The 54,244-nt window shown below is 68.0% G+C and carries 60 protein-coding genes (1 of these 60 cut by a window edge); 30 read left to right on the plus strand and 30 right to left on the minus strand.

From position 1 onward, the window contains the following. The first annotated feature begins 88 nt into the window (after positions 1-88). Entirely contained in the window at positions 89-952 is an 864-nt protein-coding gene (locus EVS83_RS02315; RefSeq protein ID WP_133499193.1) for a formate/nitrite transporter family protein, read from the plus strand. 50 nt (positions 953-1,002) lie between these two features. On the opposite strand, the gene EVS83_RS02320 is transcribed toward EVS83_RS02315, so the two are convergent. From EVS83_RS02320 to EVS83_RS02330, 3 genes are read right to left on the minus strand one after another with little or no spacing between them, the layout of a single operon-like run. After that, the gene (locus tag EVS83_RS02320) at positions 1,003-1,434 is read right to left on the minus strand and encodes a VOC family protein (protein WP_133499195.1); all 432 of its coding nucleotides are present in this window, start codon (positions 1,432-1,434) and stop codon (positions 1,003-1,005) included. Then, the gene (locus EVS83_RS02325) at positions 1,431-1,838 is read right to left on the minus strand and encodes a hypothetical protein (RefSeq protein ID WP_133499197.1); all 408 of its coding nucleotides are present in this window, start codon (positions 1,836-1,838) and stop codon (positions 1,431-1,433) included. Before EVS83_RS02325 ends, EVS83_RS02320 begins: the two co-directional genes overlap by 4 nt. Before the next feature lie 51 nt (positions 1,839-1,889). Further along, positions 1,890-2,819 carry a sensor domain-containing diguanylate cyclase gene (locus EVS83_RS02330; RefSeq protein WP_246022745.1) on the minus strand — a complete coding sequence of 310 codons (930 nt, stop codon included), beginning with the start codon at positions 2,817-2,819 and terminating at the stop codon, positions 1,890-1,892. Between the two features lie 153 nt (positions 2,820-2,972). Between EVS83_RS02330 and EVS83_RS02335 the strand changes: the two genes are divergently transcribed. Then, positions 2,973-4,232, plus strand: a complete 1,260-nt coding sequence (locus EVS83_RS02335; RefSeq protein WP_133499201.1) for a L,D-transpeptidase family protein — start codon at positions 2,973-2,975, stop codon at positions 4,230-4,232. A 33-nt stretch (positions 4,233-4,265) separates the two neighbouring features. Here EVS83_RS02335 and EVS83_RS02340 read toward each other — a convergent pair whose 3' ends face one another. From EVS83_RS02340 to EVS83_RS02355, 4 genes are read right to left on the minus strand one after another with little or no spacing between them, the layout of a single operon-like run. Next, positions 4,266-4,565, minus strand: coding sequence for a hypothetical protein (locus tag EVS83_RS02340; RefSeq protein ID WP_133499203.1), 300 nt, complete (start codon positions 4,563-4,565; stop codon positions 4,266-4,268). Beyond that, on the minus strand, positions 4,562-4,942 hold the full coding sequence (locus EVS83_RS02345) for a hypothetical protein (RefSeq protein ID WP_133499205.1): 381 nt from the start codon (positions 4,940-4,942) through the stop codon (positions 4,562-4,564). Before EVS83_RS02345 ends, EVS83_RS02340 begins: the two co-directional genes overlap by 4 nt. After that, the gene (locus EVS83_RS02350; RefSeq protein ID WP_133499207.1) at positions 4,939-6,174 is read right to left on the minus strand and encodes an NRAMP family divalent metal transporter; all 1,236 of its coding nucleotides are present in this window, start codon (positions 6,172-6,174) and stop codon (positions 4,939-4,941) included. Before EVS83_RS02350 ends, EVS83_RS02345 begins: the two co-directional genes overlap by 4 nt. Before the next feature lie 3 nt (positions 6,175-6,177). Continuing rightward, positions 6,178-6,627: a hypothetical protein gene (locus EVS83_RS02355; protein ID WP_133499209.1), complete on the minus strand. Its 450-nt coding sequence runs from the start codon at positions 6,625-6,627 to the stop codon at positions 6,178-6,180. Positions 6,628-6,740: 113 nt separating this feature from the next. On the opposite strand from EVS83_RS02355, the gene EVS83_RS02360 reads away from it, so the two are divergent. Next, positions 6,741-7,637, plus strand: coding sequence for a 5'-nucleotidase, lipoprotein e(P4) family (locus EVS83_RS02360; protein WP_133499211.1), 897 nt, complete (start codon positions 6,741-6,743; stop codon positions 7,635-7,637). Between the two features lie 77 nt (positions 7,638-7,714). Here the strand turns inward: EVS83_RS02360 and EVS83_RS02365 are convergent, their stop codons facing one another. Further along, positions 7,715-7,990, minus strand: a complete 276-nt coding sequence (locus tag EVS83_RS02365) for a KGG domain-containing protein (RefSeq protein WP_133499213.1) — start codon at positions 7,988-7,990, stop codon at positions 7,715-7,717. Between the two features lie 238 nt (positions 7,991-8,228). Between EVS83_RS02365 and EVS83_RS02370 the strand changes: the two genes are divergently transcribed. The 3 genes from EVS83_RS02370 to EVS83_RS02380 all read left to right on the plus strand — a co-directional run bounded on the left by EVS83_RS02370 (position 8,229) and on the right by EVS83_RS02380 (position 11,677). Beyond that, positions 8,229-8,825 carry a YdeI/OmpD-associated family protein gene (locus EVS83_RS02370; protein WP_133499215.1) on the plus strand — a complete coding sequence of 199 codons (597 nt, stop codon included), beginning with the start codon at positions 8,229-8,231 and terminating at the stop codon, positions 8,823-8,825. Between the two features lie 205 nt (positions 8,826-9,030). Next, a complete protein-coding gene (locus tag EVS83_RS02375; protein ID WP_133499217.1) occupies positions 9,031-10,641 on the plus strand; it encodes a diguanylate cyclase domain-containing protein in 1,611 nt (536 codons plus the stop codon). Between the two features lie 55 nt (positions 10,642-10,696). Then, positions 10,697-11,677: an NAD(P)H-quinone oxidoreductase gene (locus tag EVS83_RS02380; protein WP_208108668.1), complete on the plus strand. Its 981-nt coding sequence runs from the start codon at positions 10,697-10,699 to the stop codon at positions 11,675-11,677. 2 nt (positions 11,678-11,679) lie between these two features. On the opposite strand, the gene EVS83_RS02385 is transcribed toward EVS83_RS02380, so the two are convergent. The 3 genes from EVS83_RS02385 to EVS83_RS02395 all read right to left on the minus strand — a co-directional run bounded on the left by EVS83_RS02385 (position 11,680) and on the right by EVS83_RS02395 (position 14,154). Next, positions 11,680-12,477 carry an MOSC domain-containing protein gene (locus EVS83_RS02385; protein WP_133499219.1) on the minus strand — a complete coding sequence of 266 codons (798 nt, stop codon included), beginning with the start codon at positions 12,475-12,477 and terminating at the stop codon, positions 11,680-11,682. Positions 12,478-12,515: 38 nt separating this feature from the next. Beyond that, complete coding sequence (locus tag EVS83_RS02390) at positions 12,516-13,775, minus strand: PilT/PilU family type 4a pilus ATPase (protein ID WP_133499221.1); 1,260 nt, start codon at positions 13,773-13,775, stop codon at positions 12,516-12,518. 112 nt (positions 13,776-13,887) lie between these two features. Next, positions 13,888-14,154: a DUF3297 family protein gene (locus EVS83_RS02395; RefSeq protein WP_133499223.1), complete on the minus strand. Its 267-nt coding sequence runs from the start codon at positions 14,152-14,154 to the stop codon at positions 13,888-13,890. 94 nt (positions 14,155-14,248) lie between these two features. On the opposite strand from EVS83_RS02395, the gene EVS83_RS02400 reads away from it, so the two are divergent. Together EVS83_RS02400 and EVS83_RS02405 are read left to right on the plus strand one after the other, a co-directional pair. Continuing rightward, positions 14,249-14,680 (plus strand): hypothetical protein, encoded by a 432-nt coding sequence (locus EVS83_RS02400; RefSeq protein WP_133499225.1) that lies wholly within the window; start codon positions 14,249-14,251, stop codon positions 14,678-14,680. A gap of 190 nt (positions 14,681-14,870) precedes the next feature. Beyond that, entirely contained in the window at positions 14,871-15,077 is a 207-nt protein-coding gene (locus tag EVS83_RS02405; RefSeq protein ID WP_027083876.1) for a cold-shock protein, read from the plus strand. A 75-nt stretch (positions 15,078-15,152) separates the two neighbouring features. On the opposite strand, the gene EVS83_RS02410 is transcribed toward EVS83_RS02405, so the two are convergent. From EVS83_RS02410 to EVS83_RS02425, 4 genes are all read right to left on the minus strand, one after another. Further along, the gene (locus EVS83_RS02410; protein WP_133499227.1) at positions 15,153-16,205 is read right to left on the minus strand and encodes a sensor domain-containing diguanylate cyclase; all 1,053 of its coding nucleotides are present in this window, start codon (positions 16,203-16,205) and stop codon (positions 15,153-15,155) included. Positions 16,206-16,311: 106 nt separating this feature from the next. Then, on the minus strand, positions 16,312-18,045 hold the full coding sequence (locus EVS83_RS02415) for a sensor domain-containing protein (protein WP_166636766.1): 1,734 nt from the start codon (positions 18,043-18,045) through the stop codon (positions 16,312-16,314). Positions 18,046-18,236: 191 nt separating this feature from the next. Further along, complete coding sequence (locus tag EVS83_RS02420) at positions 18,237-18,848, minus strand: PAS domain-containing protein (protein WP_133499231.1); 612 nt, start codon at positions 18,846-18,848, stop codon at positions 18,237-18,239. Positions 18,849-18,920: 72 nt separating this feature from the next. Then, positions 18,921-19,397 carry a DUF3247 family protein gene (locus EVS83_RS02425; RefSeq protein ID WP_133499233.1) on the minus strand — a complete coding sequence of 159 codons (477 nt, stop codon included), beginning with the start codon at positions 19,395-19,397 and terminating at the stop codon, positions 18,921-18,923. 1 nt (position 19,398) lies between these two features. Between EVS83_RS02425 and EVS83_RS02430 the strand changes: the two genes are divergently transcribed. Continuing rightward, the gene (locus EVS83_RS02430; protein WP_133499483.1) at positions 19,399-20,073 is read left to right on the plus strand and encodes a M23 family metallopeptidase; all 675 of its coding nucleotides are present in this window, start codon (positions 19,399-19,401) and stop codon (positions 20,071-20,073) included. Between the two features lie 4 nt (positions 20,074-20,077). Here the strand turns inward: EVS83_RS02430 and EVS83_RS02435 are convergent, their stop codons facing one another. Beyond that, a complete protein-coding gene (locus EVS83_RS02435) occupies positions 20,078-20,338 on the minus strand; it encodes a hypothetical protein (protein ID WP_133499485.1) in 261 nt (86 codons plus the stop codon). A gap of 130 nt (positions 20,339-20,468) precedes the next feature. On the opposite strand from EVS83_RS02435, the gene EVS83_RS02440 reads away from it, so the two are divergent. Both EVS83_RS02440 and EVS83_RS02445 read left to right on the plus strand, forming a co-directional pair. After that, positions 20,469-21,494, plus strand: coding sequence for a class I SAM-dependent methyltransferase (locus EVS83_RS02440; RefSeq protein WP_246022746.1), 1,026 nt, complete (start codon positions 20,469-20,471; stop codon positions 21,492-21,494). Then, a complete protein-coding gene (locus tag EVS83_RS02445) occupies positions 21,491-22,189 on the plus strand; it encodes a pseudouridine synthase (protein ID WP_133499237.1) in 699 nt (232 codons plus the stop codon). Before EVS83_RS02440 ends, EVS83_RS02445 begins: the two co-directional genes overlap by 4 nt. A 12-nt stretch (positions 22,190-22,201) precedes the next feature. Here the strand turns inward: EVS83_RS02445 and EVS83_RS02450 are convergent, their stop codons facing one another. The 4 genes from EVS83_RS02450 to EVS83_RS02465 all read right to left on the minus strand — a co-directional run bounded on the left by EVS83_RS02450 (position 22,202) and on the right by EVS83_RS02465 (position 23,962). Further along, a complete protein-coding gene (locus EVS83_RS02450) occupies positions 22,202-22,426 on the minus strand; it encodes a helix-turn-helix transcriptional regulator (RefSeq protein ID WP_133499239.1) in 225 nt (74 codons plus the stop codon). A 1-nt stretch (position 22,427) separates the two neighbouring features. Next, positions 22,428-22,856 (minus strand): hypothetical protein, encoded by a 429-nt coding sequence (locus tag EVS83_RS02455; RefSeq protein WP_133499241.1) that lies wholly within the window; start codon positions 22,854-22,856, stop codon positions 22,428-22,430. 80 nt (positions 22,857-22,936) lie between these two features. Continuing rightward, the gene (locus EVS83_RS02460) at positions 22,937-23,479 is read right to left on the minus strand and encodes a DUF1415 domain-containing protein (protein ID WP_133499243.1); all 543 of its coding nucleotides are present in this window, start codon (positions 23,477-23,479) and stop codon (positions 22,937-22,939) included. Continuing rightward, complete coding sequence (locus EVS83_RS02465) at positions 23,480-23,962, minus strand: YajQ family cyclic di-GMP-binding protein (RefSeq protein WP_133499245.1); 483 nt, start codon at positions 23,960-23,962, stop codon at positions 23,480-23,482. A 105-nt stretch (positions 23,963-24,067) separates the two neighbouring features. On the opposite strand from EVS83_RS02465, the gene EVS83_RS02470 reads away from it, so the two are divergent. After that, complete coding sequence (locus EVS83_RS02470; protein WP_133499247.1) at positions 24,068-24,598, plus strand: CcdC protein domain-containing protein; 531 nt, start codon at positions 24,068-24,070, stop codon at positions 24,596-24,598. A gap of 61 nt (positions 24,599-24,659) precedes the next feature. Here the strand turns inward: EVS83_RS02470 and EVS83_RS02475 are convergent, their stop codons facing one another. Then, the gene (locus EVS83_RS02475; protein WP_133499249.1) at positions 24,660-25,757 is read right to left on the minus strand and encodes a hypothetical protein; all 1,098 of its coding nucleotides are present in this window, start codon (positions 25,755-25,757) and stop codon (positions 24,660-24,662) included. A gap of 489 nt (positions 25,758-26,246) precedes the next feature. Here EVS83_RS02475 and EVS83_RS02480 point away from each other — a divergent pair, with 489 nt between their 5' ends. Further along, the gene (locus EVS83_RS02480) at positions 26,247-27,131 is read left to right on the plus strand and encodes a DMT family transporter (RefSeq protein WP_246022747.1); all 885 of its coding nucleotides are present in this window, start codon (positions 26,247-26,249) and stop codon (positions 27,129-27,131) included. Between the two features lie 74 nt (positions 27,132-27,205). After that, positions 27,206-28,039 carry a hypothetical protein gene (locus EVS83_RS02485; protein WP_133499251.1) on the plus strand — a complete coding sequence of 278 codons (834 nt, stop codon included), beginning with the start codon at positions 27,206-27,208 and terminating at the stop codon, positions 28,037-28,039. Here the strand turns inward: EVS83_RS02485 and EVS83_RS02490 are convergent. From EVS83_RS02490 to EVS83_RS02500, 3 genes are all read right to left on the minus strand, one after another. Beyond that, positions 28,026-28,871, minus strand: a complete 846-nt coding sequence (locus tag EVS83_RS02490; RefSeq protein ID WP_133499253.1) for a DNA-formamidopyrimidine glycosylase family protein — start codon at positions 28,869-28,871, stop codon at positions 28,026-28,028. The two genes, EVS83_RS02485 and EVS83_RS02490, sit on opposite strands and share 14 nt — an antisense overlap. Positions 28,872-28,874: 3 nt before the next feature. Further along, positions 28,875-29,078: a hypothetical protein gene (locus tag EVS83_RS02495; RefSeq protein WP_133499255.1), complete on the minus strand. Its 204-nt coding sequence runs from the start codon at positions 29,076-29,078 to the stop codon at positions 28,875-28,877. Positions 29,079-29,198: 120 nt separating this feature from the next. Then, the gene (locus tag EVS83_RS02500; RefSeq protein ID WP_133499257.1) at positions 29,199-29,834 is read right to left on the minus strand and encodes an OmpW/AlkL family protein; all 636 of its coding nucleotides are present in this window, start codon (positions 29,832-29,834) and stop codon (positions 29,199-29,201) included. 69 nt (positions 29,835-29,903) lie between these two features. Between EVS83_RS02500 and EVS83_RS02505 the strand changes: the two genes are divergently transcribed. From EVS83_RS02505 to EVS83_RS02560, 12 genes are all read left to right on the plus strand, one after another. After that, complete coding sequence (locus EVS83_RS02505; protein WP_425456054.1) at positions 29,904-31,514, plus strand: dihydrolipoyllysine-residue acetyltransferase; 1,611 nt, start codon at positions 29,904-29,906, stop codon at positions 31,512-31,514. A 2-nt stretch (positions 31,515-31,516) separates the two neighbouring features. Next, a complete protein-coding gene (locus tag EVS83_RS02510) occupies positions 31,517-32,644 on the plus strand; it encodes a mechanosensitive ion channel family protein (RefSeq protein ID WP_133499261.1) in 1,128 nt (375 codons plus the stop codon). Beyond that, positions 32,644-34,458 (plus strand): dihydrolipoyl dehydrogenase, encoded by a 1,815-nt coding sequence (gene lpdA, locus EVS83_RS02515; protein WP_133499263.1) that lies wholly within the window; start codon positions 32,644-32,646, stop codon positions 34,456-34,458. Before EVS83_RS02510 ends, lpdA begins: the two co-directional genes overlap by 1 nt. Before the next feature lie 316 nt (positions 34,459-34,774). Further along, on the plus strand, positions 34,775-35,239 hold the full coding sequence (locus EVS83_RS02520; RefSeq protein WP_166636767.1) for a hypothetical protein: 465 nt from the start codon (positions 34,775-34,777) through the stop codon (positions 35,237-35,239). A gap of 10 nt (positions 35,240-35,249) precedes the next feature. Continuing rightward, on the plus strand, positions 35,250-36,083 hold the full coding sequence (gene atpB, locus EVS83_RS02525) for a F0F1 ATP synthase subunit A (protein WP_133499267.1): 834 nt from the start codon (positions 35,250-35,252) through the stop codon (positions 36,081-36,083). A 79-nt stretch (positions 36,084-36,162) separates the two neighbouring features. Continuing rightward, the gene (gene atpE, locus EVS83_RS02530; protein ID WP_133499270.1) at positions 36,163-36,444 is read left to right on the plus strand and encodes a F0F1 ATP synthase subunit C; all 282 of its coding nucleotides are present in this window, start codon (positions 36,163-36,165) and stop codon (positions 36,442-36,444) included. Positions 36,445-36,530: 86 nt separating this feature from the next. After that, on the plus strand, positions 36,531-37,001 hold the full coding sequence (locus EVS83_RS02535; protein WP_133499272.1) for a F0F1 ATP synthase subunit B: 471 nt from the start codon (positions 36,531-36,533) through the stop codon (positions 36,999-37,001). 13 nt (positions 37,002-37,014) lie between these two features. Beyond that, the gene (locus EVS83_RS02540) at positions 37,015-37,542 is read left to right on the plus strand and encodes a F0F1 ATP synthase subunit delta (RefSeq protein WP_133499274.1); all 528 of its coding nucleotides are present in this window, start codon (positions 37,015-37,017) and stop codon (positions 37,540-37,542) included. Between the two features lie 52 nt (positions 37,543-37,594). Then, positions 37,595-39,142 carry a F0F1 ATP synthase subunit alpha gene (gene atpA, locus EVS83_RS02545; protein WP_133499276.1) on the plus strand — a complete coding sequence of 516 codons (1,548 nt, stop codon included), beginning with the start codon at positions 37,595-37,597 and terminating at the stop codon, positions 39,140-39,142. A 68-nt stretch (positions 39,143-39,210) separates the two neighbouring features. Next, positions 39,211-40,074: a F0F1 ATP synthase subunit gamma gene (gene atpG / locus EVS83_RS02550; RefSeq protein WP_133499278.1), complete on the plus strand. Its 864-nt coding sequence runs from the start codon at positions 39,211-39,213 to the stop codon at positions 40,072-40,074. Between the two features lie 61 nt (positions 40,075-40,135). Then, positions 40,136-41,560, plus strand: a complete 1,425-nt coding sequence (gene atpD, locus EVS83_RS02555) for a F0F1 ATP synthase subunit beta (protein ID WP_133499280.1) — start codon at positions 40,136-40,138, stop codon at positions 41,558-41,560. Between the two features lie 66 nt (positions 41,561-41,626). Further along, entirely contained in the window at positions 41,627-42,052 is a 426-nt protein-coding gene (locus EVS83_RS02560; RefSeq protein ID WP_133499282.1) for a F0F1 ATP synthase subunit epsilon, read from the plus strand. A gap of 113 nt (positions 42,053-42,165) precedes the next feature. On the opposite strand, the gene EVS83_RS02565 is transcribed toward EVS83_RS02560, so the two are convergent. Together EVS83_RS02565 and EVS83_RS02570 are read right to left on the minus strand one after the other, a co-directional pair. After that, positions 42,166-42,669: an O-acetyl-ADP-ribose deacetylase gene (locus tag EVS83_RS02565; protein ID WP_133499284.1), complete on the minus strand. Its 504-nt coding sequence runs from the start codon at positions 42,667-42,669 to the stop codon at positions 42,166-42,168. 5 nt (positions 42,670-42,674) lie between these two features. Then, a complete protein-coding gene (locus EVS83_RS02570; protein WP_133499286.1) occupies positions 42,675-43,088 on the minus strand; it encodes a VOC family protein in 414 nt (137 codons plus the stop codon). A gap of 258 nt (positions 43,089-43,346) precedes the next feature. Between EVS83_RS02570 and imuA the strand changes: the two genes are divergently transcribed. Genes imuA through EVS83_RS02585 form a run of 3 tightly spaced genes read left to right on the plus strand, consistent with a single transcriptional unit; the run spans position 43,347 to position 48,548 of the window. Next, a complete protein-coding gene (gene imuA, locus EVS83_RS02575; protein WP_133499288.1) occupies positions 43,347-43,970 on the plus strand; it encodes a translesion DNA synthesis-associated protein ImuA in 624 nt (207 codons plus the stop codon). A 7-nt stretch (positions 43,971-43,977) separates the two neighbouring features. Next, on the plus strand, positions 43,978-45,396 hold the full coding sequence (locus EVS83_RS02580; RefSeq protein ID WP_133499290.1) for a Y-family DNA polymerase: 1,419 nt from the start codon (positions 43,978-43,980) through the stop codon (positions 45,394-45,396). Next, the gene (locus tag EVS83_RS02585) at positions 45,396-48,548 is read left to right on the plus strand and encodes an error-prone DNA polymerase (protein WP_133499292.1); all 3,153 of its coding nucleotides are present in this window, start codon (positions 45,396-45,398) and stop codon (positions 48,546-48,548) included. Before EVS83_RS02580 ends, EVS83_RS02585 begins: the two co-directional genes overlap by 1 nt. Positions 48,549-48,551: 3 nt before the next feature. Here EVS83_RS02585 and EVS83_RS02590 read toward each other — a convergent pair whose 3' ends face one another. Together EVS83_RS02590 and EVS83_RS02595 are read right to left on the minus strand one after the other, a co-directional pair. After that, complete coding sequence (locus EVS83_RS02590) at positions 48,552-48,998, minus strand: PAS domain-containing protein (protein ID WP_166636769.1); 447 nt, start codon at positions 48,996-48,998, stop codon at positions 48,552-48,554. Between the two features lie 51 nt (positions 48,999-49,049). Continuing rightward, the gene (locus EVS83_RS02595) at positions 49,050-50,045 is read right to left on the minus strand and encodes an aldo/keto reductase (protein ID WP_133499294.1); all 996 of its coding nucleotides are present in this window, start codon (positions 50,043-50,045) and stop codon (positions 49,050-49,052) included. A 122-nt stretch (positions 50,046-50,167) separates the two neighbouring features. On the opposite strand from EVS83_RS02595, the gene EVS83_RS02600 reads away from it, so the two are divergent. Then, entirely contained in the window at positions 50,168-51,994 is a 1,827-nt protein-coding gene (locus EVS83_RS02600) for an FUSC family protein (RefSeq protein ID WP_133499296.1), read from the plus strand. Positions 51,995-52,001: 7 nt separating this feature from the next. Here the strand turns inward: EVS83_RS02600 and EVS83_RS02605 are convergent, their stop codons facing one another. Both EVS83_RS02605 and glmS read right to left on the minus strand, forming a co-directional pair. Further along, positions 52,002-52,772, minus strand: a complete 771-nt coding sequence (locus tag EVS83_RS02605; protein WP_166636770.1) for a MerR family transcriptional regulator — start codon at positions 52,770-52,772, stop codon at positions 52,002-52,004. A gap of 69 nt (positions 52,773-52,841) precedes the next feature. Continuing rightward, positions 52,842-54,244, minus strand: partial view of a glutamine--fructose-6-phosphate transaminase (isomerizing) gene (gene glmS / locus EVS83_RS02610; RefSeq protein ID WP_133499301.1) — the 3' portion only. The gene runs 430 nt beyond the window's last position; 1,403 of the gene's 1,833 nt are visible here — the last part of the coding sequence; the start codon falls outside the window, past its right edge; it ends in the stop codon at positions 52,842-52,844.

Here is a 54,244-nt window from a genome sequence, read left to right on the forward strand (position 1 = left end):
GGACGACCTCAGCGTAACCCGTCGCGTGCGAACGGCGTCTGCAGGCGCTCTCGCCCGGGATTCACATCGCGTTCGTAGCCTGCGCCGCATGCAGAGCGACGAATCGAAGCAGGGGGCGGCCGACGCCGAACATGGCGAACCCGCGTCGCAGCTGACCGAGCAGGAAGCGCGCGACGTCGAGGAAAAGCAGTCGCCCACCGCGCACGTGCTGCACGAAACCATTCGCCGCGAGGGCGACCGCGAGCTGGAACGCAGCGCGTCGGCGTTGCTGTGGTCGGCGATCGCGGCCGGGCTGTCGATGGGCTTTTCGCTGCTGACACCTGCGCTCATGCACGCGCGAATCGGCGACACACCGGTGACGCCGCTTCTCGTCGCGTTCGGCTATTCGATCGGCTTCATGCTGGTCATCCTCGGCAAGCAGCAGCTGTTCACCGAGAACACGCTGACGCCGGTGCTCGTGGTGATGACCAAGCCGACGCTCGCGAACGTCGGCCGGCTGCTGCGGCTGTGGGGTCTGGTGTTCGCCGGCAACATGGTCGGCGTCGCGATATTCGCGTTCGCACTCGCACGCCTCGACATCACCGACGCGGAAACACAGACGGCGATGGTGCGCATGGGCGCGAAGCTGATGGGGCTGTCGACCGGCCAGATGTTCGTGCGCGGCATCTTTGCGGGCTGGCTGATCGCGATCCTCGTGTGGCTGCTGCCGGCGGCCGAGCACTCGAAGGTCGTGCTGATCGCGCTGGTGACGGGGCTGATCAGCTTCGCCGAGATGACGCACATCATCGCGGGCTCCGCGGAGACGCTCTACCTCGTGTTCGCGCACATCACGCCACTGGGCGATGTCGTCGTGCGCTTCATGCTGCCGACGCTCGCGGGCAATGTCGTCGGCGGCAGCCTGATCTTCGCGCTGATCAGCCACGCGCAGGTGCGGAGCGATTCGCGGGAATAGGGCGCGATCGTCCGGTCGACGGATTGTCCGTGCCGGCGCCGGCGCAAACGTCAGATCGCGAACAGCTGCCCGTCGATATCCGCGAACGCCTTGAACTCGACGGCATTCCCAGACGGATCGAGGAAGAACATCGTCGCCTGTTCGCCCGGTTGGCCGACGAAGCGGATGTGCGGCTCGATGACGAAGTCGATGCGCGCCGCGCGCAGGCGATCGGCCAGCGCCTGCCAGTCGTCCATCTCCAGCACGACGCCGAAATGCGGCACCGGCACGTCGTGGCCGTCGACCGCGTTATCGCCGGCGATGCGGGGCGCCATGCCGTCGACCTGATGGCAGACCAGCTGGTGGCCGTAGAGGTCGAAGTCGACCCAGCGCTCGGCGCTACGGCCTTCGCCGCAGCCGAGCACGCCCCCGTAGAACGCGCGCGCGGCGGTGACGTCGTGCACGGGAATCGCGAGATGGAACGGCGTCAGGCGACGGCTCACATCACCACCGACAGGTTGAAGCGCGCGCCATCGACGGCGCGCGGGCGCAGGAAATCCAGCACGCCCTGAAGCTCCTCGCGCACCGCGACACGCGCCTTCGCGTCGAGCGACGCATCGACATCGAGAGCGGCGTCGAGGCCTTCGAACAGAAGCAGCGCGCGATCGGCATCGCACCACACGCCGGATTCGAGCATCGCCGCGTTCGGATCGTCGTCCGGCAGCTCGAGTTCGCCGAAGTTGAAGCGCAGGTCGGTGGTGTCGATCATCGCGTCGAGCCGCGGCAGGCCGAGGCGATGCGCGAGCGCGTCCAGTGCATGGCGATGGCGGTAGAGCGCGAGGCGGTCCGACCCTTCGCAATCGAGTGCGGCGCCGCGTGCGACGTGCGCCCAGAACACCATGGCCATGGACGGTCCTCCCTGTTCGGCCGCCGATCCTGCCACGGCCCGGGGCGGCCGTCAGGCCGGCGGTCGGGAACGCACCGTGTCCTTCGCCGAGGTCAGCACGGCGTCGGCGCGGAGATAGACGGCTTCCGGCGATTCGTCGGCCGACGTTGCCCGGGCGAAGCCCAGCAGCACGCGCGTGCCGAGCTCGCGCTCGATCGCATCGAAGCGCCCGCGCAGGGCGGTGAGGGCCGCTTCCGGCGAGTCGCCGTGCAGCAGTGCGACGAACTCGCCGCTGCCGGTCACGCGGTCGATGCTGTCGCCCGGTGCGAGCACCGAATGCAGCACGCGGTCGGCCTCCTGCAACGTGCGTTCGATCGTGCGTGCGCCCTGCAGCTCGGCGACGTTCGCGAAGTCCTGGATCTGGAAGATCGCGATCGCGTAGGGGCGCAGCGCGGAGTCCGAGGCACCGGCGACTGCCGTGACGCGCGCCGCCGGCTCCAGCCGCACCGCGCGCTCGAGCTGGCGTTCGCGGCGCGTGGCTTCCATCAGGTTCATGGTCAGGCGCGCGAGCGATTCCAGTGCCGCGCGCTGCGTGTCGTCGAGCGTGCGCGGCCGGTCGTCGATCACGCAGACGGTGCCGATCGCCGCGCCGCCGGGCGTCACCAGCGGCATGCCGGCATAGAAGCGCATGTTGGGCTCGCCGGTGACCAGCGGGTTGTCGACGAAGCGTTCGTCATTCAGCGCATCGGGTACTTCCATCAGGCGGTCGGGCTGGCGGATCGCGTGGTCGCAGAACGCGACTTCGCGCGGCGTCTCCGGCACCTGGAGACCGGTACGCGCCTTGAACCACTGGCGGTCGCGGTCGATCAGGGAGATCAGCGCGATCGGCGCGTCGCAGAGCATCGACGCGAGGCGCGCGATGTCGTCGTAGGCGGCTTCGGGAAGGCTGTCGACGACGCGGTAGACGTCGAGTTCGCGCTGGCGTTGGACTTCGTTCGGCATGGGCAGGGGCATCAATCGATGGCGCGTACGGTACGACGGAATCGCGAACCGGTCTTCTCAACAATGAACGAACGAGCAAACGGGCCGTTCGGATTCACGCGTCGCCGACCGGCCGCACGAAGGATGGAAACGTCCCCACCGACGTGTCCCGCCATGCGCCCCAAGCACGCCCTGCTGCCGATCGCTTCCGCCCTGTCCCTCGCCCTGGCCGCATGCACGGTCTCGCCGACGCCGTCCGATGACGCAAAGCCGGCCGCGGCGCCCGCCACCGCGACAACGACGCCCGCGCCGGGTGCCGTCCCGGGCACCGCGCAGCCGCCGGGCATGCAGGACGGCCAGCCGGGCGCGCCGAACGCGACGATGCCGGTCGCGCCGGGCACGGGCACCGCCGCGACGCCCGCGACGCCGCCGCCGGTGGTCGCCGCCGAGGCCGACGCCAAGCTCGCGAAGGACGATCCGCTGCGCGCGCAGGTGCTGCTCGATCGCGCGTTCTTCGCGCCCGGCGAGATCGACGGCGCGAAGGGCAGCAACATGCAGCGCGCGGTCAAGGCGTTCCAGACCGCGCACGACATCAAGGCCAGCGGCACGCTCGACACGGCGACGTGGGACCTGCTCAACCAGGACACCGCGCCGATCCTCATCAACTACACGCTGACCGCCGACGACCTCGCCGGCCCCTTCGCGAAGACGCCGAAGGAGCCGATGGAGATGGCGAAGCTCGACGCGCTGCCGTACGAGACCGCGCTCGAGAAGATCGCCGAGAAGTTCCACATGGCGCCGGCGCTGCTGAAGAAGCTCAATCCGAACGTCGATTTCGCCGCGCTCGATGCCGCCAACTCGTCGACGACCTCGGGCAAGACCGACACGAAGACGGACGCCTCGAAGTCGGCGTCGACCGATTCGTCGAAGTCGACATCGACCACCGCGTCGACCAAGACCGCGCCCGCCGCCGGCACCACGATCACCGTGCTCAACGTTGCGCCGGGTGAGCAGTTCCCCGCGCCGGCGAAGCTCGTGGTCGACAAGTCGGACTCCGCGCTGCTCATCGTCGATGCGAGCGACAAGACGCTGGCGTCGTTCCCCGTCACCACCGGCAGCAAGCAGTTCCCGCTGCCGATCGGCGACTGGAAGGTGACGGCGGTGCAGCAGAACCCGGTCTGGCATTACGACCCCAAGCTCATTGCCGGCAGCAAGAAGACCGACAAGGAAGCCGACGTGAAGCCGGGCCCGAACAATCCGGTGGGCATCGTCTGGATCGGCCTGACCAAGGAGCACTACGGCATCCACGGCACGCCGCATCCGGATCGCATCGGCAAGAGCGAATCGAACGGCTGCATCCGCATGACGAACTGGGACGTGCAGGCGCTGTCCAAGGTCGTCAAGGAAGGCATGCAGGTGACGATGCGCGAGTGACGCATCGCGCGGCCCGCTCTCGCGGCGGGCCGCTCAGATCCGCTTGTAGTCGTCTTTCGTACCGCGCACGACGAGCCCGCGTTCGTCGTGCGCGATCACCGCATCCCACGGCACGACGAGCGCATCGGGTTCCTGCCAGCCGAGCCGCTCGAACAGGCCGAGCCGCCCACACAGCAGCACGTCGACGCCGCGGTCCTCCCACGTCGGTTCCGTTTCCGCGGCGCCGTTGCTGCGGATCTCGAACACGTGCCCGAGCCGGCTGCCGTCTTCCGCACGCACGCGCACGCGCTCGAGGTGCGTGAGACGGTTCAGCGCGAGGCGTTGCGTCGTCATGCACCACCCCGTTCGCTGCCGGGAATCTTGCCGAGTTTGAGGCCGAGCTTGCGGTCGACGGTCGCGAGTCCGTACTGCGCGCGACGGCACTTCAGGCGAATGTGTTCGCCCACGCTCGATACTTCCGACCACGGCACCCGCACGCAGCGCGTCCCGACGATGTGCGGCAGCCAGCGCGCGAACATCGCCGGCAACCGCGGCATGAATGCGCCCGGCCCGATCAATAACGCGGTGATGCGCAGCGGTTCGCCGACGCCGCCTTCGATCTCGATGTCGTCCACCGAACCGCACATCCAGTCGTCGGCGTCGATCACCGCGTGGTCGAGCACCTGGCGGAACACGTCGATGTACGGCTCGCGCTCGAGTCCGTGCTTCATGCCTGGCCTCCATGCGTCATGACCAGGAGCGGGATGGCGGCGACGGCCGCGACACACACGATCACGAAGAACGCCCAGCCCAGCGTGTTGGACAGCCAGCCGTTGCGGTAGACGCCCATCGTGTCGGGATCGCGCGAGATCGCCATCATCGGGAAATAGGTGAGCGGCAGGATCACCACCGAGAAGACGATCGAATACTCGACCACCTGGATCGGATCGACGCCGGTCAGCACGATCGCCGTCGCGGCGACGAACACCACCAGCCACGCGAGCGCGAACCGCGGTGCGCCGCGTGCGGTGCGGTACTTGCCCCAGGTCCAGCCGAAGAACTGCGCGATGTTGTAGGCCGACGACATCGCCGTCTCGATGCCCGCGCCGGCAAACGCGAAGAACATGCCGCCGACCGCCAGCCACAACCCGGCGCGACCGAGCACGCTCGCCGCACCGAACGCCGCGGTGCCGGGCAACGACGGGTCGATGTGCGCATCGCCGAAATACATCTTGCCCATGATCAGCAGCGACGCCGACAGCAGCGAGCCGAGCGCGAAGCCCACGATCACGATGAAGCGGTTGAGCCGGATGTAGCGCGGCGTCCAGTGATCCTCAACCACGCCCGACGCATAGAAGTACGTCTCGTACGGCAGCATCACCGAACTGAAGAGCGATACGGCGTAGTAGGCGTAGAGCAGTTTGCGATCGGGCGGCAGTGACGGGATGTTCGGCACCAGCCCCTGCGCGACCTGCGACCAGTCCGGATGCAGCTTCCACGCGGCGACGAGGAACACGGTCATCATCAGGCCGAACAGGCCGAACACGCGTTCGATGGTTTCGAACTTCAGGAACCACACGACGAGCACGAGGAACGCGAACGCGAGCAGCAGCAACGGCCGGTACGGCCAACCTGAGAGCAGGTTCCACACCAGCGCGATCGCGCCGATCTCCGCGGCGGTGGTGAGCAGGCAGACCAGCGTCGCCGACACCAGCGTGAGCAGGCCGAGGCGGATGCCCGCGCGTTCGCGGATCACGTTGAACACGCCTTGCCCGCGCACCGCGGCGATGCGCCCCGCGATCTCGCCGTAGACCATGATGCCGACGGTGCCGAGCGCGACGATCCACAGCAGCGAATAGCTGAACTTGCTGCCGGCGTTGAGCATGAAGGTGAGTTCGCCGATCTCGACGAAGCCGCCCATCGCGGTCAGCACGCCGAGGAAGAGCTCGAGGAACATCGCCATCGTTCAGTCGCCCGGCTTGATGCGATGGTCGAGCGCATCGAGCGACGCGGCGAGCGCGGCGAAGTTCGACGGCGTGGACGACGCCGGATCGCGCACCAGCCGATCCAGCCGCGCCTGCAGCGACTCGGCCAGCGACAGCGCCTCGCGCCGCATCGGCTCGCGGCTGGCGACGGCGGGCTTCGCGGCGAGCTTGTCGTGCGTCCGCTCGACCGCATGGCCGAGCTGCTGCGCGTGGTGGCGCACGAATGCAGGGGCGAGATGGTCGTCCGTGGCCTGCTCGAGCAGCAGCTGCGCTTCCGCCGCGTTCGAATGCAGTTCGCCGACCGGGATCGACAGCGTGTCGGCGTCGAACGGTCGGTGCAGGCGCACGACCAGCACCGCGACGATCGCCGCGACGCTGCCAATCAGCGCGATGGCCTGCGCCCACGCGAGGCGACGGGACGTGTTGTGCACCGGCGGGTCCTCCTGCGCGCCGACGGTAGGCAAGCGGCAGTGAAGGCAGCGGTAGGGCACGGCGCCACGGCCGGTCGCCGCTAGACTGTCGGCCCGCGTTTCCGGTCGACCCCATGCGCCTTTCGCTTGCCCCGCTGTGCCTCGCCCTCGTCCTCGCCGGCTGCCAACGCGAGGCCGTCCGCGCCGATGCGCCCACGGCCGATACACCGGTCGCGGCGCCTGCGCCTGCCGCCACCGTCCCCGCCGACGACAACCTCAACGCCGTGCTGTGGATGCAGACGGCCGTGGAGTACCGCGCCAATTCGCTGCAGACCTACCGCGCCGCGATCGCGCAGCTCGACCGCGCGCTCAAGGACAAGAGCTGGGACGCGCTGGATCCCGTCGAGCGCGGCAATCCCGCGCGCGGCCTGCCGCCGGCGGTGATCTTCGACGTCGACGAGACGGTGCTCGACAACTCGCCGTACCAGGCGCGCCTCGTGCAGTCGGGTGGCGAATACAACGAAGCGCTGTGGGCGGCGTGGGTGAACGAGCGCAAGGCGACGGCGATCCCGGGCGTGCTCGAGTTCGCGAAGGCCGCGCAGGCGCGCGGCGTCGAGTTGTTCTTCATCTCCAACCGTGCGGTCGACCTCAAGCCCGCGACGATCGACAACCTGCGCAGCGTTGGCCTGAACGTGAAGGACGATGCGTTCCTCGGCCTCGGCACCGTCGTGCCCGAGTGCGAACAGGACGGCAGCGACAAGAACTGCCGTCGCCAGCTCATCGGCCGCAAGTACCGCGTGCTGATGCAGTTCGGCGACCAGCTCGGCGATTTCGTGCAGGTCGCACCGAACACGCCCGGCAACCGCGACGCGATCTACGACGCGCACCGCGACTGGTTCGGCCAGCGCTGGTGGGTGCTGTCGAATCCGAGCTACGGTTCTTGGGAGCCGGCGCTGTTCGACAACAACTACCGGGCGCCGCGCGACGCACGTCGTGCCGCCAAGCGCGAGGCGCTGCGCGTCGCGCACTGACCGACGCGACTGTCGCGCAACGAAAAGACAGCGCAGGTGCGAGCCTGCGCTGTCTTCGTTTGGACCGGCGTTATCGCTTAGCGGCTGCCGCCGCGACCGCCCTGGTTCCCGCCCTGATTGCCGCCGCCGTGGCTGGCTTCGCCGCCCTTGCGGCCCGCCTCGCGCGCTTCCTGCGACGTGAATTCATGCGCATTGCCGCTGCGATGCGCGGCCTTGCCGCCTTCCGACGCGATCTCGCGCTGCTGCTCGCGATCCATCGATGCGAAGCCACGACCGCTACCCTGGTTGTTGTTACCACCCTGGTTGCCGCCGCGGTTGCCACCCTGATTGTTGTCGCCCTGGTTGTTCGCCATCGTTCGACTCCTCTCCACACGTAGTGATAGGTGATGCATTGCGGGCGTTTCGATGCCCGCGTGCAGTGTTGGCGTCGCGACGTAAGTTCCACGGCATCCGCATGTCGACGACGGTTAACGCCGTTCACGACTGCGAGCTGTTACGCGCGCACGTGTCGCAGCGCGCGATGCAATCGGCCTGGATGAATGCGACGATGCGTTCGCCCGCTCCAGCGACGAGCGCGACGAGATCGCAACGATGACGACCACGGATCCGCGCGTAGACGCGTATATCGCGAACGCCGCGGCGTTCGCGCGGCCACTTCTCGAACGCCTGCGTCGCGACGTGCACGCCGCCTGCGCGGATCTCGATGAATCGATCCGCTGGGGCCGACCCGTGTTCATGCATCGCGGTCGACTCATCGCCGGTATGGCCGCGTTCAAACAACACGCGAGCTTCGGCTACTGGCGCGCGAGCGAAGTCACCGGCGACGCGCGCAACGACGGCATGGGCCAGTTCGGTCGCCTGAAGACACTCGACGACCTGCCGTCGCCGGCCGACATCGCGGAACAGGTACGACGCGCCGTCGAGCTGGTCGATACCGATGCGCCGCGGCCCGCCAAACCGCGTACCGCGCGGCCGCCGCTGGAGATGCCGGATGTGATGCGCATCGCACTCGACGCGCATCCCGCCGCCAAGGCCACCTTCGAGGCATTCCCGCCGAGCCAGCGGCGCGACTACGTGGAGTGGATCGTCGAGGCCAAGCGCGACGACACCCGAGAGCGTCGGCTCGCACAGGCGCTGGAATGGCTGGCCGAGGGCAAGCCGCGCAACTGGAAGCACATGGGCCGCTGAAGGCGGCCGCAGGCCGGCCGTTAAGGAACAGGGCGACCCAGCGGTCGTCGCACGGGTCGTCGGGCCCGTGGTCGTTTTTGCGGGGCCTGCCGATGCGTGAGCACACGACGTCGGCCGCGGTGGCATCGCCGGCCGGCGCTCCAGCGGAGTCCACCACGCGCGCGTGCGCGTGGGTGTCCGCGCGTGCGCATTCGCGGGGGTGCGGATGAGTCGCGCATCGCTGCGCCGCCAGCTCGCGGCCGGCGTGATGCTCGTGCAGGCGGTGCTGATGACCGCATTCGTCGCGCATGCGGTGTGGCGTCAGCAGTCGTCGCTGCGCGAGGCGGAGGCCCGCCACGTCCATCAGCTCACGACCCGCGCGGCGACACGCATCGCACCCGCGCTCGAGCGTGGAGACCACGCTGCCGTCGACGCCGCGGCACGCGACCTCGTCGACGATGCTGGCCTTGCCGCGCTCGACGTCGTCGATCGCAGCGGACGCGTGGTCTGGCATCGCGGCAAGCTGCGCACGACGACCGCGGTGCCGCTGCGTATCGACGCGCACGACGCCGGCGTCCTGCGCGTCGCTGCGGATCCCGTCCCAATCGACCAGGCGCTACGCGAAACCGTGCGCGACGGCCTGCTGTTCGCGCTCGCCGGCGTCGCGCTCGGCGCGTTGCTGGCGATCGGTCTCGCGCACATGGTGACGCGGCGCCTGTACCGCCTGCTCGACGTCGCCGACGCCGTGCGCGAAGGCCGCCACGACATGCGCGCACCGCCCAGCCGCGTGCACGAGGTCGGCCGTCTCGTCGATTCATTCAACGCGATGCTCGACGCGCTCGCCGAACGCAAGCAGGCGCTCGCGCGCATCAACGAGGAACTCGAAGCGCGCGTCGAGGAACGCACCGCGGAACTCGCGGAGAGCGCGGCGAACCATCGCGCCATCCTCGAGCAGGCGAACGACGCCTTCATCATGCTCGACGAGGACGGTCGCGTCGTCGAATGGAACCGCGCGGCGCGCACGATCTTCGGCTGGTCGCGCAGCCAGGCGTACGGGCGCCTGTTTTCCGAACTGCTGATGCCCGACGACCAGCGCGACGCGTTCGACGCCGACCTGCGCGGCTTCCTCGCGACCGGCGAAACGCAATGGATCGGCCGGCGCGTCGAGATGCAGGCGCGCACACGCGATGGCCGCGAGATTCCGGCGGAAGTGTCGATGCGTTCGCGCTGGCGCGGCGACCGTCGCTATTTCGACGCGTTCCTGCGCGACATCACCGAGCGCAAGCAGCTCGAGATTTCGCTCGCGATGCAGGCGCTGCACGATTCGCTCACCGGCCTGCCGAACCGTCGCCTGCTGCTGGAATCCCTGCCGCGCGCGATGCAGCGCGCCGACCGCAACGGCACCGCGCTCGGCGTGTACTTCATCGACCTCGACGGCTTCAAGCAGGTCAACGACACCTACGGCCACGACGCCGGCGACGACCTGCTGCGCGAGTTCGCCTGCCGCATCCGCGATTCGGTGCGCGCGGTCGACATGGTCGCGCGCCTCGCGGGCGACGAGTTCGTGGTCGTCGCCGAAGCGTTCGCGGAACCGATGCCGAACGCGGCGGTGGTCGCCGGCAAGCTGCTGCACGTCGCCAACACGCCGTACCTCGTCGGCGATGCGCCGCGTCGCATGTCGTCGAGCGTGGGCGTTGCGATCTACCTGCCACGCAGCGGCATCGATGCGTCGGCGCTGCTCGCGCGTGCGGACCAGGCGATGTACGCGTCCAAGCGCAGCGGCAAGGGACGCGCGACCGTGTGGGAATCCGGGCTCGCACCCGTCGCCGCGCACTGACGCCGAGACGCCCGCGACTGCGCTACGGTGCCGCGTCCCCGAACGCGAGCCGCGCATGAGCCTGCCCGCCACCATGACCGCCATCGCCGTGCGCGACGGCGCCGGCCCCGCCGACGCGCTGCACGCGGTGATCGCCGACCGCCCCGAACCCGGCCCGGGCCAACTGCTCGTGCGCGTGCGCGCTGCGGGCGTGAACCGGCCCGACATCCTGCAACGCGAAGGCCGCTACCCGCCGCCGTCTGGTGCGCCGTCGACGCTCGGCCTGGAAATCGCCGGCGAAGTGGTGCGCGGTGCAGGTCGATGGAAGGAAGGCGATCGCGTCTGCGCGCTGCTCGGCGGTGGCGGATACGCCGAATACGCGGTGGTCGACGCACGCCATGCGCTGCCGATCCCGGGCGACCTCGATTTCGTGCACGCCGCCGCCATTCCGGAAACCGCATTCACCGTCTACGCCAACGTGTTCGAACACGGCGCATTGAAGCCGGCTGAGACGCTGCTGGTGCACGGCGCGACGTCGGGCATCGGCGTGATGGCGATCCGCATGGCGAAGGCCGCGGGTGCGCGCGTGATCGCCACCGCGCGCGGCGCGGACAAGGCCGCCGCGGCGCGCGAAGTGGGTGCGGACGTCGCGGTCGACACCACGAACGAGGATTTCGGTGCGATCGCGAAGGCGCACGGCGGCATCGATGTCGCGCTCGACATGGTCGGCGCGCCGTATTTCGCGAAGACGCTGGACGCGCTGAATACCGGCGGCCGGATCGTCTACATCGCCTCGCAGGGCGGCGACATGCTCGAGGTGCCGGTCTGGGCGCTGATGCGCAAGCGCGCAGTGCTCACCGGTTCGACGCTGCGGCCGCGCGACGCCGACGAGAAGGCACGCCTGGCCGGCGAAGTCGAACGCGTGGTCTGGCCGTGGATCGAATCAGGCCGCGTGCGCGTCGTCGTCGATCGCACCTTTCCGCTCGCCGAAGCGGCACAGGCGCATGCGTGGCTGGAGTCGGGCCGGCATACCGGCAAGATCGTGCTGGTGACGTAGCTTCAGTCGAGCACGACCACCGCGTCGCCGCGCGCGATGCGGCCCGCGCGGCGTGGAATGAGGTTCATGCCGAACGTCACGCCCTTCGGCGTGCGCCGATACGTCAACAGTGTGCGCAGCGGTTCGCCGGCGGGATCGCGCGTCATCGTCGCCGGATCGATCGTGGTGAACACGCAGCGCGTGCAGGCTTTCACCGCATCGAATTCGACGTCGCCGACGCGCACGCGCCGCCAGCCGTCTTCTGCGTTCGGTGCCGTGCCCGCGACGACGATGTTCGGCCGGAACCGCGCCATTGGCACGGGCGACGCGAGCCGCGAATTGAGCTCGTCCAGCGCCGACTGCGTGATGACGAGCAGCGGGTAGCCGTCGGCGAAACTCACTTCGTCGTCCGGTTGCCCGTATGTCGTGTCGACGGGTCGATGCACCGTGGCGTCCATGTGCACGAGGCGCGCGGTCAGGCCGAGGTACTGCGTCAGCCATGTCGCGGCGGCATCGCCGGCGTCGATGGCGAGTACGGTGTCGTCCCAGATGACGACCTCGCGGCGTGGGGCACTGCTGGCCGGTGCGTCGACGTGCAATCCCGGCATCCCGTTCGCACTCAGCGCGATGCCGTGTCCGTTGGGCAGGGCGCGAATGCCGACCAGATGCGGATGCTGGCGCGCCGTGAGGAACCGTCCGTTCGCATCGACCGCCATCCAGCGTCGATCCCCGATCGGGCCGCGTGACGTGACGTCGAGCGTTTCGGCATCGAGCGGTGCGCACGACTTCAGCGGATACAGGTGCAGCGAGGCGACATGCATCGGGCGGCTCCGGTCGGGCCGCCATTATCACCGCGCGATCAGGCCGGGCGCGCCTGCTTCTCGCGCTGCAGGCGTTCGAGTTCGAGCTGCTCGCGCTTTTCCTGCTGTTTGCGAAGCTCTTCGCGACGGATCGCTTCGGCCTCGTCCGCGCTCGGCGCCGCATGCAGGGACAGCGACAACGCGGCGGCGTTCGCCGGTTCGCCACGACGGCTCTTGAGCTTGATGTTCAAGCGCAGTTCGTTGGCCGAGTCGGCATTGCGGATCGCTTCGTCGTAGCTGATCACGCCGTCGTTGTAGAGCTCGAACAGCGCCCAGTCGAACGTGCGCATGCCCAGCTCGCGGGACTTGTTCATGATGCCCTTGAGCTCGTTGAACTCGCCCTTGAAGATCTTCTCGGCGATGGTCGGCGTGTTGATCAGGATCTCGATCGCCGCCGCGCGACCCTTGCCGTCCTCCGTGCGCACCAGACGCTGCGACACGATGGCGCGCAGGTTGGCCGAAAGATCCATCAGCAGCTGCGTGCGGCGTTCTTCCGGGAAGAAGTTGATGATGCGCTCCATCGTCTGCGACGCGCTGTTGGCGTGCAGGGTGGAGAGGCAGAGATGACCCGTCTCGGCGAACGCGATCGCGTGCTCCATCGTCTCGGCATCGCGGATCTCGCCGATCAGGATCACGTCCGGTGCCTGGCGCAGCGTGTTCTTCAGCGCGTGGTGCCAGGAATGCGTATCGACGCCGACCTCGCGATGCGTCACCAGCGACTTCTGCGAGCTGTGCGCGTACTCGACCGGATCCTCGACCGTGATGATGTGGCCGGCGGTGGTGCGGTTGCGGTGGTCGAGCATCGCCGCGAGCGACGTCGACTTGCCCGAACCGGTGCCGCCGACGAGCAGGATCAGGCCGCGCTTGGCGAGCACGAGCTCCTTGAGCACGTCGGGCAGGCGCAGCTTCTCGAAGTTCGGGATTTCCGCGGCGATCGTGCGCAGCACCATGCCGACGTGGCCCTGCTGCACGAACACGTTGACGCGGAAGCGCGACACGCCGGGCACGGCGATCGCGAAGTTGCATTCGAATTCGGTCGCGAACTCCGCGCGCTGCTTGTCGTTCATCAGCGCGTTCGCGAGCTTCGCGGTGACGGCGCCGGTGAGCTTCTGTGGGCTCAGCGGCGTCATCTGGCCGTGCGCCTTCATGCTCGGCGGGAAATCGTGCGCGATGAACAGGTCCGAGCCGCCGGCGTTCGCCATGGCGGCCAGGAGCTTGTGCATGTAATCGCGGGCCTGGTCGTCGGTGAGCTGGGTCATGCGCGGCGATCGGGGGAGACCACCGCGATAACGGCCGCGTCCGCGATCGATGAACGCCCTGAACCGTGCGCGCCGTGGCGATCCGGAGATCGCGACGGCGGTGATGCGTGCGTCAGCCGGCGTCGGATTCGGCGGCGGCGTCCGGCAGCAACAGGAACGGTTCGACGGTGCCGCGCAGCTTGAGCGTCATCGGCTGGCCCCGGCGGTCCTTGGCGCGACCTGCGGCGACGCGGATCCAGCCCTCGCTGACGCAGTACTCCTCGACGTCCATGCGCTCACGGCCATTGAAGCGGATGCCGATTCCGCGCTCGAGCAGGGCGGCGTCGTGGAAGGGGCTGCGCGGATCGGTCGCGAGTCGGTCGGGAAGCGTGTCGGTCATGGTCGTCGGGGCGGCGGAGCGGGGCGGCATTATCGCAGCCGACCGTGACCTCCCGCCCGTGTGCGACGCCGGTCACGGCCGCTAGCCTTCGCGCATGACCGACCGTCCGCCGTACACCCTGCGCGTCGAGCCGCGCGACCGCTATCTCTATGTTCATGTCGACGGGCCGGAGGACACGCTCGAGGTTTCGGTCGCCTACTGGACCGAAATCGAGGCCGAGTGCCGCGCCCGTGGCGTCCGCCGGCTGCTGGTGGTCGAAGCGCTGCAGGGCAACGCGGTGCCGGCGGAGATGGCGCAGGTCGTCGACGCCCTGATCGCCATGGGTTTCAGGGACATGCGCGTGGCTTACGTGGACGCCACCGAGGACGCGGGCCTGCTGGTCGCGGCCGAGAGCCGGGCCATGAATGCGGGTCTGGTCGGCCGGGTCTTCCGGTCCGAAGCCGAGGCGGAGCGTTGGCTGCTTGCCGACCCCGAGCTGGTCGAACCGTCGGGTCCGCCCGCCGCGGCGCGCCTGCCGGTCACCTGAAGAAGCGACAGACGGACATTGCAATTCCCCGGGACAGGCTCTACGGTAGCCCCGCTGCTCCAGGGGTCACCGTGACCTGTGACCCGATGCTGTTGATCGATGATCCGCTCCATCGTTGCTAGATCACTCCTTGTGAACAGCGCTACCGCCGCTCCGTGCGGCACTCACTAATTGTTCTAAGGAGTTACACATGTCCCGTGAAGTCGGCACTGTGAAGTGGTTCAACGACGCCAAGGGCTTCGGTTTCATCAGCCGCGAGAATGGCGAAGACGTCTTCGTGCATTTCCGCGCGATCCAGACCCAGGGCTTCAAGTCGCTGAAGGAAGGCCAGAAGGTTTCCTTCACCGTGACGCAGGGCCAGAAGGGCCTGCAGGCCGAGGCTGTCCAGCCGGAGTAATCCGCGGACCCTAGGTCTCACGATTGGAAAAGCCCGGCTTCGGCCGGGCTTTTCTTTTGCGCGGCGCTTCGGGCTTCAGCGCACTTCGACGCGCGCACCACCCGCGCCACGTGCCTGCGCCAACGCATGCTCGGCGCACTCGAGCGCATCCGCAGCGCGTTCTCCAGCCTCGACCGTCGCGAGCCCGATGCTCAGCGTCACCGGCACGCCGGAGGCCGGATTGCCGGCGAGATCCGACAACCGCACGCACTGCGCGATCGCCTGCGACAACGGCAGCGGCATCAACAAGGCGAACCCGTCGCCAACGCGCGCGACGCGCCCTTCGGTGACGTCGCCGGCCAGAAGCAGTGCCGCGAGTTCGCGCAGGACGCGATCGGTTTCAGCCTGGCCGTGGATGTCCTTGAACGTATCGAGTTCGTCGATCTCGATGCGCGCGACCTGCACTTCGCCGTCGCCCGTACGCGCGACGATCTCGGCGTCCAGCGCCTCAGCGAACGCGGCAGGGCCCGGCAGGCGAGTGAGCGGGTCGACGATGCCGGTGGGCGCGGCCTGCGGCGCGTGCGTCTGCAGCAGCGCTTCGTGGCGAACGAGCTGCGACGCGAACCATTCGCGCTCGCGCAGGTGCAGCTTGAGCAGCCGGCTCGCGCGGCGCAGCTCGATCATGCGGGCGACCTGGCGGGCGAGCGCCTGCAGCACTTCGACCTGTTGCTGCGTCAGCGTGCGCGGTTCGCGGTCGAGCACGCAGACCGTGCCGACGGGCATGCCGGAGGCTTCGATCGGCGCACCCGCGTAGAAGCGGTAACCGTTTTCGGTCACCAGCGGGTTGTCGGAAAAGCGCGGATCGGCCGCAGCGTCCTCGACCAGGAGCGGGTCGTCGGGATCGAGGATGGCGTGCGCGCAAAAGGAGATTTCGCGCGGCGTCTCCGTGTCGTCGATGCCGACGCGCGCCTTGAACCACTGGCGATCGGCGTCGACCAGCGAGATCGTCGCCGTGGGCGCGCGGCACACCGTGGCGGCGATGCGCACGATGTCGTCGTAGTCGTCTTCCGGCGGCGTGTCGAGGATGCCGAGCGCTTCGAGCAGCGCCTGGCGGGACATTTCGTTGGCGGGGAGGGCTGCGGCGGGCATGGCGCGCTCAGGTGCGGACGTGGCGCCAGCTTAGCGATACGTCCGTCACACCGCAGCCGGGGGAATCCCCTCAAATCGCGTGCAAAACGGTGATGCAGTTCGCGTTTCAGTGCGCCGCGTCGTCCGCCTGCACCGCATTGCCACCGGCGTGCTTGGCGGCGTACATGCGGCGGTCGGCATGGGCGATGAGGTCATCCGCCGCGACCGTGCCATCGGGCTGGATAACGACGCCGACGCTCGCGGACACCGTCACCTGCGCGCTGCCGATGTCGATGGGCGCGGCGAGTGCATCGCGCACCTTTTCGGCGACGCGGCGCGCATGCGTTTCGGCGTCGCGCACGTTCTCCAGCACGATGACGAATTCGTCGCCGCCGAGGCGCGCCACGATGTCGGTCTTGCGCACCGCACCGACCAGCCGGCGCGCGCATTCGCGCAGCAGTTCGTCGCCGGCGTCATGACCGAGCGTGTCGTTGACGTGCTTGAAGCGGTCGAGATCCACGAACATCACCACGGTCGCGCCGTCGTGGCGCGTGCTGCGGTCGATCGAGCGCGGCAGGCGTTCCATCAGCCCGCGTCGATTCGGCAGGCCCGTCAATGCATCCTGTCGCGCCTGGCCTTCGAGCACCGCCATCAGCCGTTCGAGTTCGAGCGTGCGCTCGGCGACCTTGGCCTCGAGTTCCTCGTGCGCGCGCTGCAGCGCTTCGACCGCCGCTTCGCGCTCGGTGACGTCCTGCACCAGCGAGAAGATCGAACTGACGCGACCGTTCGCATCGAACAGCGCCGAGTCGAACCATTCGCAGGTCCGCACGCGGCCGTCGCGCGCGATCATGCGCACCGTGTGGACATGGCGCGAGAGTTCGCGCGACGCGAGCCGCGCCATCGCTTCATCGACGCGTGCGACGTCGTCCGGATGCAGCATCGGCAGCGTGGAGGGCGCGTGGCCGACGATCTCGTCCTCGTGCCAGCCGAACATCTCGCGCGCGCGGTGCGACCACTGCGCGACGTTCAACTGGCGATCCCATTCGATCGTGGCGAGCGGCGAGTTGTCCGCATGCAGCTGCAGGCGGGCCAGCGCACGATCGAGTTCGTGCGTGCGCTGCGCGATGCGCTTTTCGAGTTCATCGCGATGGCGCAGCAGCGAATCGCGGGCGCGCACCTGGTCGGTGACGTCGCGAGCCGAGCAGTACAGGCGCGTCGCGTCGAACTCGCGGATGTTCCATTCGATCCAGCGATAGCCGCCGTAGCGCGAACGCAGGCGGCCACGGAAGCTCGCGTCGGCGGTGCCGGAGCGCACGTCGGCGAGCTGCGTGAGCACGCGGTCGCGATCGTCGTCGTGCACGAACTCGGTGACGCGATGGCCCTCGACGTCGCGCGCCGGCCAACCGAGCGTCGTCTCCCACGCCGGGTTCACTTCGAGCAGGCGGTCGCGCGCGTCGATGAAGGCGAGCAGGTCGGGCGTCAGCGCGAAGAACGCGTCGCGCTCGGCTTTCGCGTGCGCTTCGGTGGAGCGATCGTCGACGTGGACGACGAAGCCCGCGTCACGCCCTTCGGCGTCGATGGCGCGGACGAGATCGAAGACGAGGCGGCGCGTCGGATGCTCGGGCTGCAGGCGCAGCGTGGTGCGGCGTCCGGCGAGCAGGTCGTCCAGCGCGCCGGCCTGCGTGCTTCCGGCGAGGCTGCGCAGCGACGGCAGGGCGTCGCCGCCGAGCATGGCGTGCAGCGCGGCGTTCGCATGGAGCCAGCGCCCATCGCCATCGATGGCGCCCACGCCGAACGGTGCGTCGGCGAAGGTCGCTTCGAAGGCGGCATCGAGGGGGCGGTCGAGCAGTGCGCTATTCATCAGGACGATTGCTGCGCGGCAACACGCGGAAGCGTCGCACACGCGCATGAGTCGCACGCGGCCGGGCCGCGAAGCGCGCGAAAAGCGCCTCGATGTCGTTCGACGTGCATGGTCAGCCGGCGTGATTCCCGGGCACGTTCGCCCGGCCGGCGCTCAGGGTGGAGCGCCCGGCGTCCAAGATCAAGCATGGGTCAGTCCGCGTCGACCTCGAGGTTGAGCACGCGGTCGACCAGGCGGGTGATGTGGCGAAGCTGGTCGTCGATCGCCGGGGCGTCCGGTTCGCGGTCCTGGCGACGCAGCGGTGTGAGGCTGGCGCGGATCTCGCAGGCCAGCGCCACCAGTTGCTCGCCCTGTGCGCGCACGCGATCGCGCTCGGCCTGCGCGGCGCGATGCTGTTCGGTGATGTCGACCATCAGGTCGAGTCCGCCGACGACATCGCCGTTCGCGTCGAGCAACGGGCTCGCATAGCAGAGCGCGTGCCGACGGCTGCCATCGGGACGTTCGAACTGCACGCGGCGTCCGTGATGCGGCACGCCGTCGCTTACGGCGCGCGCGAGTGGTGAGGCGTTGTGCGGGATCGGTCGGCCGTCTTCGTCGAACATCTGCATGGCGCCGCTCCAGCGCGGGCCGCAGCCGTCGTCGTCAGGTTGGCAGCCCCACAGCGCCACCGCCTTGGCCGTGCAATGCGTGATGCGGCCGCGCGCGTCGCAGACGCATGCGCCAGCGGGCAGCAGGTCGAGCATCGGCTGCAGGTGCACGAGTGCACTCTGGGCCGCGCCGGATCCGCCCGCCTGCATCAACATCCCACGCCCTCCACGCCACAAGGGGCGCGAGGATTTGCGCGTTTCCGTGAAGCAGGCGTCAACGTTCCCTGTTCATTGCGTTGCTGACTGGGGACCGTTCGTCGTCGCGTTTCCGAGCGTGCGAACGGCCGCTTCGGCACGGGCGATATGGCGGATCGACACGATCTGGTCGAGGAACAGATCGACCCAGCGCGCATCTTCAGGATGCTCGAGCGCGGACTGTTCGAGGCGCACCGTACCGTTGGTGCCTTCGACGCCGTCGGGGTCGAAGAACTGCATGGTCATCGGTCGCGCGGCGACGATGCCGGTGAACACGCGGCCGTCGGGGAGGGTGAGCTGGACATGCTCGTCGTTCGGCAACTCGAAGATCATGGCCTGCATGCGATCGATGTCGGCCTGGGCGGTGTAGACGCGGGGGGCGATGCGCATGTCGCGGTCTCCTGGTTGCCGCCATGCTCGTGGGCGGCGCGCCAAACCCCGGTGAACGAAGCGGCTTTCACACGGACGAGAACGGCCGCTGCGCAGCATCAGCGGCAGGAGGCCCTCCATGCTGCGTTACCTGCTCGTGTTCGTGATCGGCGCGCTGCTCGGCGCGAATGTCGCGTGGTACTACGCGCGCTCGGCGTCGGCGCCGTGCGTGACGACGCCCGCGACCCCGGCATCGGCACCCGCCGTGACGGGTGCAACGCCCGCTTCGGCGCCATCCGCGACATCGCCTGCAGCCCCGACGTCACCGAGCGCTCCGACCTCGATACCGCCCACGCCGACGGCGCCGACGACTCCGCCGGTCGTCACCGGCAGCGGCCTGATCAGTCCCGTCGCGGGCATCCCGCCATCGCAGCTGGTCGACACCTATACGCAGAGCCGCAGCGCCGGCCGCCTGCACGAAGCCATCGACATCATGGCGCCGGCCGGCACGCCGGTGCTCGCCGCGATCGACGGGCCCGTCGCCAAGCTGTTCACCAGCAAGCTCGGCGGACTCACGATCTACCAGTTCGATCCGGACGGACGTCGCGTCTATTACTACGCGCACCTGCAGGGCTACGCGCCCGGCCTCGCGGAAGGCCAGGCGGTGAAGCAGGGGCAGGTGATCGGCTACGTGGGCAGCACGGGCGATGCGAGTCCCGAGGCGCCGCACCTCCACTTCTCCGTGGGCGATCTCGGCCCGGAGAAGCAGTGGTGGAAGTCGACGCCGATGAATCCGTATCCGCTGCTGGCGCGCTGATGCGTCAGTGCACGGTCTGCGCCTTGGCCGCGAAGCGCCGCGCGTAGTCGCGTTCACCGGCCACGCGCTCGACGAAGCCGTCGTCGACATCCGGCGCGCCGTACACGGCATAGACGACGCGATCGCCATCGGCCTTGCCCACCTGGCGCAGGCTGTATCGCGATGCGCCGCCGCCCGTGTTCTCCGGGTAATGCTTCGGGGGTTGCGGACCGTCCAGGTCCATTTCGCTGTTGTCGACTACGCCCCCGACGAAGAGTGCACGGATCATGTCGCCTCCGGATGGATGGGATACGACCAGACTGGTCCGGCGACCGTTCGCCCGGGATGAAGCGGGCGTTGTGGCCGCGACAATCCGGGCAGGCACTAGACTGTCGCGCCGCCTGAACGCCTCGACCGTGCACGCCGATCCGGCCCTCGACGCCCTGTTCCTGCCGTTCGACGACGGCCTCCTGCCTCCGCCGCAAGGCGCAGCCTTTCTCGGTGCACGACCGGGGCCTGCGCTGCAGCGCTGGGCCGGCGCGGGCATGACCTGCGAGCAGGACTACCGACCGCCGGCCGCCGCGCTGGAACGCGCCGGCTTCGATGTCGTCGCGGACGAACTCACGCCGCCCGCCACGTTCGCCACTGTTCTCGTGCTGCCGCCGCGCCAGCGCGAGCAGGCCCGCGCGATGCTGGCGCGTGCGGTGCGCCTGGCCGGGCCGAACGGCCGCGTCGTCGCCTGCGCCGCCAACAACGCCGGCGCGCGCTCGATGCAGGACGACCTCGCCGCGCTCGCCGGCGACGTCGGCGTGCTCAGCAAGCACAAGTGCCGCGTCGTCTGGACGCAGCCCGGCAACGTCGACGAGGCACGCGTCGACGAATGGCTGTCGCTCGATGCACCGCGCGCGATTCTCGATGGCGACGTCGTCAGCCGTCCCGGCCTGTTCGCATGGGACCGCGTCGACATCGCGTCCGCGCTGCTCGCTTCGCACCTGCCGCGCGATCTCGCCGGTCGTGCAGCGGATCTCGGCGCGGGCTGGGGTTATCTCGCGATCGAACTGCTGAGGCGCAACCCCGGTATCACCGCACTGGACGCCTTCGAGGCACAGCATCGCGCGCTGCCGCTGCTGTCGCGCAATCTCGAACGCTTCGCGCCGCGTGTCGCGATCACGACGCAGTGGGCCGACGTGACCGCCGGCATCGACGGGCGCTACGACGTCATCGTCAGCAATCCGCCGTTCCATGCCGACGACCGCGTCGATCGACCCGACCTCGGCCGACGCTTCATCGAAGTCGCCGCCGCCGCAATGAACCCGGGCGGGCGCTTCTTCATGGTCGCGAACCGTCACTTGCCGTACGAAACCACGTTGGCCGCCGCCTTCCGCGACGTCCGCGTGCTCGCCGACGCGAAGGGCTTCAAGGCCTTCGAGGCGCGTCGATGAAGCTGCTTCGCGTCATCGCCAATCTGGGCTACGGCTCGCGCAAGCACGTGCAGCAGATGTTTCGCGAGGGCCGCCTCACCGACGCGACGGGCGACGTGCTCTATGCCGACGACGTGCGCGATCCGCGTGATGTGCGCCTCGACGGCGAACCGCTGGATCCGCCGCAAGGCCTGATCCTCATGCTCAACAAGCCGGTGGGCTACACGTGCTCGACGAAGGACGCCGGCCGCCTCGTCTACGACCTACTGCCCTCACGCTTCCGCGCGCGCGATCCGGTGTTGTCGACCGTCGGCCGTCTCGATCGCGACACCAGCGGCCTGCTGCTGATGACGGATGACGGCACACTGCTGCACCGGATCATCTCGCCTAAGCACCACGTGCCGAAGGTGTACGAAGCGACGCTTGCGCGTGACCTGCGCGGCGACGAAGCGGCGATCTTCGCGAGCGGCACGCTGATGCTCGAGAACGAGACCACGCCCTTGGCGCCGGCTACGCTCGACGTCGTCGATCCGCGGCACGCGCGGCTCACGATCACCGAAGGCCGCTACCACCAGGTGCGGCGCATGTTCGCGGCGGTCGGCAACCACGTCGAGGCGCTGCATCGCAGTCGCGTCGGCGGGCTGGATCTCGACGCGCTGCCGTCCGGCGAATGGCGTGCGCTCGACGAAGGCGACGTCGCGCGGATCTTCGATTAGACGCAACTCGCGTCAGCGCGCGCGGCCCTGCAGCTGGAAGACGTCCTCAACGCCCGTTTCCAGCGACTCCGCGATCAGGAACGCGACTTCCAGCGACGGCGAATACTTCTCGCCTTCGATCGCGATGATGGTCTGACGCGTCACGCCGGCGGCGTCGGCGAGATCCTGCTGCGTGAGCCCGGCGTCCTGGCGCAGCTCACGCAGGCGGTTGGTGAGACGGCGGGTCGCCTTGCCCACGTCACGCGCCCCGGCGGTACAGCGCGATGCGCGCCGCGGCGTCGCAGATGTTCGACAGCACGAGCGAGCCGAACAATACGTGCACGAACGCGAAGTTGCCGGGCACGATCAAGGCGACGACCAGCGACGTGAACGCGCCGAACGCCAACAGGTACGAGGCGATGCGGTTCGCACGCAGGTCGATGCGGTCGTCGCGCTCGTCGTGCTGAATGCCGTGCGCGAGTTCGCGGCGGCTGGCGATCGCCAGAACGATGTGGCCGACGACCTGCAGCACGATCAACGAGACCACCGCGCCGGCGAACAACGTCATGTCGGCGGGGCCCACGTTCGTGCCGTGGCCCGGCAGCACGTGCGCGAAATACCCGCCGTACACCACGACGAGCGCGATCAGTACGAGCCACTGGCTCTTTTCCTGGAACGAAACCGGCATGACGGCCTGCCTCCCGATGTATGAAAAACCTTACATCGAAGGCTGCGCCCACCGACGAGACATGTCAAGAAAAATTTACATTACGACTCGAGAAGCCGACGAAAGGCGGCCACCCCGAGACGCCGCATCGTCGCGATGTTGCGCTCGACGATGACGTCCGGATCCGGATAGGCCGCGACCGCGCGATCGATGCTCGCCTCGCGCAGGAGGTGCAGCGTGGGGTAGGGCGCGCGGTTGGTGCAGTTCGACGGATCGTCCGCGGGTTCGCCTGCGAACACATAGTCCGGATGGAAGCTGGCGACCTGGATCTCGCCTTCGAGACCGAGCGTGCGCACGGTCGTGTCGGCGACGTCGAGGAAATCGTTGTAGGCGAGGAAGTCCTGCAGCACGTGCGGATGCACGATCAGCGTGGTGTCGACTTCATCCGGCGAGGTCGCCTGCAGGTGCAGCAGCTCGCGTTCGAGATCCGCATGCAGCGCGTCGGTGTCGTGCGCGTTGCTGAGGACGAACCGGACCTGGCGCTTGACGTGCACCGCCTTCGCGAACGGGCAGAGGTTCAGCCCGATCACCGCGCGCTCCAGCCAGCGGCGCGTCGCGGCGATCTCGGCGGGTTCGACGTCCACTCAGTCGCGGAAGTTGTCGAACTGCAGCGGGCGCTCGAACTCGGCGCCGCGCAGCAGGGCGATCGCGGCCTGCAGGTCGTCGCGCTTCTTGCCGATGACGCGCAACTTCTCGCCATTGATCTGGCTGTCGACCTTGAGCTTGGCGTCCTTGATCGTCGTCTGGATCTTTTTCGCGAGTTCGCGCTCGATGCCCTGCTTCACCAGCACCTGCTGCCGCGCGCCGGCGACGTTCGTCAGCACGTCCTTGAACTCGAGGCAGCGCGCATCGATGCTGCGGGCGATCAGCCGCGCGCGCAGGATGTCACTGAGCTGCTTGAGCTGGAATTCGCTGGGCGCCGACAGCGTGATCGTCTCGCCTTCGAGCTCGAACTTCGCGTCCACGCCCTTGAAGTCGAAGCGGGTGGATAGCTCGCGGTTGGCCTGGTCGACGGCGTTGGTGAGCTCGTGGCTGTCGACTTCGGAAACGATATCGAACGAAGGCATGGCGGGATTCCCGTGAAAACCGCGACAGGTTAGCGCAGCGGTCGCGCCGCGACGACGGCCGGTGCGCGATGGTGCCGGCATGGACCGCTCGAAACGTGCCGACTCATGCCGCTGCTGATCGCCCTCGCGCTGCTCGTGGCGACGGTTGCGCTGGGCCTCGTGCTGGGCGTGATCGGCCTGGTGCGACGCCCGTTCCGGGCCCCGACGTGGCAGCCCGTGTTCGGCCCGCCGCTGGTGCTGCGCGCGATGCTGCTGACGATTGGCGTGCTGATCGCCTTCGCCATCGCCGCGTGGCGGCATCCCGACGCCGTGACCGCGCTGGCAATGGGCCTGGGCGTCGGTCTCGTGCTCGGCGCCGGCGCCGCCATCACGACGGAGCTGCGCCGGCAGACGCGGTTCGTCGAGCAACGGCCGCATCGGCTCTTCCTGGTGCTGCTCGCAGTCGCGGTCCTCGCACGCGCGGTGCTCTCTGCAGCCGGCGGGCTCACGATGCTTCCGGCCGGCATGCAGACCACGCTGCCCATGCTCGCCGGCCTGCTGGGCGGCTATCCGCTGGCGCATGCGTTGGTGCTGCGCGCGAGACTGAGGCGCTACCTAAGCAAGGGAAGGGACAAATCTGCTAACGAGCGCGTTTGACACCGGTGCGGCGTCTGGTCGGCCATTCGGCCGACCAGACAAAATCGTTCCCGAGGGTTGGTCAGCGACCCGGAACTCGGCAGCAGGTGCGCGATGCGCGCAGATCCTGCGGAGTGCTGTCGTTGTTCTTCGCCGAGCACGTACCGGCGTGGCTGAAGACGATCGGCATCGACCAGCTGCTGGTTTCACAGTTCGTGGCCGTCTGCGTGTAGCCGGACGCACACGCGGGTGCAGTCGCATTAGCCGTACCGCCTACCGCTATGTTGGCGACCGTTGTGTTCGCCGTGTCCTGACACTGCAACGCTGTTGCGACCGGTGGCGCGAAGTAGCCCACGATGTCGACCACGTAATGAGCCTGGGCGAACGAATAGATCGTAAAGTCGAACGACGAAAGCGGGTTCGGAATCTGCGCAATGATGCCGTTGTTGACGACCTCGCCGGCCGCGTAGTTGATGCTCGCCGTGCCGGGCTGCGTGGTGCCGTACGGGTAGACGGTGGCATACCCCGCGATGCTGGGGCTGACGGCCGTCACGTTCAAAGCAAGTGCTGTCGCGTTCAACCCACTCGTTCCGCAGTTGGTCGCGCTGCCGCCCTGACCTGTGAAGTTGCTCGCATTGATACCAACAAAACTACGGGTCGAGTTCGCGGCGATCACGCCGGCGGCGGTCGATCGTGTATCGACGATGCGGCACGGCGCTACCGGGGTGTATACGAGGTCACTGTTCAACGAGCCGAGAAGCGTTGCGGACGCCGAGCGCACGGCCTGCGAACTCATCGGCGTCGACTTCAGGCGCGCGATCGTTGCTTTGCCTGCGGCATCCAGCACCTGGCCGTCGAGGGCGAGACTGGCTTCCTCGAAGGTCGGTTTCGCTAGTGCGGTGCGGATGTTGTCTGCGTCGGCGCGCACGAACGTCGGCGCCATGCGACGTGCCCATGTGCGCATATCGACACCATAGGTCTTCGCGACATATGGCCCCCAGCGGCCCGCGAACTCCTTGGCCGCTGCCGTACGGGCCGTCACGGACAGAGTGTTTGACGCCGCGGTGGGAACCGACGCCGGCGAGATCTCGCCCGGGGGTGCAGCGAAGGCGACGGGCGCCAGAGCGGCGCACGCGAGGGCGAGTAGTGCGACGGATCGGCGAGGACGCAGGCGGATCATGATGGTCTCCGGTAGTGGTCGAGGGATGTGCCTGGCTGCCGCGATCGCGCGGTGCAGAATCGTCTTAGAGCGCATTCGAGTCGACGCCGGGCGGGCCTAAGCGCAATCAGCGAGAGCAACAGCGGAATTTGCACGGCGCATGGCACTGGATGCGCAACCAGCCCACGGAGGACAACCGCTGCGGCAGGCACTTCATTGCACGCAGCCAATCGCGCTAACGCCGCGGCAGCGCCGGTAGACGCGAAAGGGGTGTCAATCAGCACTGTGGTCCCCATCACAGAATCTCGACACTAGCACGCGGCGTCGCGAGCGCCTGCAGGAGTGGGCGGCGCGACGACGAACGGCGCGTCGTGGACGAGCCGGATCAATGCGCGCCGACCGAGTCCGCATGGGTCCCTGAGTCCGCGCGCGTTCGCTCGGGCAGGATTAAGTTCGCAGCGCGTTGTGCACACGCGGCACGCCGCACGTTTCGCACCGGGGGCAAATTCGATGGCCAACCAAGCACGCGCGGTACCGTTCATGTTGCTCGCCGTCGCCAGCTTTTCGCTGATGGACGCCGGCCTGAAGCAGCTCAGCGCGCATTACCCCGCATTCCAGGTCGCCGCGTTGCGCGGCGCGTCGTCGCTGCCGTTCGTGCTGGCGTGGGCGCTGCATCGTGGCGGTGTGGCGCCGCTGCTTCGCGTGCGTTGGCCGCTGCACCTGCTACGCGGCGCGATGGGCGTGGCGATGATGGCGTCGTTCGTCTACGCGTTGAAGACGCTTCCGTTGTCGACCGCGTATTCGATCTTCTTCGTCGCCCCGTTGATCGTGACCGCGTTGTCCGTGCCGATGCTGCGCGAACGCGTCGGCCCGCGACGCTGGACCGCGATCGCGATCGGCCTGCTCGGCACGCTGGTGCTGCTGCGGCCCAACGGCGAGGGGTTCGTCAGTCTCGCCGCGCTGGCGGTGCTGCTCGCGGCGACGATGTACGCCGTCAGCGCGATCAGCGTGCGCATCCTCGCCCGCACCGACAGCACGCAAGCGATGATGGTCTGGTTGCTGGTCATCATGGCGGCGGGCGCGGGACTGCTCGCGATTCCCGAGTGGCGTGCGGTGCGCGTGGATCACTTCTTGCTGATCGCCGGCGTCGGCATCGCCGGCACGATCGGCCAATACGCGGTCACCGAAGCGTTCCGGCTCGGCGAGGCGTCGCTCATCGCGCCGCTCGAATACACCGCGTTGCTCTGGGGCGTGATCCTCGATGCCACGCTCTGGGGCGTGCTGCCCGATGCGATGACCTGGGCGGGCGCGGCCATCATCGTCGCCAGCGGTCTTTACCTGCTGCGACGCGAGCGCGTGCGCGCGGCCGAGGCGGAAATCGTTACGACCCCGTGAAGCCGACGGACGGCCGCTTGTGCGCGCCGTCACACGTCCATCCTCCGCGCACCACAACTCACGGAGGGGATGTCATGGCACGTATCACGACGATGGTGTCGCTTCTCGCGCTGGTGCTCGCGGGCTCGCTCGCGGCCACGGCCGCCGCCGCGCCGCGCAAGAACGACACCGAACGACGCGGCCTCGACCTGCTGCCGAGCAAGCGCGCGCTGAGCATGACGCGCGGCCACAAGAGCGCTGCCACGCCGACGATGGCCGCCGCCGCGGTGACGGTGGACGACGTGGGCGACGTCGACTCGTTCGGCCGCAACCTCACGTGGCTGGGCCTGACGCAGTCCGTCGTGACGCTCGACAGCGCCTGCGATCCGGCGAGCACCGATCCCTGCCAGGTGATCAACCCCACGCCGGGTTCGACCACCAACTTCAGCTTCACCGACATGGCGCACATCAGCCTGCCGGGCAAGGCGACCAAGTCGCTGATGTGCTACTGGCTGTCGCCGGTGATCAACGTCACCTACTCGAATACGACGGCGGCCAACGCGGTCTCGACCCTGCGCTACAACCCGACGCTGACGGTCGAGAACCCGGTGCTCGCCGATCCGTCGCTGATCGATCCGACCACGGGCCTGCCGTTCAATGGCCACCTCACGACGAGCATGACGTCGTCCGAGATCTTCCAGGTGCCGCTGCCGTCGGGCACGACGATCACCGAGCGCTATCGCGATTCGGCGGTCTGCATCGCGGGCTTCATCAACCGTCGCACGCTCACCGACACGTTCGGCCTGACCGATGCGCAGGTGAACGAGTTCTTCAAGAAGCCGACGACGGTGCGCATGAACATCAGCGGCGCGGTGCGCGGTGTGCAGTCCGCGTCGATCATTCTCGGCTTCCGCATCATCGGCGACTGACGCGTTTGAGCGGCTTCGAAGCGGACTTCGCCGTCCGTTTCGAAGCCGGTTTCGCTTTCCTGACCACCGGCGACGGCGCGGGCGGCGTGCCTTCGCCGTAGAACACCTGGCAGGTGTCGCACCAGAACGCGCGGCGTTTCTTCGTGCCGAGATGGCGTTCGAAGCTCAGGGGCGTACCGTCGCGCGGGCAGGTCTTCTTCGCATGCACCTGCCAATGCGCGCGCAGGGTGAATTCCTTCTTCCAGCGATAGAAGTCGAAGCTGTAGCCGCGCGCTTCGCGGATCATGTCCCCGAGCTTGCGCGGTGGCAGGTCGCCGACACGCGTCATCGGGTGCACGCGGATGCGGTGCAGCACTTCGTTCTTGATGATGTTGCCGACGCCCGCAAAGATGTCCTGCTCGAGCAGTGCGTCCGCGCAGATCATCTTCGGCTTTTCCTTGAGCTTGCGCCGCGCGGCCTTCGGATCCCAGGTGTCCGACATGACGTCGGCCGAGAAGTCGTAGGCCTCGTCGAGCGGCTGCTCGATGTAGCGCACCGAGCAAGAATAGAAGTTGATTTCGCACTTTCGCGTGAAGCGAAGCGAAAGACGCGGCGTCTTCTCGGGCTTGCGCTCGTCGATTGCATAGCTGCCGAACATCAGCATATGTATGCGGATGGCGAAGTCGCCGAAGTCGAGCAGGAAATGCTTGCCCCACGTGCGCACGGCGCGCAGCCGCGAACCGGGCAGGCGCTCGAGCGGTTGCTTGGTGTTGCCAGTCGCCTCCAGCACCTTGAGGCCGACCAGCGATTCGGCGCTTTCGCGCAGGATGACGAGCGAGGGACCTTCGGGCATCGCTCAGCGCCTCAACTGTTCGAGGCTGCCCTGCAGCGCCGCGGCGAGCGCGGCGTCGCCGCTCAGCAATGCCTTCCACTGCAGGTCGAGGCCCTTGCGCCGGCCCTTGGGCACGAGACGCAGGCCCTCCTTGTCGATGGTGAGCGTGTAGGCCTGCCCGCCGACGTCGAGTTCGCGACGCAACGGGCCGTCGAGTTTCGTCGTCATCGAGCGACTCCGGGCGGTCCGTTCGCAGGCTAGCGACGGGGCGACGGGCGACGCGTGAATCCGCATGCCCCAAACGAAACGGGCCCCGAAGGGCCCGCTCCGTTCCCACTGTCGCGTGTCTTACCAGCGCGTGCCGATGCCGACGCCGACGACGACCGGATTGGCCTTGACCTCGCCGGCCTTGACGCCGTTCACCGAGACGTCCGAGTTGCCGTGCAGGTAGCGCACGTCACCGCGTGCGAACCAGTGCTCGCCGAGGTTGAGGTCCGCGCCGACCGTCGCCATCGGGCCCTGCGCGGTTTCGACGCCGATACGTCGGCCCGACAACGCCGCGCCGGCCTGTGCCGACTCGTCGTCGTAGTTCATCTGGTAGTAGCCGAGGCCCACGAACGGGCGCACGGTCTTGTCCGGCGAACCGAAGTGGTACTGGCCACTGAGTGCGTACGGCTGCGCATCGACGCTGCCGACCTTGCCGTTACCGGTCGTCATGCGATAGCCGGCCTTGCTGGCGCCCCAGCCTTCGACCGCGATGTTGTCGTTGATGAACCAGCTCGCGCCCAGCGCGCCGACGGCCTCGCCATCGAGGTTCGTGCGTGCGCCGTTGACGGTGGCGTTGCCGGTCGGATTGTTCAGTGCGACGCCGCCGACGATCGCGACATGCTTGCCGCTGGCGGACGAGGTTCCCGCGTCCTGCGCAAAGGCACACGGAGCGAGGGCGAGAGTGCCCAGAAGGGCGAGAGAAAGGTGACGTGCCATGGAGTGGCCTCCTTGTAATCGTTTGCAGGACCGGTCAGCGCCACTGACCGGCACAGTCAACCTAACCTCCTGCCACTGAACCCTCCTTGCTGCGCGGACGGTCGCTTCGACGCACACGCGACATCGCATCCGGTAGTCGCATCTACACATCGCGTCGACATCGTTCTTTTGCCGCGATTGGCGCGATCGTCCGCCGCGGGCGAGAATGGCGGTTTGGCACCATCACTTGCGGAGCCCTGCATGGCTGAGCTGAAGGAAGCGCGCGTCCCCGACATCGGCGGGCATGACGACGTGCCCGTGATCGAACTGCTCGTCGCGGTCGGCGACACGGTGAAGGCCGACCAGGGGCTGGTCACGCTCGAGTCCGACAAGGCCACGATGGAGGTGCCCGCGCCGTTCGCAGGCACGGTCCGCGAGCTCAAGCTCAAGGTGGGCGACAAGGTCGGCGAAGGCGCGCTCGTTGCGATCATCGAGCCGAGCGATGCCGCGGCACCGGCGTCGGGTCCGTCGGCCGACGGCGCGCAGCCGAAGGCCGATACCTCGCAGGTCGCGACCTCCCCCGAACAGCCGCGCCCGGCCGAGACGCCGACGCGCGTCGAGCCGGTCGCCGTGTCCGGCGATGTCGACAACCTCACCAAGCGCGACATCGCCACGCACACCGGCGTCACTACCGCGCCCGTCGCGACCGCGCCGATGCCTGCGGCCGAGCCGCGCACGCCGCCGGTGACGTTCGATGCCGGCGAGCTCATGCCCGATGCGGTCCCGTATGCGAGCCCCGCGGTGCGCCTGTTCGCGCGCGAACTCGGCGTCGACCTCGCGCGCGTCTCCGGCAGCGCCAAGGGCGGCCGTATCACCAAGGAAGACGTGCAGCAGCACGTCAAGCAGGTGATGAGCGGCGCCGCGGCTGCGCCATCGGCGGGCGGTGCATCCCTCGGTGGCGGTCTCAATCTGCTGCCGTGGCCGAAGGTCGACTTCTCGAAGTTCGGCGAGATCGAGACGCGCGAACTCTCGCGCATCAAGAAGCTCTCCGGCGCGAACCTCGCGCGCAACTGGGCGATGATTCCGCACGTCACGCAGCACGACGATGCCGACATCACCGACCTCGAAGAGCTGCGCGTCGCGCTCAACAAGGAAAACGAGAAGAGCGGCATTAAGGTGACGATGCTCGCCTTCCTGATGAAGGCGGTGGTCGCGGCGCTGAAGAAGTATCCGGACTTCAATGCCTCGCTCGATGCGAGTGGCGAGAAGCTCGTCCTCAAGAAGTATTTCCATATCGGCTTCGCCGCGGACACGCCGAACGGCCTCGTGGTGCCGGTGATCCGCGACGTCGACAAGAAGGGTGTGGTCGAACTCGCGCAGGAAACGTCCGAACTCGCGAAGAAGGCGCGCGACGGCAAGCTCTCGCCGGCGGAGATGACCGGCGGCTGCTTCTCGATCAGTTCGCTCGGCGGCATCGGCGGCACCAAGTTCACGCCGATCGTCAACGCGCCGGAAGTCGCGATCCTCGGCGTGTCGAAGTCGGCGATCCGCCCGGTGTGGGATGGCGCGCAATTCCAGCCGCGCCTGATCCTCCCGCTCTCGCTGAGCTACGACCATCGCGTCATCGACGGCGCGTCGGCCGCGCGCTTCACCGCGTACCTGGCGCAGCTGATGGCCGACATGCGGCGCGTGCTGCTCTGACGATGCCGCACGCGCAAACGGCGCGCGAACTGCACGCGGCGGGCGAACGCGTCCGCGACGCCGCGCAGGACGGCTGGCAGGGCGTGCAGCCGTTCCTCGACTACGAACTCGTGCGTGTTGCCGGGCTCGATCTCACCGTCGGCGACCTCGCGTCCGCGATCCTACTGCTGATGGTATTCTTCGCGCTGTCGCGCTTCGTGGGCCGTGCGCTGACGCGTTACGGCGAGCGCGAAGGCGCGAACGCGGCGTCGATCTATACCGTCAGTCGCGTGCTGCGCTACGCGCTGCTGTTCGTGGGCGTGCTCGTCGCGCTGGAAGTCGCCGGTATTCCGGTGTCGAAGTTCACGTTGTTCGCGGGCGCGATCGGCGTGGGCCTCGGTTTCGGCCTGCAGGCGATCTTCAACAATTTCCTGTCCGGCCTGATCCTGCTGTTCGACCGCTCGATCAAGATCGGCGACTTCGTCGAACTCGAATCCGGCGTGCACGGCGTCGTGCGGGACATCAAGATCCGTGCAACGCGCATCAGCACGAACGACAACCTCAACATCCTGGTGCCGAACGCCGAGTTCGTCAGTGGCCGCGTGGTGAACTGGACACTGCTGGAAGCGTCGCGGCGCATGCGCATTCCGTTCGGCGTGGCCTACGGCACCGACAAGGAAACGGTGAAGAAGGCGGCGCTCGAAGCCGCGTGCGAAGTGCCTTTCACGCTGGCGAAGGACGGCCCGCGCGGTCCGCAGGTGTGGCTGGTCGAGTTCGGTGAGAGCCGTCTCGAGTTCCAGCTGATCGTCTGGCTCAACGCGGAGGCGACCCGTCGCCCGTCCGCGGTGAAAGCAGCGTACAACTGGGCGCTGCATACCGCGCTGCAGCGCTACGGCATCGACATCCCGTTTCCGCAGCGCGATCTGCACGTACGAAGCCTGTTCGGCCACGAAGGCGCCGAAGCGATCGCCGTGCTCAGCGGTCGCGTGGTGCCCGAAACGGACGAGGCGGCGCCCGATGCGCCCCTGCCCACGCCGCGCGAACGCGCGGCGCTCGCCGAGAACGACGCGCAGCGCGACGTCGAACGCGAGATCCATGAAGATCCACCGGTCGCCCCCACGGGCGCCGCAACGAGCCCGGAGAACGAGTGATGGCGACCCCGATCGAAGTGAAAGTCCCCGACATCGGTGGCTTCGATGACGTGCCCGTGATCGAGGTGCTCGTCGCCGTTGGTGACCGCGTGGCGAAGGACCAGGGCCTCGTCACGCTGGAATCCGACAAGGCGACGATGGAAGTGCCGTCGTCGTCGGAAGGCGTGGTGCGCGAGGTGCGCGTCAAGGTCGGCGACAAGGTGTCGGAAGGTTCGGTGATCGTGGTGCTGGATGCGGAGGGCGCGGCGAATGCCGCTGCGCCCACGCCCGCTGCGAGTGCGCCGGCCGCTGCTGCGCCGACGCCAACGAACGCCGAAGCGAAGGGCGCGGTCGACGCGAATCGTGCCGCACCGGAGCCATCCGCGCCTGCACCGACGGCCGCGGCATCGACCGGCCGCAAGGCCGACGTCGAATGCCGCATGCTCGTGTTGGGCGCCGGCCCCGGCGGTTACACGGCGGCATTCCGCGCCGCCGATCTCGGCCTCGATACGGTGCTGGTCGAACGTTACGCATCGCTCGGCGGCGTCTGCCTCAATGTCGGCTGCATTCCGTCGAAGGCGCTGCTGCACGCGGCCGCCGTCATCGATGAAGCGCAGCACGCGAAGGACTACGGCATCACCTTCGGCGCACCGAAGATCGAACTCGACGCGTTACGCACCTACAAGGACAAGGTCGTCGGCCAGCTCACCAAGGGCCTGTCCGGCATGGCCAAGCAGCGCAACGTGCGTGTTGTGCAGGGCACTGGCCGTTTCGTGTCGCCGAACGAAGTCGAAGTGCAGGGCGAGGGCGGCACGCAGCTGATCCGCTTCGAGCAATGCATCATCGCGGCGGGTTCGCAGGCAGTGAAGCTGCCGAACTTCCCGTGGGACGACAAGCGCGTGATGGATTCGACCGATGCGCTCGATCTCGCCGACGTGCCGAAGTCACTGCTCGTCGTGGGCGGCGGCATCATCGGCCTCGAAATGGCAACGGTGTATCGCGCGCTCGGCTCGCAGGTCACCGTCGTCGAACTCGCACCGCAGCTCATGCCGGGCGCGGACACCGACCTCGTCAAGCCGCTCGCCGATCGCCTGAAGAAGCAGGGCGTCGCCGTGCACCTCAACGTCAAGGCGTCGGGTGTCGAAGCGACGAAGGCCGGCATCAAGGTGACGTTCGAAGGCGAGGGTGCGCCGCAGCCGACGGCCTACGATCGCGTGCTCGTCGCGGTCGGCCGCAGTCCGAATGGCGCGAAGATCGGTGCGGAAGCCGCGGGCGTGCAGGTCACCGATCGCGGCTTCATTCCGGTCGATCGGCAGATGCGCACGAACGTGCCGCACATCTTCGCGATCGGCGACGTCGTCGGTAACCCGATGCTCGCGCACAAGGCGACGCACGAAGGCAAGCTTGGCGCCGAAGTCGCCGCGGGCGAGAAGCGCGAATGGGTCGCGCGCGTGATTCCGTCGGTGGCCTATACCGATCCGGAGATCGCGTGGGTCGGCGTCACCGAAACCGAAGCGAAGGCGAAGGGCCTGAAGGTCGGCGTCGGCAAGTTCCCGTGGGCGGCGAGCGGTCGCGCGATCGGCCTGGGTCGCACCGAAGGCTTCACCAAGCTCGTATTCGACGAGGCGACGCATCGCGTCATCGGCGGCGGCATCGTTGGCGTGCACGCGGGCGACCTGATCGCGGAGGTCGCGCTCGCGATCGAGATGGGTGCGGAAGTCGCCGACATCGGCATGACGATCCATCCGCATCCGACGCTCAGCGAGTCGGTGGGCATGGCGGCCGAGGTGTTCGAAGGCACGATCACCGACCTCTACATTCCGAAGAAGAAGTGAGGTCCGGCGACGCACCGAGCGCGCGTCGCCGATCGCACAAATAAAAAGCCCCGGCGTGAGCCGGGGCGTTCGCGTTGCCACCCGTCGACGAGGAGAGGCGTCGTGGCCGGCGCGGACACAGAGTCCGACCGGGCCCTCGTCGAAAGGTTCCGTCCGCGGGCACATCCGCGACGAGCGGTCGAAAGCGGCCGTGGATCGCGAGAGGCCGGGCCGGCTCGCGCTGGGCCGTTCCGGCATGCGAAGCCACCGACGCCGCAGATCGTGGCGACCGCTCGCGAGCCCGGCGCTGCCACGCAAGGCGCGACGCCCGTCCCACATGGCTTCCGCCGGTTGCCCGGAAAACTCACGCCCTTTATACTTTTGGGGCTCCACAGGGCGCTTTCGCGCCAGTCTCCAGACCGACGATCCCCGCGTGCACGATCCATTGTCCGCAGGCCGCCGGCTGGCGTCGCGCGCGATCGTCTGGCAAGCCGGCGCGACGGCGTTGGCCTCGCTCGCCTTCCTCCCCCTCGGTGTGCGCGATGCGCTCGCGACGGCGGTGGGCGGCGGCGCGGTGGTCGCGGCGGCCCTCGTATCGATGCTCATCGCCCTCGGCGGCGGCATCGGAACGGCCGGCATCGCGATGGCGCGACTCCTGTTGGGCATGGCGGCCAAGTGGGCCACGGTCGCCATCGTGTTGTTGCTCGGCCTCGCCGTCTGGCATCTGCCTGCACTCCCTCTGCTGATCGGGGTGCTGGTGGCGACAGTGGCGGCCGTCCCGGCCCAACTTCTGAATCGATAGGGTGTTTTCAGTGAGCGAGCAGACCGGTTCCGGCGGCGGCCTGAACGAATACATCCAGCATCACCTGACCCAGAACACCATCCAGCTGGGCGGTGGCGGTTTCCACGTCGACACGTGGGTCGTGTCGCTGGTGCTCGGCCTGATCTTCATCCTGTGGTTCGGCCTCGCTGCGCGTCGCGCGACGGCCGGCGTTCCCTCGAAGGGCCAGGCCTTCGTGGAGCTCATCCTCGAATTCATCGACGGCCAGGTGAAGGACACCTTCCACGGCGACCGCAGCTCGATCACGCCGCTCGCGCTCACGATCTTCGTGTGGGTCGTCCTCATGAACGGGATGGACCTGTTGCCGCTCGACATGCCGGGCTGGATCGTCAAGACGACCGCCGGCGCCGAAGTCGCGCACCACACTTACTTCCGCTGGGTTCCGACCGCCGACCTCAACACGACGTTCGGCCTGTCGATCCCGGTGTTCTTCATCATCCTCTACCACTCGATGAAGGCGAAGGGCATCGGCGGCTTCGGCAAGGAGCTCCTGACCGCGCCGTTCCATGCGCACGGCACCGTCGCGAAGATCGTTCTCGCACCCGCGAACCTCGGCCTCAACCTGATCGAGTACTGCGTCAAGCCGGTCAGCCTCGCGATGCGACTGTTCGGCAACATGTACGGCGGCGAGCTCGTCTTCATGCTCATCGCCGGCCTCCTCGGCGGCAGCCTCGTGATGTTCGTGCCGGGCGTGATCTTCAACGCCGCCTGGGCACTGTTCCACATCCTGATCGTGCTGCTGCAGGCCTTCATTTTCATGATCCTCACCGTCGTCTACATCGCCGGTGCGTACGAGAGTCACTGATCGAAATTCCGCTGTCGCGGCATCGCTCCACCCTTCGCTTCACCCTTCAAACTTCACTTAAATCCGCAGGAGAAACACCATGGAATTCATCGCTCATCTGCAGGGCATGACCGCGATCGCGATCGGCATGATGGTCGGCCTGGGCGCGATCGGCGCCTGCCTCGGCATCGCGCTGATGGGCTCGAAGGTCCTCGAGTCGGCCGCTCGCCAGCCGGAGCTCGTTCCGATGCTGCAGGGCCGTATGTTCCTGCTCGCCGGCCTGATCGACGCGGCGTTCATCATCGCGCTCGCCGTCGGCCTGCTCTTCGCGTTCGGCAACCCGCTCCTCGGCGCCGTCACCGCCGCTGCGAACGCGGGCTGATCGCTGCGTCATCCGTTGCAAGGCCGCCCGCACCTGCGGGCGGCTGACCGGGCGTTTTCGCCCGACCCGCGATCACCGGAGCTGTCATGAATATCAACATGACCTTCTTTGGCCAGATGCTCACCTTCGCGGTGCTGATCTGGGTCACCATGAAGTTCATCTGGCCGCCGTTGAACGCGGCCATCGAGGAGCGTCAGCGCAAGATCGCTGAAGGCCTCGCCGCCGCTGACAACAGCCAGAAGGCTCTCGAGCAGGCGCAGTCCAGCGCCGACTCCGTCGTGCGCGATGCGCGTGCGAAGGCGAACGAGATCATCGAGCAGGCGCACCAGCGCGCGAACCAGATCGTCGAGCAGGCGCATTCCGAAGCGGTGGCCGAAGCCAACCGCCAGAAGGATCTTGCGCAGGCCGAGATCGCCGCCGCCAGCACCCGTGCCCGCGAGGAACTGCGCGGCCAGGTCGCGTCGCTCGCCGTCGCCGGCGCCGAGAAGGTCCTGCGTCGCGAGATCGACGCCAACGCCCACCGCGCGCTGCTCGACGAGCTGGCCGGCCAGCTCTGACGGAGACGCGACGATGAGCCAGGCCCTGACCCTTGCCCGTCCCTACGCCCGCGCCGCGTTCAACGCCGCGCGGGACGAAGGCCGTGTCACCGCGTGGTCGCAGGCGCTGGCCTTCGCCGCACGCGTCGCCGCCGATCCGCAGGCGCAGGCGGTGCTCAAGCACCCGCAGCTGACGTCGCAGCAGGCCACGCGCCTGCTCGCGATCGAAGGCAGCGACGCCAGCGTGCAGCGGTTCCTGACGATGCTCGCCGACAACCGCCGCCTCGAACTGCTGCCGGAAATCACCGGCCTGTTCGAACAGCTGCGCGCGGAAGCCGAGCGCGTCGTCAAGGCGCGCGTGACGTCCGCTTCGCAGCTCAGCGACGCCGAGCTCGCCGCGATCCGCGATGGTCTCAAGCGCCGTTTCGGTCGCGAGGTCGAGCTGGAGTCGGCGGTCGATGCCTCGCTGATCGGCGGTGCGGTGATCGATGCCGGCGACGTCGTCATCGACGGCTCGGTCAAGGGCAAGCTCGAGCGCCTGCAGTCCGCGCTCGCCGCGTAAGCCCACGAATTCATCTACTCCCGGCGTCCGCGTCGGAACCAGGGAAACTCCCATGCAGAACACGCTCAACCCGTCCGAAATCAGCGAACTGATCAAGACCCGCATCGAGCAGGTCGGTCTGGCCGCCGAAGCCCGCAACGAAGGCACGGTCACGTCGGTCTCCGACGGCATCGTCCGCATCTTCGGCCTGGCCGACGTGATGCAGGGCGAAATGATCGAGCTGCCGGGCAACACGTTCGCGCTCGCGCTGAACCTCGAGCGCGACTCGGTCGGCGCCGTCGTCCTCGGCGACTACGAGCACCTGCGCGAAGGCGCGGTGGCCAAGACCACCGGCCGCATCCTGCAGGTGCCGATCGGCGACCAGCTTCTCGGCCGCGTGCTCAACGCACTGGGTGAGCCGATCGATGGCAAGGGCCCGCTGGGCACCACGCTGTCGGCGCCGGTCGAGCGCGTCGCGCCGGGCGTCATCTGGCGTAAGTCGGTCGATCAGCCGGTGCAGACCGGTTACAAGTCGGTCGACGCCATGATCCCGATCGGCCGCGGCCAGCGCGAGCTGATCATCGGCGACCGCCAGACCGGCAAGACCGCGATGGCCGTCGACGCGATCATCGCGCAGAAGGGCACCGGCATTAAGTGCATCTACGTCGCGATCGGCCAGAAGAACTCGACCGTTGCGAACGTCGTGCGTCGCCTCGAAGAGCAGGGCGCGCTCGCGCACACGATCGTCGTCGCCGCCACGGCCTCGGAATCGGCCGCGATGCAGTACATCGCGCCGTACGCCGGTTGTGCCATGGGCGAGTACTTCCTCGACCGCGGCCAGGACGCGCTGATCATTTACGACGACCTGTCCAAGCACGCCGTCGCCTACCGCCAGATCTCGCTGCTGCTGCGCCGTCCGCCGGGCCGCGAAGCGTATCCGGGCGACGTGTTCTACCTGCACTCCCGCCTGCTCGAGCGCGCCTCGCGCGTGTCGGAGGAGTACGTCGAGAAGTTCACCAACGGTGAGGTCAAGGGCCAGACCGGTTCGCTGACCGCGCTGCCGATCATCGAGACGCAGGCGGGCGACGTGTCCGCGTTCGTCCCGACGAACGTCATCTCGATCACCGACGGCCAGATCTTCCTCGAGACCGATCTGTTCAACGCCGGTATCCGTCCGGCCGTGAACGCGGGTATTTCGGTGTCGCGCGTCGGTGGCGCCGCGCAGACCAAGATCATCAAGAAGCTGTCGGGCGGCATCCGTATCGCGCTCGCCCAGTACCGCGAGCTCGCGGCGTTCGCGCAGTTCGCGTCGGACCTCGATGAAGCGACCCGCAAGCAGCTCGAGCGCGGCCAGCGCGTCACCGAGCTGATGAAGCAGAAGCAGTACGCCCCGCTGCCGATCGCGCTGCAGGCGCTGTCGATCTACGCGGTCGACAAGGGCTACATGGACGACGTGCCGGTCTCGAAGATCGGTGCGTTCGAAGCCGGCCTGCACTCGCACTTCGTCAACACGCAGGGCGAGCTGTCGAACCGCATCACGCAGACGGGCGCGTGGGACGACGCGATCGAGAACACCTTCAAGCAGGTGATCGAAGAGTTCAAGCAGACGGGCAGCTGGTAATCCCAGCGGTCGAACGGGCGCGGTCACACGCGCCCGATCCCCGGTAGCAGCACAGAAGCGAGCGAGAGATGGCAGGCGGACGCGAAATCAAATCGAAGATCAAGAGCGTGCAGAACACCCGCAAGGTGACGCGCGCGCTTGAAATGGTCTCCGCCTCGAAGATCCGCAAGGCGCAGGACCGCATGAAGACCTCGCGTCCGTACGCGCGGGTCATGAAGCAGGTGATCGGCCACCTCGCGCAGGCGAGCGGCGACTACCAGCATCCGTACATGGTCGAGCGCAAGGACGTAAAGCGCGTGGCCTACGTGATCGTCTCGAGCGATCGCGGCCTCGCCGGCGGCCTCAACAACAACATGTTCCGCAAGCTGGTCGGCGAGTTCCGCCGCTGGCACGAGCAGGGCGTCGAGATCGACGTCGTCACGATCGGCCAGAAGGCGTCGGTGTTCTTCCGCCGCCTCAAGGTCAACATGATCGCGTCGGTCACGCACCTCGGTGACGTGCCGAAGCTCGAGCAGGTCGTCGGCGTGGTTAAGGTGGTGCTCGACGCGTACGAGGCCGGGCAGGTCGACCGCGTGTTCGTCTGCTACAACCACTTCGTCAACACGATGGCGCAGGTCGCGACGTTCGACCAGCTTCTGCCGCTGCCGGCGTCGACGACGAAGGTCGCGCAGCACGACTGGGACTACATCTACGAACCCGACGCGCCGACGGTGCTGAACCACGTGCTGTCGCGCTACATCGAGTCGCTGGTCTACCAGGCCGTGCTCGAGAACGTGGCGTCGGAGCATGCGGCGCGCATGGTCGCGATGAAGGCCGCGAGCGACAACGCGACCAAGCTGATCGGCACGCTCAACCTCGTCTACAACAAGGCCCGCCAGGCCGCGATCACCCAGGAAATCTCGGAGATCGTCGGCGGCGCCGCCGCGGTCTGACCTTCGCTGAGCGCGTCGTTCGCGCTCGCATCAACGAATCGATTTACACAGGAAACAACCCATGAACGCTCAGGTCTCTCCCAGCACCACGGGCACCATCGTCCAGATCATCGGCGCGGTCGTCGACGTCGAATTCCCGCGCGATGCAGTGCCGCGCGTGTACGACGCGCTGAAGGTCGACGGCACGGCGATCACGCTCGAAGTCCAGCAGCAGCTCGGCGACGGCGTCGTGCGCGCCATCGCGCTTGGCTCGACGGACGGCCTGAAGCGCGGCCTCGTCGCCAACAACACCGGCCGCGCGATCGCGGTGCCGGTCGGCACGGGCACGCTGGGTCGCATCATGGACGTGCTCGGCACGCCGATCGACGAAGCCGGCCCGGTGCAGGCGACCGATCACTGGGAAATCCATCGCGCCGCGCCGTCGTATGAAGACCAGTCCTCGGCGACCGACCTGCTCGAAACCGGCATCAAGGTCATCGACCTGATGTGCCCGTTCGCGAAGGGCGGCAAGGTCGGCCTGTTCGGCGGCGCCGGCGTCGGCAAGACCGTCAACATGATGGAACTCATCAACAACATCGCGAAGGCGCACTCGGGTCTGTCCGTGTTCGCCGGCGTGGGCGAGCGTACCCGCGAGGGCAACGACTTCTACCACGAGATGAAGGACTCGAACGTCCTCGACAAGGTCGCGATGGTGTACGGCCAGATGAACGAGCCGCCGGGCAACCGCCTGCGCGTCGCGCTCACCGGCCTGACGATGGCCGAGTACTTCCGCGACGACAAGGACCCGGCCACCGGCAAGGGTCGTGACGTGCTGTTGTTCGTCGACAACATCTACCGCTACACGCTGGCCGGTACCGAAGTGTCGGCGCTGCTCGGCCGCATGCCGTCGGCCGTCGGTTACCAGCCGACGCTGGCCGAGGAAATGGGCGTTCTGCAGGAGCGCATCACCTCGACCAAGACCGGTTCGATCACCTCGATCCAGGCCGTCTACGTCCCCGCGGACGACCTGACCGACCCGTCGCCGGCGACGACCTTCGCCCACCTCGACGCCACCGTCGTGCTGTCGCGAAACATCGCCTCGCTGGGCATCTACCCGGCGGTCGACCCGCTCGACTCGACCTCACGCCAGCTCGATCCCAACGTGATCGGCACCGAGCACTACGACGTCGCGCGCAAGGTCCAGGCGACGCTCCAGAAGTACAAGGAGCTCAAGGACATCATCGCGATCCTCGGCATGGACGAGCTCTCGGAAGAAGACAAGCAGGCCGTGTCGCGCGCCCGCAAGATCGAGCGCTTCTTCTCGCAGCCGTTCCACGTCGCGGAAGTCTTCACCGGTTCGCCGGGCAAGTACGTCGCGCTGAAGGACACGATCCGCGGCTTCAAGGGCATCGTCGAAGGCGAGTACGACCACCTGCCGGAGCAGGCGTTCTACATGGTCGGCGGCATCGAGGAAGCGGTCGAGAAGGCCAAGAAGATCGCCGGCTGAGCCGACTGATCGAAGCGGCGTCGATGTGAGTCGGCGCCGCCGTCTTCCGAATCAAGCGAGAACACCATGGCATCCACCATCCGTTGCGACATCGTCAGCGCCGAGCAGGAGATCTTCCACGGCGACGCCGAAATGGTCGTCGCGACCGGCGAGCTCGGCGAACTCGGCATCGCGCCGAAGCACGCGCCGCTGATCACCCGCCTGAAGCCGGGCAAGGTCGTCGTGACGCTGCCGGGCGGCGAGAAGCTCGACTTCGCGATCTCCGGCGGCATTCTCGAAGTGCAGCCGAGCGTCGTGACCGTGCTCGCCGATACCGCGATCCGCGCCGAGGACATCGACGAGGCGGCGGTGCGTGCGGCGAAGGACGAAGCCGAGCGCATCCTCGCGCAGAAGGATCCGAAGATGTCGCTCGAGGAAGCGCAGAACCAGCTCGCGATGTCGATCGCGCAGCTGTCGGCGCTGGAGCGCCTGCGCAAGAACCTCAAGCACTGAGGTTTTGCGACATCGCTTCATCGAAAACGCCGGCTTCGTGCCGGCGTTTTTGTTTGTAGCCGCGCGCAAACGTCGAACACGCGCAGAACGGTTCGTGGTCGTGACGCGCAGGCTTATGCGGAAGCAGCGAGCAGGCGTTCGTAGACGGCGAGATCGCCCACGGAAAAGCAGCAGAACACGACGCGTTCGATGCGCGCAGCGTCGAAGCTCGACACGGTACGCACCGCGATCGTCGCCGCGGGTTCGAGCGGATAACCGTAGACGCCGGTGCTGATGCACGGGAACGCGACGGACGCGCAGTCGGCGGCATCGGCAAGCGCGAGGCTGTTGCGATAGCAGGATTCGAGCGAAGCGGGCTCGCCTGCATCGCCGCCGCGCCAGACGGGGCCGACGGTATGCACGACATGCCGCGCAGGCAAGCGGTGGCCGCCGGTGATGCGCGCTTCGCCGACGGGACAGCGACCGATGCGTCGGCACTCCTCGACCAGGCCGGGTCCCGCCGCGCGGTGGATCGCGCCGTCGACGCCGCCACCGCCGAGCAGGCTCGTATTCGCCGCATTGACGATCGCGTCGACGTGCAGCGTGGTGATGTCGGCGTGGATCGCTTCGAGTCGCATCGTCGCTATCGCGCAGGGCCCTTGAGTTCGATCGTATTCCCGTCGGGGTCGTGCAGGTACAGCGACGGCCCGTCGCCTTCGGCGCCGAAGTTGTCGGATGTCGGTTCCAGCACGTCGACGCCGTGCGCGGCGAGATGCGCGCGGATCGCGACGTCGTCGAACGGTTCGATGCGCAGCGCGATGTGATCGACGTTGCGGCGCGTGTCGCCCGCGGCCTCGCCGCCGCGCGCACCGAGTTTTCCCGCGATGTCGACGAGATCGATCATCGATGCGCCGGCGCGCAGATGGGTGAGGCCGAGATCGGGACGCTCGCGCGCGATCGTGCAGCCGAGCACGTCGCGATAGAAGCGCACGCTGCGCGCGGTGTCGGCGACGCGCAGGACGACGTGGTCGATGCATTGCAGGTCGAAGGGGCGCATGGCGGTGTCCGATGCAGGTGGACGCCAGCATCGCGCGATCGAGCACGACGAACGCGACTGCGTGCGGATCGCCGTATTGCGCAGGCGGTCTCGGCCGTTGCGATGCGTCGCCGACATGCTTGCGACGCCTCGGCGGATTCCAGACGCCCCTGAGACGACCGGCGGCATCCCGGCTACGGCTGCTCTGTTAGTAATATTGCTAACAGAATGGCCACGCCTCACCTCCTCATACCGTCGAATGCCGTGCCGGACGGGCCGATGGGGGAGGTGCACGCGCTGGATCGCCTGTTGCGCGAACGCCCGATCTGGCGCGGCCGCGCGCCGGTCGCATCGCCGCGGGACGGCGTCTCGACGGGGTTCGCGGCACTCGACGCCGTACTGCCGGGGCAGGGCTGGATCGCGGCCGGGCTCAACGAGGTGCTGGTCGCGAGCGACGGCATCGGCGAACTGGAGCTGCTGTGGCCGATGCTCGCGGAGGCGTCGCAGGACGCGGCGGTCGTGCTCGTCGCGCCGCCCTACATCCCGTTTGCACCGGCCTGGCATGCCGCGGGCGTGCGGCTCGATCGCCTGCACGTCGTGCGCGCGGCATCGCGCGATGCAGTGTGGGCGGCCGAGCAATGCATGCGCTCCGGCGCGTGTGCGGCGGTGCTGTGCTGGCCGCAGATCGCGGGCGACGATCGTCCGTTGAGGCGCCTGCAGGTGGGGGCGGAGAGCGGGCGCTGTCGCGGCGTCGCGATCCGTCCGTTGCAGGCCGCGCGCAATCCGTCGCCCGCGCCATTGCGGTTGGCCGTCGAAAGCGCGCCGCGGCAGATCCGCGTGCTCAAGTGCCGGGGCGCGAATCCGCCGCCGTATCCCGTTCCGTTTCCACGCGCGTTGCAATGAGCCGGCGATGGACTGGGCCTGCCTGTTCCTGCCGCAGCTCGCGCTCGACGACGTCCTGCGCGATGCCGAAGACCCCGACACTCCGACGGCGGTGCTCGACGGCGCACCCGCATGTCGCGTGCTGTATGCCGTCAGCCCGTCCGCACGCCAGCAGGGCCTGCGCCCCGGGATGACGCTTGCCGCCGCGCAGGCGATCGGCGGCGCGTGCCGGTTCGTGGTGCTCGATGCGGAGAAGGTCGAACGCACGCGCGAGCGCATCGCGGCATGGGCGTACGGGTTCAGTTCGCAGGTGAGCCTCGATCTGCCGCATGCGATCGTGCTCGAGGTGCGGCGCAGCCGTCGACTGTTCGGCGAGTGGCCGCGTTTCGAGATGCGCCTGCGCGAAGGATTGCGTGCGCAGCGGGTCCGGCATCGCATCGTCGCTGCACCGAACCCGCATGCCGCGCGCGTGCTCGCGAACGTGCATGACGGGTTGGCGGTCGGCGAACGCGATCTCGATCGTGCGCTCGGTGACGTGCCGATCGAGCGGGCGGGCCTGTCGCCCGACATGGCGCAGGCGTTCTCGCGCATGGGCCTGCGCAAGCTCGGGCAGGTGCTCGCGTTGCCGCGCGCCTCGTTGAACAAGCGGTTTCCGCCTGCGCTGCTCCGATGCCTCGACCGCCTGCGTGGCGGTGCGGGCCCGCTGACCATGTACCAGCCGCCGGATCGTTTCGAAGCGCGCATGGAATTCGATGCGGAGATCGAATCGAGCCTGGCGCTGCTGTTTCCGGTGCGTCGACTGACGGCCGATCTCGCCGCGTTCCTCGTGAGTCGCGACGACGGCGTGCAGCGCTTCTCGCTGTGGATGGAGCACGAGTTCCTGCCGCCGAGCGAGGTGCGCGTCGGCCTGCTCGCACCCGAGCGCGATGCGGCGATGCTGTTCGAACTCGCGCGTGGTCGCGTCGAACAGGCTGCGTTGCCTGCGCCTGTGCGCGCAGTGCGACTCGAAGCACGCGAACTGCCGCGCTTCGTGCCGGCCGCGCGCGATCTGTTCGACACCCGTGCACAGCAGGGCATGCCGTGGACGCAGCTGCGCGAACGCCTGCGCGCGCGCCTGGGCGACGCCGCGGTGCAGGATCTCGGCTGGAATGCGGACCATCGCCCCGAGCGCGTGGCCGACAACGCGCTGTCGACGATGCCGCGACAGCCGCCCGTGCTGCCGCGTCCCGGCTGGTTGCTGCCCGGCCCGCAACCGTTGCGCGAGCCGATCGCGCAGCTCATCGCCGGGCCGGAGCGCATCGAAGCCGGCTGGTGGGACGGCGGCGACGTGCGTCGCGACTACTACATCGTCGAGACGCTGCACGGCCAGCGCGCCTGGGTGTACCGGCCGCTGCGACGCTATGGCGACCCCGTACCGCCGTTCGTGCTGCACGGATGGTTCGCGTGATGCGCGCGGCCAACGACGACGCGCCGCCGGACTATGCCGAACTGCATTGCCTGTCGGACTTCAGTTTCCAGCGCGGTGCCTCGACCGCGAACGAGCTGTTCGCGCGTGCGAAGGAGCAGGGCTACACGGCGCTCGCGATCACCGACGAATGCACGCTCGCGGGCATCGTGCGGGCGCTCATGGCGTCGGAGAAATTCGAGCTGCCCTTGATCGTCGGCAGCGAGATGCGCATCGAAGACGGCCCGCACTGCGTATTGCTGGTCGAATCGAAGGCGGGCTACACCGCGCTCTGCGGCCTGATCACTGATGCGCGGCGTCGCGCGGAGAAGGGCGCCTACCGCTTGCTCGCCAGCGATTTCGATCGCCCGCTCGAGGGCCTGCTCGCACTCTGGCTGCCCGGCGACACGCCCGACCTCGAGCAGGGGCGCTGGCTCGCCGACCGTTTTCCGTCGCGATGCTGGATGGCGGTGGAACTGCATTGCGGCCCGAATGACGCCGCGCGCATCCGCGTCCTGCGCGATGCGGCGCGCACGCTCGGCCTGCGCTGCGTCGCCAGTAGCGACGTGCACATGCACGCGCGCAGTCGGCGTGAGCTGCAGGACGTCATGACGGCGATCCGCCTACGCACCATATTAAAAGATGCCGGCTATGCGCTGTTCCCCAACGGCGAGAGGCACCTGCGCAGCCGCGCGATCCTGTCCGCGATCTATCCGCAGGACATGCTCGACGAGACGCTCGCGATCGCCGCGCGCTGCACGTTCCATCTCAAGCGCGATCACCAGTACGAATATCCGCGCGAGCTGGTGCCGTCGTGGCATACGCCGACGACGTGGCTGCGCCAGCTGGTGAAGATCGGTATCCGCCGGCGCTGGAAGGCGCTGCCGCCTGAGGACGCGCATCGGCGGGCCACCGAATCGCAGATCGAGAAAGAACTCGAGCTGATCGAGAAGCTCGGCTTCGAGAAGTTCTTCCTGACCGTCTACGACGTCGTCCGCTTTGCGCGCGTGCGGAAGATCCTCTGCCAAGGACGCGGTTCGGCGGCCAACTCTGCCGTCTGCTACGCGCTCGGCATCACCGAGCTACGGCCCGGTCAATCGAACCTGCTGTTCGAACGCTTCATCTCCGAGAACCGCAAGAACGAGCCGCCGGATATCGACGTCGACTTCGAGCACGAACGTCGCGAGGAGGTATTGCAGTACGTCTTCAACTACTACGGACGCCGGCGCGCCGCGTTGGCGACGGTGGTGATCTCGTATCGAGGGCGCAGCGCAGTGCGTGATGTCGGCCGCGCGCTCGGCCTGCCGGAAGACCAGGTCGGCGAGCTCGCGAAGACGCTCGATCGCTGGAGCTCCGAAGCGCCACTGCCCGCGTACCTGCGCGAGAACGGCTTCGACCCCGACACGCTGCTGATGCGAAAGCTCGTCGAACTCACCAGCGAACTCGTCGGCATGCCGCGCCATCTGTCGCAGCATCCGGGCGGCTTCCTGATCTCGGAGCACGACCTCGCCACCATCGTGCCGGTCGAAAACGCCGCGATGGACGACCGCACCGTCGTGCAATGGGACAAGGACGACATCGAGTACATGGGCATGCTCAAGGTCGACTGCCTCGCGCTCGGCATGCTCACCTGCATCCGCAAGACATTCGACGTGCTGCGCGACAGCGGACGTCGAACAATCTCGATGGCGTCCATCGCGCGCTGCGATCACCGGTCGGAGGCGGGCCGGAAGGTGTTCGAGATGATCCAGGCGGGCGACAGCATCGGCGTGTTCCAGATCGAATCGCGAGCGCAGATGACGATGGCGCCGCGGCTGAAGCCGGAAAAGTTCTACGACCTCGTCATCCAGATCGCGATCGTGCGACCCGGCCCGATCCAAGGCGACATGGTCAAGCCCTATCTGCAGCGACGAATGGGACGTGAGCCGGTCAGTTACGTCAAACCCGAACTCAAGGAAATTCTCGAGCGCACTCTGGGCGTTCCGCTCTTCCAGGAACAGGTCATGCAGATCGCCATGAAGGCCGCGAAGTATTCGCCTGCGGAAGCCGACGACCTGCGCCGTGCGATGGCGGCATGGAAACGCAACGGCCGCATGGAAGAGCACCGCGTCCGGCTGACGCAGGGCCTGCTTTCGAACGGTTACGACGAGGAGTTCGCGGCGAAGATCTTCGAACAGATCAAGGGCTTCGGCAGCTACGGCTTTCCCGAATCCCACGCCGCCAGTTTCGCGCTGCTGTGCTGGCAGAGCGCGTGGCTCAAATGCCACGAGCCCACCGCGTTCGCCGCCGGCCTGCTGAATTCGCAGCCGATGGGCTTCTACTCGCCCAGCCAGATCGTGCAGGACCTGCGTCGCCACGGCCTCGACGTGCGGCCTGTCGACATCCGCTATAGCGACTGGGACTGCACGCTCGAGTTCCGCGGTGCGCCGGACGATCTCACCCAGCAGCCTGCGTTGCGCCTGGGGTTGCGCATGGTCGACGGCTTCAACGAAGCCTGCGCGCATCGCGTCGTCGCCGCCCGCAAGGAGCGGCCGTTCACCGACGCGGCCGACCTCTGCAAGCGTGCGTCGCTCAACATGCGCGAGCGCAACGTGCTCGCCGATGCCGGTGCGCTGCGTGGCCTGCTGGGCCATCGGCACAAGGCGCGCTGGCTGATGAGTGGCGTGGAATCGAAGACGCCGCTGCTCGACGAAACCGTGAGCGCGCAGGAAGCGCGCGTGGCGCTGCCGCTGCCGAGCGTCGAAGAAGACATCCGCACCGATTACGCGACGCTCGGTCTCACGCTGGGCCGGCACCCGCTGTCGCTGCTGCGCACGACGTTGGCCAAACGCGGGTTACGGCGTTCGCGCGACCTGAGGGCACTGCCGAACGACACCCGGGTGTCCTTCGCCGGCATCGTCACGTTGCGCCAGCGGCCGAGTACCGCCAGCGGCGTGACGTTCCTGACGCTGGAGGACGAGGACGGGCTCACCAACGTCGTGGTTTGGAAACGCATTGCCGATCGCGACCGCCGCGCGCTGCTCGGCTCGCGACTTCTTCTCGTGCGCGGTCACATGGAGGCCGGTGACGGCGTGCAACACCTCATCGCGGACCGGCTCGAGAATCTCGACGCGCTGCTCGGTGGCCTGTCGACGAGTTCGCGCGATTTCCACTGACGCTCACGTCATGCGGTTGCTGACGTCCTTCTGGATGCCGACGTACCGCCACACGCGCCCGTCGGGCCCGCGCATCGGCGCAAGGCTGAGCTCGTTCCAGAACATCGAGCCGTCCTTGCGATAGTTGCGAAGCACGACCAGGCAGGAATCGCCGCGATCGATCGCGCGGCGAAGTTCGTCGATCCCGGCCTGGTCGTGATCGTCGCCCTGCAGGAACCGGCAATCGCGGCCGAGGATCTCGTCGGACGAATAGCCGGTGAGCCGCTCGAACGCCGGGTTCGCGAAGATGATCGGATGCTCGGGCGCGCCCGGTACGACACGTGCGATGACGACCCCGTCGCGCGCTGCCATTACGGCCTGTCGGAAGACGGTGTCGTCGGTACCGCTACCGCCGCCATGCGTGAGGTGCGCGAGGACCTGCGAATGGATGTCGTTCGACGTGGCGGGCATGGGGATCCTCGGAAGCGACACGCATGATACGAAGCGCGCGCCGCGCCGGATTCACAGGTTCACCTTCGTCATCCCATCCGCCGGGTAGCGCGTGCCCGACACCGGGTGGGCATCGAGCACCGCGTCGATGCGCGCAACCTCGTTCGCGTCGAGCGTGATGTACGCGGCCTGCGCGTTCTCGTCGAGACGCTCGATCTTGCGCGTGCCGGGAATCGGCACGATGTCCTCGCCCTGCGCGAGCAGCCAGGCGAGCGCGAGCTGCGCAGGCGTGCAGCCGCGCGCGGCGGCGAGTTCCTTCACCGCGTCGACCAGCGCCTGGTTGCGTTCGGCGTTCGCATGCTGGAAACGTGGATGGTTGCGGCGGGTATCGTTCTCCGCAAGGCCCTGCGCGGGCGGCAACGCGCCGGTGAGGAAGCCGCGACCGAGCGGGCTATACGGCACGAAACCGATGCCGAGTTCGCGGCAGGTCGGCAGGATCTCGGCCTCGACATCGCGCGACCACAACGAGTACTCGCTCTGCAGCGCACTGATCGGATGCACGGCTTGCGCGCGACGGATCGTCGCCGCCGACGCTTCGGACAGGCCGAGATGTCGCACCTTGCCGGCGTCCACCAGTCGCGCCATCGCGCCGACGGTGTCCTCAATCGGCACGGTGGGATCGACACGATGCTGGTAGTACAGATCGATCGTCTCGACGCCGAGACGCCTCAGGCTCGCGTCGCAGGCTTCGGCGACGTACTGCGGCGAACCGTCGATGCGCAGCATGCGGCCGTCGGACGCGCGCACGTTGCCGAACTTGGTCGCGAGCACGACGTCGTCGCGCCGCGTCTTCAGTACCTTCGACAGCAGCTTCTCGTTCTCGCCGACGCCGTACATGTCGGCGGTGTCGAAGAAATTGATGCCGCGGTCGAGCGCGTGGTTCAGCACCGCGAGATTGGCCGCCTCCTCGCTGGGGCCGTAGAAGTCGGACATGCCCATGCAGCCCAGGCCAATCGCCGAAACGGTCAGGCCCTGGCCCAGGGTGCGACGGGGAAACGATGCGGTCATGGCGGTCTCCGGAACGATCGGCGAAGGGTAGCGGCGTAGGCGTTATGCGTCCGCCGACGCCATTGACGGCCGACGAGCGCACGGCTGCCTAGCATGGGCGCTCCGCCGCCCGACCACGCACCATGTCCGGCCCGAGCCATCGCCCGCTGCAGACGGTCGTTCGCAGCCTGTTCCAGCGCCAGGCGCCGCCTCCGCAGCGTTGGCGGTTCTCGGCGCGGGCGGCGTTGTGCACGGGCTTGCCGATCGTCGCCGGCTGGCTCGCGCACGACATGGCCGCCGGGTTGATGGCGTCGATTGGCGGCTACACCGCGCTGTACGGCAGCGGCCGGCCGTATCGCAGTCGTGCATGGCTGCTCGCGTCGATCGCGTTCGCGCAGGCGCTCGCCGTCGGCGTGGGCATTGCGGCCGGCGGCGCGGTGTGGAGCACGATCCTGTCTATCGCACTTACGGCGACGCTGGCGACGTGGCTGTGCAACGCGCTGCAGACCGGGCCGCCCGGCGCGTACATCATCGTGCTGGCCTGCGCGTCGGGCACGGCGATGCGCGCCTCGCACCTGTCGCCGTTGCATTCGGCGGCGCTGATCTTCGCCGGCGGCGCGTTCGCATGGATCGTGCAGATGGCGGGCGGGCTGTTGGATCCACACGGGCCGGAACGGCGAGCGCTGGACACGGCGCGGCGCGCAGTCGCCGCGTTCATCGATGCACGCGACGGCGCGGACGCCGACGGTGCGCGCCGTCGCGCGGCCCTGGCGCTGCAGCAGGCCTGGACGGCGCTGGTGGCGCAGCAGCCCGCACGCTCGCGCGGCGACGCCACCGTCGGCCGACTGCGCACGCTCAATCGCGAGCTGCATACGCTGTTCGCCGATGCGGTGGCCGCGGAGCCCGAGTCGTCATCCGACGCACTGAGAGCACGGCTCGACGCGATCGATCGCCGCCTGCAGCATCTCGACGACGTACCGGTCACACCACGCGACGCGGTGCCGACCGGGCGGCCCGATGCGATGGACGCCTTGCGCGACAGCCTGCGTCCCGGCTCGCCGTTGCGGCGCGTCGTCGCACGCGTCGGCCTTTGTGCGATCGCCGTCGGTGCGCTGGCGACCGGTGCACACCTCGAGCGTGCGTACTGGGCGGTCGCCGCCGCCGTGCTGATGCTGCACATGGGCTACGACTGGACGCGCACGCTGCAGCGCGCGTTGCAGCGATCACTCGGCACGTGGATCGGCCTGCTCCTGGCCGCCGCGATCCTGAAGCTGCATCCCGACGGGCTTGTGCTCGCGCTGGTGGCGATGGCGCTGCAGTTCGCGATCGAGATGCTCGTCGTCCGCAATTACGCGGTCGCGTGCATCTTCATCACCGCGTCCGCGTTGACGATTGCGAGTAGCGGTCATCCGGACGCGCACGGTAGTTATCTCGTCGCCCGCGGCGTCGACACGGCGATCGGCTGCCTGTGCGCGCTCGTCGTCTATGCATTGATTCCGCCGAAACCGACCGCGGCACGCCTGCCCACGCTCGTCGCGAACGTACTCGACGCCGCGGCCTCGGTGCTCGAACACATCGAAGCCGGCGACGTCATCAGCCGCGCTGCGCGCCAGGCCCGCGCACGCCTGCAGCGCTCGACGTTCGCACTCGCGCAGGCGTACGAGGAAGGCATAAACGGCTCGATGGCGCGACGACGCGTCGCCGAACAGGCGTGGCCCGTGGTGGCGGCCGCGGAGCGGTTGGCCTACCGCGTGCTGGCGATCGCGTGGTCGCGCGAGTCCGCCGGTGCCAACCGACCACCGCTCGCAGCAGCGGCGATCGCGCAATCACGTGAGGCATTCGCAACGCTCGCCGAGGATGTGCGTGCGCGACGCGACATCGGCGCCGACACGCAACCTGCAGTACTGCGCATCGAGTTCGACGCCCTGAAGCAGGCCCTCGCCACGATGCCGTCGGTCGAGGGCCGCTGAGGCGATATCAGCTCAGGCGACTGCGTGCGTACCCACGCATCGCACTCGCCAGCCACTCGGCAAAACCCGGGCGGATCGCGTCGTAACGCGCGACGAAATCCGGGTGACCGGTGTACATGTCGGCCAGGCCCGCATATGCGGCGGCATCGGGCGCACGCGGCCAGCTGCGGCCCACCCAGTCGCGATGGCGTGCGATCAGCGTTTCGACACGCGGCGAATCAACGGCATCGCCCGCGGCCATCGCATCCGCAAGCCCGCTTTCGATCTCGCGCAGATCGGCAAGGAAACCCGCCTTGTCGTCGTCGCTCCACGACGCCATCGTGCGCCGCGCGTGTTCGACGCCGCGCTCGCCATGTTCGCCATACGTCGTCTTGATCTCCGCCTCGTAGGCGGCCTGCTTCTCGGCATCGAAGCCGTCGAACAATGCCTTGTCGTTCATTGTGATGTCCTCATCCAGGGTGGCGACCGTGTGGTCGATGGTGCGGATGAGGCGATGCAGCTGCCCGAGGCGTTCCTCGAACTGCGTGCGATGCGCGAGCAGCGCTGTGCGCAGGTCGAAGGCCGGGTCGTCGAGCACCGAGGCGATCGCCGCGAGTTCGAAGCCGAGCTCGCGGAAGAACAGGATCTGCTGCAACCGCAGCAGTTCCGCCTGCCCGTACCAGCGATATCCGTTCGCGCCAACTTCCGCCGGCGCGAGCAGTCCGATCGCGTGGTAGTGGTTCAGGGTGCGGACGCTGACGCCCGACACCTTTGCAAGTTGCTTGACCGTACGACGCATCGACATCGCTCCATCCGTCGACGCCAGCATCGGGGCTGACGTCGCGTGAGGGTCAAGCCCCGCGAGCGATTACTCGACGGTCACCGACTTGGCGAGGTTGCGCGGCTTGTCGACGTCCGTGCCGCGGGCGAGCGCCGCGTGGTACGCCAGCAACTGCACCGGGATCGCGTGAACGATCGGCGACAACACGCCCACATGGCGCGGCGTGCGGATCACGTGCACCTGCTCGGATTCGCCGAAACGGCTGTCGGCGTCCGTGAACACGAACATCTCGCCGCCGCGCGCCCGCACTTCCTGGATGTTGGACTTCACCTTCTCCAGCAGCGCATCGTTCGGCGCGATGACGACGACCGGCATCGCTTCGTCGACGAGCGCCAGCGGCCCGTGCTTCAACTCGCCCGCCGGATACGCCTCGGCGTGGATGTACGAGATTTCCTTGAGCTTGAGCGCGCCTTCGAGCGCGATCGGGTAGTGCACGCCGCGGCCGAGGAACAGCGCGTGCTGCTTCGGTGCGAAGCGCTCGCTCCACGCGACGATCTGCGGCTCGAGGTTGAGCGCGTGCTGCACGCTGCCCGGCAGCTGGCGCAGGGCCTCGATGTAGGCGAGCTCCTGCGCGCCGTCGAGGCGGCCCTGCAGCTTGGCGAGCGTGCAGGTCAGGGTGAACAGTGCGACGAGCTGCGTCGTGAACGCCTTGGTCGATGCGACGCCGATCTCGGCGCCGGCGCGCGTGTAGTAGACGAGCTTGCTGGCGCGCGGAATCGCGCTCTCCGGCACGTTGCAGATCGACAGCGTCTTCTCGTGGCCGCGCGACTTCGCGTACTTGAGCGCTTCCATCGTGTCGAGCGTTTCGCCCGACTGCGAAATCGTGACGATCAAATTCTTCGGATTCGCGTAGACGTCGCGATAGCGGTATTCGCTCGCGATCTCGACGGTGCAGGGCAGGCCGGAGATCGCCTCGATCCAGTAGCGCGCGGTCAGGCCCGCGTAATAGCTGGTGCCGCAGGCGAGGATCTGCACGCCTTCGACGTCGCGCAGCACCTCACCCGCATCCTTGCCGAACAGCTCCGCGGTGAATTTGCCGTCGTCCATCAGCGCTTCGATGGTGTCGGCGACCGCGCGCGGCTGCTCGTGGATTTCCTTCTGCATGAAGTGGCGGTACGGGCCGAGTTCCAGCGACGCCAGCGACACGTCGGAGACGTGCACCTCGCGTTCGATGGGCGTGCCGCTCGCGTCGAAGATGCGCACCGACTCACGCGTGACATCGGCGGTGTCGCCCTCGTCGAGGAAGATCACGCGGCGCGTCGCCTGCACGATCGCGGAGACGTCGCTGGCGACGAAGTTCTCGCCGTCGCCGAGGCCGACCAGCAGTGGGCAGCCCATGCGCGCGGCGACCAGGTGACCCGGCTCGCGCTTGCTCACGACGGCAATCGCGTAGGCACCTTCGAGTTCGCGCACCGCGGTCTGCATCGCGG

The sequence above is a fragment of the Cognatilysobacter terrigena genome, from assembly GCF_004361065.1.
Classification (GTDB): Bacteria; Pseudomonadota; Gammaproteobacteria; order Xanthomonadales; family Xanthomonadaceae; genus Cognatilysobacter; species Cognatilysobacter terrigena.

What these genes read in the sequence shown, in the direction of transcription:
- EVS83_RS02365 (WP_133499213.1), bottom strand. Translation starts at nt 7,990, where the DNA reads ATGGCGAACAACCAGGGCGACAACAATCAGGGTGGCAACCGCGGCGGC.
- EVS83_RS02345 (WP_133499205.1), bottom strand. Translation starts at nt 4,942, where the DNA reads ATGAAGCACGGACTCGAGCGCGAGCCGTACATCGACGTGTTCCGCCAG.
- lpdA (WP_133499263.1), top strand. Translation starts at nt 32,644, where the DNA reads ATGGCGACCCCGATCGAAGTGAAAGTCCCCGACATCGGTGGCTTCGAT.
- EVS83_RS02420 (WP_133499231.1), bottom strand. Translation starts at nt 18,848, where the DNA reads ATGTTGATGCAGGCGGGCGGATCCGGCGCGGCCCAGAGTGCACTCGTG.
- EVS83_RS02570 (WP_133499286.1), bottom strand. Translation starts at nt 43,088, where the DNA reads ATGCGCCCCTTCGACCTGCAATGCATCGACCACGTCGTCCTGCGCGTC.
- EVS83_RS02470 (WP_133499247.1), top strand. Translation starts at nt 24,068, where the DNA reads ATGCCGCTGCTGATCGCCCTCGCGCTGCTCGTGGCGACGGTTGCGCTG.
- EVS83_RS02490 (WP_133499253.1), bottom strand. Translation starts at nt 28,871, where the DNA reads ATGCCCGAAGGTCCCTCGCTCGTCATCCTGCGCGAAAGCGCCGAATCG.
- EVS83_RS02455 (WP_133499241.1), bottom strand. Translation starts at nt 22,856, where the DNA reads ATGCCGGTTTCGTTCCAGGAAAAGAGCCAGTGGCTCGTACTGATCGCG.
- EVS83_RS02400 (WP_133499225.1), top strand. Translation starts at nt 14,249, where the DNA reads ATGACCGACCGTCCGCCGTACACCCTGCGCGTCGAGCCGCGCGACCGC.
- EVS83_RS02485 (WP_133499251.1), top strand. Translation starts at nt 27,206, where the DNA reads ATGGCACGTATCACGACGATGGTGTCGCTTCTCGCGCTGGTGCTCGCG.
- EVS83_RS02395 (WP_133499223.1), bottom strand. Translation starts at nt 14,154, where the DNA reads ATGACCGACACGCTTCCCGACCGACTCGCGACCGATCCGCGCAGCCCC.
- EVS83_RS02385 (WP_133499219.1), bottom strand. Translation starts at nt 12,477, where the DNA reads ATGCATGTCGCCTCGCTGCACCTGTATCCGCTGAAGTCGTGCGCACCG.
- EVS83_RS02410 (WP_133499227.1), bottom strand. Translation starts at nt 16,205, where the DNA reads ATGCCCGCCGCAGCCCTCCCCGCCAACGAAATGTCCCGCCAGGCGCTG.
- EVS83_RS02560 (WP_133499282.1), top strand. Translation starts at nt 41,627, where the DNA reads ATGGCATCCACCATCCGTTGCGACATCGTCAGCGCCGAGCAGGAGATC.
- EVS83_RS02495 (WP_133499255.1), bottom strand. Translation starts at nt 29,078, where the DNA reads ATGACGACGAAACTCGACGGCCCGTTGCGTCGCGAACTCGACGTCGGC.
- EVS83_RS02425 (WP_133499233.1), bottom strand. Translation starts at nt 19,397, where the DNA reads ATGGAGGGCCTCCTGCCGCTGATGCTGCGCAGCGGCCGTTCTCGTCCG.
- EVS83_RS02375 (WP_133499217.1), top strand. Translation starts at nt 9,031, where the DNA reads ATGAGTCGCGCATCGCTGCGCCGCCAGCTCGCGGCCGGCGTGATGCTC.
- EVS83_RS02405 (WP_027083876.1), top strand. Translation starts at nt 14,871, where the DNA reads ATGTCCCGTGAAGTCGGCACTGTGAAGTGGTTCAACGACGCCAAGGGC.
- EVS83_RS02540 (WP_133499274.1), top strand. Translation starts at nt 37,015, where the DNA reads ATGAGCCAGGCCCTGACCCTTGCCCGTCCCTACGCCCGCGCCGCGTTC.
- atpD (WP_133499280.1), top strand. Translation starts at nt 40,136, where the DNA reads ATGAACGCTCAGGTCTCTCCCAGCACCACGGGCACCATCGTCCAGATC.
- atpE (WP_133499270.1), top strand. Translation starts at nt 36,163, where the DNA reads ATGGAATTCATCGCTCATCTGCAGGGCATGACCGCGATCGCGATCGGC.
- EVS83_RS02350 (WP_133499207.1), bottom strand. Translation starts at nt 6,174, where the DNA reads ATGGCGATGTTCCTCGAGCTCTTCCTCGGCGTGCTGACCGCGATGGGC.
- atpG (WP_133499278.1), top strand. Translation starts at nt 39,211, where the DNA reads ATGGCAGGCGGACGCGAAATCAAATCGAAGATCAAGAGCGTGCAGAAC.
- EVS83_RS02315 (WP_133499193.1), top strand. Translation starts at nt 89, where the DNA reads ATGCAGAGCGACGAATCGAAGCAGGGGGCGGCCGACGCCGAACATGGC.
- imuA (WP_133499288.1), top strand. Translation starts at nt 43,347, where the DNA reads ATGGGGGAGGTGCACGCGCTGGATCGCCTGTTGCGCGAACGCCCGATC.
- EVS83_RS02590 (WP_166636769.1), bottom strand. Translation starts at nt 48,998, where the DNA reads ATGCCCGCCACGTCGAACGACATCCATTCGCAGGTCCTCGCGCACCTC.
- EVS83_RS02605 (WP_166636770.1), bottom strand. Translation starts at nt 52,772, where the DNA reads ATGCGTCGTACGGTCAAGCAACTTGCAAAGGTGTCGGGCGTCAGCGTC.
- EVS83_RS02360 (WP_133499211.1), top strand. Translation starts at nt 6,741, where the DNA reads ATGCGCCTTTCGCTTGCCCCGCTGTGCCTCGCCCTCGTCCTCGCCGGC.
- EVS83_RS02510 (WP_133499261.1), top strand. Translation starts at nt 31,517, where the DNA reads ATGCCGCACGCGCAAACGGCGCGCGAACTGCACGCGGCGGGCGAACGC.
- EVS83_RS02370 (WP_133499215.1), top strand. Translation starts at nt 8,229, where the DNA reads ATGACGACCACGGATCCGCGCGTAGACGCGTATATCGCGAACGCCGCG.
- EVS83_RS02535 (WP_133499272.1), top strand. Translation starts at nt 36,531, where the DNA reads ATGAATATCAACATGACCTTCTTTGGCCAGATGCTCACCTTCGCGGTG.
- EVS83_RS02465 (WP_133499245.1), bottom strand. Translation starts at nt 23,962, where the DNA reads ATGCCTTCGTTCGATATCGTTTCCGAAGTCGACAGCCACGAGCTCACC.
- EVS83_RS02415 (WP_166636766.1), bottom strand. Translation starts at nt 18,045, where the DNA reads ATGAATAGCGCACTGCTCGACCGCCCCCTCGATGCCGCCTTCGAAGCG.
- EVS83_RS02585 (WP_133499292.1), top strand. Translation starts at nt 45,396, where the DNA reads ATGCGCGCGGCCAACGACGACGCGCCGCCGGACTATGCCGAACTGCAT.
- EVS83_RS02475 (WP_133499249.1), bottom strand. Translation starts at nt 25,757, where the DNA reads ATGATCCGCCTGCGTCCTCGCCGATCCGTCGCACTACTCGCCCTCGCG.
- EVS83_RS02600 (WP_133499296.1), top strand. Translation starts at nt 50,168, where the DNA reads ATGTCCGGCCCGAGCCATCGCCCGCTGCAGACGGTCGTTCGCAGCCTG.
- atpA (WP_133499276.1), top strand. Translation starts at nt 37,595, where the DNA reads ATGCAGAACACGCTCAACCCGTCCGAAATCAGCGAACTGATCAAGACC.
- EVS83_RS02330 (WP_246022745.1), bottom strand. Translation starts at nt 2,819, where the DNA reads ATGCCGAACGAAGTCCAACGCCAGCGCGAACTCGACGTCTACCGCGTC.
- EVS83_RS02325 (WP_133499197.1), bottom strand. Translation starts at nt 1,838, where the DNA reads ATGGCCATGGTGTTCTGGGCGCACGTCGCACGCGGCGCCGCACTCGAT.
- EVS83_RS02565 (WP_133499284.1), bottom strand. Translation starts at nt 42,669, where the DNA reads ATGCGACTCGAAGCGATCCACGCCGACATCACCACGCTGCACGTCGAC.
- EVS83_RS02445 (WP_133499237.1), top strand. Translation starts at nt 21,491, where the DNA reads ATGAAGCTGCTTCGCGTCATCGCCAATCTGGGCTACGGCTCGCGCAAG.
- EVS83_RS02595 (WP_133499294.1), bottom strand. Translation starts at nt 50,045, where the DNA reads ATGACCGCATCGTTTCCCCGTCGCACCCTGGGCCAGGGCCTGACCGTT.
- EVS83_RS02335 (WP_133499201.1), top strand. Translation starts at nt 2,973, where the DNA reads ATGCGCCCCAAGCACGCCCTGCTGCCGATCGCTTCCGCCCTGTCCCTC.
- EVS83_RS02340 (WP_133499203.1), bottom strand. Translation starts at nt 4,565, where the DNA reads ATGACGACGCAACGCCTCGCGCTGAACCGTCTCACGCACCTCGAGCGC.
- EVS83_RS02390 (WP_133499221.1), bottom strand. Translation starts at nt 13,775, where the DNA reads ATGACCCAGCTCACCGACGACCAGGCCCGCGATTACATGCACAAGCTC.
- EVS83_RS02380 (WP_208108668.1), top strand. Translation starts at nt 10,697, where the DNA reads ATGAGCCTGCCCGCCACCATGACCGCCATCGCCGTGCGCGACGGCGCC.
- EVS83_RS02580 (WP_133499290.1), top strand. Translation starts at nt 43,978, where the DNA reads ATGGACTGGGCCTGCCTGTTCCTGCCGCAGCTCGCGCTCGACGACGTC.
- EVS83_RS02480 (WP_246022747.1), top strand. Translation starts at nt 26,247, where the DNA reads ATGGCCAACCAAGCACGCGCGGTACCGTTCATGTTGCTCGCCGTCGCC.
- EVS83_RS02520 (WP_166636767.1), top strand. Translation starts at nt 34,775, where the DNA reads ATGGCTTCCGCCGGTTGCCCGGAAAACTCACGCCCTTTATACTTTTGG.
- EVS83_RS02500 (WP_133499257.1), bottom strand. Translation starts at nt 29,834, where the DNA reads ATGGCACGTCACCTTTCTCTCGCCCTTCTGGGCACTCTCGCCCTCGCT.